The sequence below is a fragment of the Nonomuraea sp. NPDC049129 genome (assembly GCF_040648495.1).
GTDB lineage: Bacteria > Actinomycetota > Actinomycetes > Streptosporangiales > Streptosporangiaceae > Nonomuraea.
The window spans coordinates 253,276-308,340 of the sequence record NZ_JBEZDU010000011.1 but is presented as its reverse complement, the minus strand read 5'-3'; the positions used below and the strand labels follow the sequence as shown (position 1 = coordinate 308,340).

The 55,065-nt window shown below is 69.3% G+C and carries 55 protein-coding genes and 1 tRNA gene (1 of these 56 only partly in view); 20 read left to right on the top strand and 36 right to left on the bottom strand.

The window, feature by feature from the left end; genetic code table 11:
* The 3 genes in view from AB0B64_RS33035 to AB0B64_RS33025 are tightly spaced (at most 59 nt apart) and all read right to left on the bottom strand, a layout consistent with a single transcriptional unit that may run on beyond the window.
* On the bottom strand, positions 1-906 hold the 5' portion of the coding sequence (locus tag AB0B64_RS33035; protein ID WP_357957850.1) for a helix-turn-helix domain-containing protein. Its footprint begins 288 nt before the window's first position; the window shows 906 of its 1,194 coding nt (coding positions 1-906); its start codon is at positions 904-906; its stop codon lies off the left edge, out of view.
* Positions 907-965: 59 nt separating this feature from the next.
* Complete coding sequence (locus tag AB0B64_RS33030; protein ID WP_357957849.1) at positions 966-1,169, bottom strand: EF-hand domain-containing protein; 204 nt, start codon at positions 1,167-1,169, stop codon at positions 966-968.
* A 29-nt stretch (positions 1,170-1,198) separates the two neighbouring features.
* Positions 1,199-2,077: a LysR family transcriptional regulator gene (locus AB0B64_RS33025; RefSeq protein ID WP_357957847.1), complete on the bottom strand. Its 879-nt coding sequence runs from the start codon at positions 2,075-2,077 to the stop codon at positions 1,199-1,201.
* A gap of 62 nt (positions 2,078-2,139) precedes the next feature.
* Between AB0B64_RS33025 and AB0B64_RS33020 the strand changes: the two genes are divergently transcribed.
* The 3 genes from AB0B64_RS33020 (at position 2,140) to AB0B64_RS33010 (ending at position 3,953) form a co-directional block, all read left to right on the top strand.
* Complete coding sequence (locus AB0B64_RS33020) at positions 2,140-3,123, top strand: aldo/keto reductase (RefSeq protein WP_358182051.1); 984 nt, start codon at positions 2,140-2,142, stop codon at positions 3,121-3,123.
* A 171-nt stretch (positions 3,124-3,294) separates the two neighbouring features.
* Positions 3,295-3,540, top strand: coding sequence for a type II toxin-antitoxin system VapB family antitoxin (locus AB0B64_RS33015; protein ID WP_357651335.1), 246 nt, complete (start codon positions 3,295-3,297; stop codon positions 3,538-3,540).
* Positions 3,537-3,953: a PIN domain nuclease gene (locus AB0B64_RS33010; protein WP_358182048.1), complete on the top strand. Its 417-nt coding sequence runs from the start codon at positions 3,537-3,539 to the stop codon at positions 3,951-3,953. Before AB0B64_RS33015 ends, AB0B64_RS33010 begins: the two co-directional genes overlap by 4 nt.
* 10 nt (positions 3,954-3,963) lie before the next feature.
* On the opposite strand, the gene AB0B64_RS33005 is transcribed toward AB0B64_RS33010, so the two are convergent.
* The 7 genes from AB0B64_RS33005 to AB0B64_RS32975 form a co-directional block, all read right to left on the bottom strand.
* Entirely contained in the window at positions 3,964-5,139 is a 1,176-nt protein-coding gene (locus AB0B64_RS33005) for a VWA-like domain-containing protein (protein ID WP_358182045.1), read from the bottom strand.
* Positions 5,140-5,142: 3 nt separating this feature from the next.
* Positions 5,143-6,345 carry an AAA family ATPase gene (locus AB0B64_RS33000; RefSeq protein ID WP_358182042.1) on the bottom strand — a complete coding sequence of 401 codons (1,203 nt, stop codon included), beginning with the start codon at positions 6,343-6,345 and terminating at the stop codon, positions 5,143-5,145.
* Between the two features lie 11 nt (positions 6,346-6,356).
* Positions 6,357-8,060 carry an ankyrin repeat domain-containing protein gene (locus AB0B64_RS32995; protein WP_358182039.1) on the bottom strand — a complete coding sequence of 568 codons (1,704 nt, stop codon included), beginning with the start codon at positions 8,058-8,060 and terminating at the stop codon, positions 6,357-6,359.
* Positions 8,057-9,715, bottom strand: a complete 1,659-nt coding sequence (locus tag AB0B64_RS32990; RefSeq protein WP_358182036.1) for an ankyrin repeat domain-containing protein — start codon at positions 9,713-9,715, stop codon at positions 8,057-8,059. Before AB0B64_RS32990 ends, AB0B64_RS32995 begins: the two co-directional genes overlap by 4 nt.
* A gap of 110 nt (positions 9,716-9,825) precedes the next feature.
* A complete protein-coding gene (locus tag AB0B64_RS32985) occupies positions 9,826-10,959 on the bottom strand; it encodes a gala protein (RefSeq protein WP_358182034.1) in 1,134 nt (377 codons plus the stop codon).
* Positions 10,959-12,494: an SDR family NAD(P)-dependent oxidoreductase gene (locus AB0B64_RS32980; protein WP_358182031.1), complete on the bottom strand. Its 1,536-nt coding sequence runs from the start codon at positions 12,492-12,494 to the stop codon at positions 10,959-10,961. The genes AB0B64_RS32985 and AB0B64_RS32980 overlap by 1 nt, the downstream gene beginning before the upstream one ends.
* Positions 12,495-12,520: 26 nt before the next feature.
* Positions 12,521-12,592 (bottom strand) — tRNA-OTHER (locus AB0B64_RS32975).
* A gap of 119 nt (positions 12,593-12,711) precedes the next feature.
* Here AB0B64_RS32975 and AB0B64_RS32970 point away from each other — a divergent pair.
* Complete coding sequence (locus AB0B64_RS32970; RefSeq protein WP_357957829.1) at positions 12,712-14,373, top strand: alpha-amylase family protein; 1,662 nt, start codon at positions 12,712-12,714, stop codon at positions 14,371-14,373.
* A 26-nt stretch (positions 14,374-14,399) separates the two neighbouring features.
* Here the strand turns inward: AB0B64_RS32970 and AB0B64_RS32965 are convergent, their stop codons facing one another.
* The 3 genes from AB0B64_RS32965 to AB0B64_RS32955 are packed head-to-tail and all read right to left on the bottom strand — an operon-like array spanning position 14,400 to position 16,287.
* Positions 14,400-14,948 (bottom strand): hypothetical protein, encoded by a 549-nt coding sequence (locus AB0B64_RS32965; RefSeq protein ID WP_358182027.1) that lies wholly within the window; start codon positions 14,946-14,948, stop codon positions 14,400-14,402.
* Positions 14,897-15,784, bottom strand: a complete 888-nt coding sequence (locus AB0B64_RS32960; RefSeq protein WP_358182025.1) for an AAA family ATPase — start codon at positions 15,782-15,784, stop codon at positions 14,897-14,899. The genes AB0B64_RS32965 and AB0B64_RS32960 overlap by 52 nt, the downstream gene beginning before the upstream one ends.
* Positions 15,781-16,287: a hypothetical protein gene (locus AB0B64_RS32955; RefSeq protein WP_357957823.1), complete on the bottom strand. Its 507-nt coding sequence runs from the start codon at positions 16,285-16,287 to the stop codon at positions 15,781-15,783. Before AB0B64_RS32955 ends, AB0B64_RS32960 begins: the two co-directional genes overlap by 4 nt.
* A gap of 205 nt (positions 16,288-16,492) precedes the next feature.
* On the opposite strand from AB0B64_RS32955, the gene AB0B64_RS32950 reads away from it, so the two are divergent.
* Positions 16,493-18,235 (top strand): 5'-nucleotidase C-terminal domain-containing protein, encoded by a 1,743-nt coding sequence (locus AB0B64_RS32950; protein ID WP_358182022.1) that lies wholly within the window; start codon positions 16,493-16,495, stop codon positions 18,233-18,235.
* A gap of 45 nt (positions 18,236-18,280) precedes the next feature.
* Here AB0B64_RS32950 and sigJ read toward each other — a convergent pair whose 3' ends face one another.
* Positions 18,281-19,189, bottom strand: coding sequence for an RNA polymerase sigma factor SigJ (gene sigJ, locus AB0B64_RS32945; protein ID WP_358182019.1), 909 nt, complete (start codon positions 19,187-19,189; stop codon positions 18,281-18,283).
* A 213-nt stretch (positions 19,190-19,402) separates the two neighbouring features.
* On the opposite strand from sigJ, the gene AB0B64_RS32940 reads away from it, so the two are divergent.
* The 3 genes from AB0B64_RS32940 (at position 19,403) to AB0B64_RS32930 (ending at position 22,092) form a co-directional block, all read left to right on the top strand.
* Positions 19,403-19,996, top strand: a complete 594-nt coding sequence (locus tag AB0B64_RS32940; RefSeq protein WP_358182016.1) for a dihydrofolate reductase family protein — start codon at positions 19,403-19,405, stop codon at positions 19,994-19,996.
* Positions 19,993-20,913, top strand: coding sequence for an NAD(P)-dependent oxidoreductase (locus tag AB0B64_RS32935; RefSeq protein WP_358182013.1), 921 nt, complete (start codon positions 19,993-19,995; stop codon positions 20,911-20,913). Before AB0B64_RS32940 ends, AB0B64_RS32935 begins: the two co-directional genes overlap by 4 nt.
* A 117-nt stretch (positions 20,914-21,030) precedes the next feature.
* Complete coding sequence (locus AB0B64_RS32930; RefSeq protein WP_357957813.1) at positions 21,031-22,092, top strand: LUD domain-containing protein; 1,062 nt, start codon at positions 21,031-21,033, stop codon at positions 22,090-22,092.
* Between the two features lie 222 nt (positions 22,093-22,314).
* On the opposite strand, the gene AB0B64_RS32925 is transcribed toward AB0B64_RS32930, so the two are convergent.
* Complete coding sequence (locus tag AB0B64_RS32925; RefSeq protein ID WP_357957812.1) at positions 22,315-22,758, bottom strand: ATP-binding protein; 444 nt, start codon at positions 22,756-22,758, stop codon at positions 22,315-22,317.
* 183 nt (positions 22,759-22,941) lie between these two features.
* Between AB0B64_RS32925 and AB0B64_RS32920 the strand changes: the two genes are divergently transcribed.
* The 5 genes from AB0B64_RS32920 to AB0B64_RS32900 all read left to right on the top strand — a co-directional run bounded on the left by AB0B64_RS32920 (position 22,942) and on the right by AB0B64_RS32900 (position 27,989).
* On the top strand, positions 22,942-23,763 hold the full coding sequence (locus AB0B64_RS32920; protein ID WP_358182180.1) for a helix-turn-helix transcriptional regulator: 822 nt from the start codon (positions 22,942-22,944) through the stop codon (positions 23,761-23,763).
* On the top strand, positions 23,756-23,974 hold the full coding sequence (locus AB0B64_RS32915; protein WP_357957810.1) for a DUF397 domain-containing protein: 219 nt from the start codon (positions 23,756-23,758) through the stop codon (positions 23,972-23,974). Before AB0B64_RS32920 ends, AB0B64_RS32915 begins: the two co-directional genes overlap by 8 nt.
* 345 nt (positions 23,975-24,319) lie before the next feature.
* Entirely contained in the window at positions 24,320-26,890 is a 2,571-nt protein-coding gene (locus AB0B64_RS32910; protein WP_358182010.1) for a DNRLRE domain-containing protein, read from the top strand.
* Complete coding sequence (locus AB0B64_RS32905; protein ID WP_358182007.1) at positions 26,887-27,363, top strand: hypothetical protein; 477 nt, start codon at positions 26,887-26,889, stop codon at positions 27,361-27,363. Before AB0B64_RS32910 ends, AB0B64_RS32905 begins: the two co-directional genes overlap by 4 nt.
* 185 nt (positions 27,364-27,548) lie before the next feature.
* Positions 27,549-27,989 (top strand): hypothetical protein, encoded by a 441-nt coding sequence (locus tag AB0B64_RS32900; RefSeq protein ID WP_357957804.1) that lies wholly within the window; start codon positions 27,549-27,551, stop codon positions 27,987-27,989.
* A 152-nt stretch (positions 27,990-28,141) separates the two neighbouring features.
* On the opposite strand, the gene AB0B64_RS32895 is transcribed toward AB0B64_RS32900, so the two are convergent.
* Positions 28,142-28,873, bottom strand: coding sequence for a hypothetical protein (locus AB0B64_RS32895; protein WP_357957801.1), 732 nt, complete (start codon positions 28,871-28,873; stop codon positions 28,142-28,144).
* A gap of 668 nt (positions 28,874-29,541) precedes the next feature.
* Here AB0B64_RS32895 and AB0B64_RS32890 point away from each other — a divergent pair.
* Positions 29,542-30,099 carry a dihydrofolate reductase family protein gene (locus AB0B64_RS32890; RefSeq protein ID WP_357957799.1) on the top strand — a complete coding sequence of 186 codons (558 nt, stop codon included), beginning with the start codon at positions 29,542-29,544 and terminating at the stop codon, positions 30,097-30,099.
* 98 nt (positions 30,100-30,197) lie between these two features.
* Here the strand turns inward: AB0B64_RS32890 and AB0B64_RS32885 are convergent, their stop codons facing one another.
* Complete coding sequence (locus AB0B64_RS32885; RefSeq protein ID WP_358182004.1) at positions 30,198-30,905, bottom strand: SDR family oxidoreductase; 708 nt, start codon at positions 30,903-30,905, stop codon at positions 30,198-30,200.
* A gap of 58 nt (positions 30,906-30,963) precedes the next feature.
* Between AB0B64_RS32885 and AB0B64_RS32880 the strand changes: the two genes are divergently transcribed.
* The gene (locus tag AB0B64_RS32880; RefSeq protein ID WP_357957796.1) at positions 30,964-31,371 is read left to right on the top strand and encodes a MerR family transcriptional regulator; all 408 of its coding nucleotides are present in this window, start codon (positions 30,964-30,966) and stop codon (positions 31,369-31,371) included.
* A gap of 27 nt (positions 31,372-31,398) precedes the next feature.
* Here AB0B64_RS32880 and AB0B64_RS32875 read toward each other — a convergent pair whose 3' ends face one another.
* From AB0B64_RS32875 to AB0B64_RS32850, 6 genes are all read right to left on the bottom strand, one after another.
* A complete protein-coding gene (locus tag AB0B64_RS32875; protein WP_357957795.1) occupies positions 31,399-31,620 on the bottom strand; it encodes a helix-turn-helix transcriptional regulator in 222 nt (73 codons plus the stop codon).
* Positions 31,620-32,111 carry a DUF2975 domain-containing protein gene (locus tag AB0B64_RS32870; RefSeq protein WP_357957793.1) on the bottom strand — a complete coding sequence of 164 codons (492 nt, stop codon included), beginning with the start codon at positions 32,109-32,111 and terminating at the stop codon, positions 31,620-31,622. Before AB0B64_RS32870 ends, AB0B64_RS32875 begins: the two co-directional genes overlap by 1 nt.
* Before the next feature lie 120 nt (positions 32,112-32,231).
* Positions 32,232-32,972 carry a cytochrome d ubiquinol oxidase subunit II gene (locus AB0B64_RS32865; RefSeq protein WP_358181999.1) on the bottom strand — a complete coding sequence of 247 codons (741 nt, stop codon included), beginning with the start codon at positions 32,970-32,972 and terminating at the stop codon, positions 32,232-32,234.
* A gap of 9 nt (positions 32,973-32,981) precedes the next feature.
* Positions 32,982-34,232 (bottom strand): cytochrome ubiquinol oxidase subunit I, encoded by a 1,251-nt coding sequence (locus AB0B64_RS32860; protein ID WP_358181996.1) that lies wholly within the window; start codon positions 34,230-34,232, stop codon positions 32,982-32,984.
* A gap of 96 nt (positions 34,233-34,328) precedes the next feature.
* Entirely contained in the window at positions 34,329-34,997 is a 669-nt protein-coding gene (locus AB0B64_RS32855) for a response regulator transcription factor (RefSeq protein ID WP_357957787.1), read from the bottom strand.
* A complete protein-coding gene (locus AB0B64_RS32850; protein WP_358181993.1) occupies positions 34,994-36,118 on the bottom strand; it encodes a sensor histidine kinase in 1,125 nt (374 codons plus the stop codon). Before AB0B64_RS32850 ends, AB0B64_RS32855 begins: the two co-directional genes overlap by 4 nt.
* Before the next feature lie 65 nt (positions 36,119-36,183).
* On the opposite strand from AB0B64_RS32850, the gene AB0B64_RS32845 reads away from it, so the two are divergent.
* A complete protein-coding gene (locus tag AB0B64_RS32845; protein ID WP_357957783.1) occupies positions 36,184-36,402 on the top strand; it encodes a hypothetical protein in 219 nt (72 codons plus the stop codon).
* Here AB0B64_RS32845 and AB0B64_RS32840 read toward each other — a convergent pair.
* From AB0B64_RS32840 to AB0B64_RS32825, 4 genes are all read right to left on the bottom strand, one after another.
* Positions 36,399-37,412: an acyl-CoA desaturase gene (locus AB0B64_RS32840; RefSeq protein ID WP_357957781.1), complete on the bottom strand. Its 1,014-nt coding sequence runs from the start codon at positions 37,410-37,412 to the stop codon at positions 36,399-36,401. The genes AB0B64_RS32845 and AB0B64_RS32840 overlap by 4 nt on opposite strands.
* A 162-nt stretch (positions 37,413-37,574) precedes the next feature.
* The gene (locus AB0B64_RS32835; protein ID WP_358181990.1) at positions 37,575-40,457 is read right to left on the bottom strand and encodes a BTAD domain-containing putative transcriptional regulator; all 2,883 of its coding nucleotides are present in this window, start codon (positions 40,455-40,457) and stop codon (positions 37,575-37,577) included.
* Positions 40,458-40,479: 22 nt separating this feature from the next.
* The gene (locus AB0B64_RS32830) at positions 40,480-40,815 is read right to left on the bottom strand and encodes an antibiotic biosynthesis monooxygenase (RefSeq protein ID WP_357651355.1); all 336 of its coding nucleotides are present in this window, start codon (positions 40,813-40,815) and stop codon (positions 40,480-40,482) included.
* Between the two features lie 157 nt (positions 40,816-40,972).
* Positions 40,973-42,223: an NAD(P)/FAD-dependent oxidoreductase gene (locus AB0B64_RS32825; protein ID WP_357957777.1), complete on the bottom strand. Its 1,251-nt coding sequence runs from the start codon at positions 42,221-42,223 to the stop codon at positions 40,973-40,975.
* A gap of 65 nt (positions 42,224-42,288) precedes the next feature.
* On the opposite strand from AB0B64_RS32825, the gene AB0B64_RS32820 reads away from it, so the two are divergent.
* A complete protein-coding gene (locus tag AB0B64_RS32820) occupies positions 42,289-42,882 on the top strand; it encodes a TetR family transcriptional regulator (protein WP_357957775.1) in 594 nt (197 codons plus the stop codon).
* Here AB0B64_RS32820 and AB0B64_RS32815 read toward each other — a convergent pair.
* A complete protein-coding gene (locus tag AB0B64_RS32815) occupies positions 42,879-43,817 on the bottom strand; it encodes a beta-ketoacyl-ACP synthase III (RefSeq protein WP_357957773.1) in 939 nt (312 codons plus the stop codon). The two genes, AB0B64_RS32820 and AB0B64_RS32815, sit on opposite strands and share 4 nt — an antisense overlap.
* A 62-nt stretch (positions 43,818-43,879) precedes the next feature.
* Between AB0B64_RS32815 and AB0B64_RS32810 the strand changes: the two genes are divergently transcribed.
* Positions 43,880-44,482 (top strand): TetR/AcrR family transcriptional regulator, encoded by a 603-nt coding sequence (locus AB0B64_RS32810; protein ID WP_358181987.1) that lies wholly within the window; start codon positions 43,880-43,882, stop codon positions 44,480-44,482.
* Positions 44,483-44,492: 10 nt separating this feature from the next.
* Here the strand turns inward: AB0B64_RS32810 and AB0B64_RS32805 are convergent, their stop codons facing one another.
* The 3 genes from AB0B64_RS32805 to AB0B64_RS32795 are packed head-to-tail and all read right to left on the bottom strand — an operon-like array spanning position 44,493 to position 49,883.
* Positions 44,493-45,029, bottom strand: a complete 537-nt coding sequence (locus tag AB0B64_RS32805; RefSeq protein WP_358181984.1) for a hypothetical protein — start codon at positions 45,027-45,029, stop codon at positions 44,493-44,495.
* Complete coding sequence (locus AB0B64_RS32800) at positions 45,026-49,477, bottom strand: hypothetical protein (RefSeq protein WP_358181981.1); 4,452 nt, start codon at positions 49,475-49,477, stop codon at positions 45,026-45,028. Before AB0B64_RS32800 ends, AB0B64_RS32805 begins: the two co-directional genes overlap by 4 nt.
* 19 nt (positions 49,478-49,496) lie before the next feature.
* Positions 49,497-49,883 carry a YbaB/EbfC family nucleoid-associated protein gene (locus tag AB0B64_RS32795; RefSeq protein ID WP_357957765.1) on the bottom strand — a complete coding sequence of 129 codons (387 nt, stop codon included), beginning with the start codon at positions 49,881-49,883 and terminating at the stop codon, positions 49,497-49,499.
* A gap of 79 nt (positions 49,884-49,962) precedes the next feature.
* Here AB0B64_RS32795 and AB0B64_RS32790 point away from each other — a divergent pair, with 79 nt between their 5' ends.
* Positions 49,963-50,259, top strand: a complete 297-nt coding sequence (locus AB0B64_RS32790) for a hypothetical protein (protein WP_358181978.1) — start codon at positions 49,963-49,965, stop codon at positions 50,257-50,259.
* Positions 50,260-50,375: 116 nt separating this feature from the next.
* Here the strand turns inward: AB0B64_RS32790 and AB0B64_RS32785 are convergent, their stop codons facing one another.
* The 4 genes from AB0B64_RS32785 to AB0B64_RS32770 form a co-directional block, all read right to left on the bottom strand.
* Positions 50,376-50,588, bottom strand: a complete 213-nt coding sequence (locus AB0B64_RS32785) for a hypothetical protein (protein ID WP_357957761.1) — start codon at positions 50,586-50,588, stop codon at positions 50,376-50,378.
* Between the two features lie 137 nt (positions 50,589-50,725).
* Positions 50,726-51,397 carry a response regulator transcription factor gene (locus tag AB0B64_RS32780; protein WP_358181975.1) on the bottom strand — a complete coding sequence of 224 codons (672 nt, stop codon included), beginning with the start codon at positions 51,395-51,397 and terminating at the stop codon, positions 50,726-50,728.
* Positions 51,394-52,563: a histidine kinase gene (locus AB0B64_RS32775; RefSeq protein WP_358181972.1), complete on the bottom strand. Its 1,170-nt coding sequence runs from the start codon at positions 52,561-52,563 to the stop codon at positions 51,394-51,396. Before AB0B64_RS32775 ends, AB0B64_RS32780 begins: the two co-directional genes overlap by 4 nt.
* Before the next feature lie 49 nt (positions 52,564-52,612).
* On the bottom strand, positions 52,613-53,197 hold the full coding sequence (locus tag AB0B64_RS32770; protein ID WP_357957756.1) for a hypothetical protein: 585 nt from the start codon (positions 53,195-53,197) through the stop codon (positions 52,613-52,615).
* Positions 53,198-53,414: 217 nt separating this feature from the next.
* Here AB0B64_RS32770 and AB0B64_RS32765 point away from each other — a divergent pair, with 217 nt between their 5' ends.
* Entirely contained in the window at positions 53,415-54,164 is a 750-nt protein-coding gene (locus AB0B64_RS32765; protein ID WP_358181969.1) for an SRPBCC domain-containing protein, read from the top strand.
* A gap of 107 nt (positions 54,165-54,271) precedes the next feature.
* On the opposite strand, the gene AB0B64_RS32760 is transcribed toward AB0B64_RS32765, so the two are convergent.
* Positions 54,272-54,532: a MerR family transcriptional regulator gene (locus AB0B64_RS32760; protein ID WP_357957980.1), complete on the bottom strand. Its 261-nt coding sequence runs from the start codon at positions 54,530-54,532 to the stop codon at positions 54,272-54,274.
* Between the last annotated feature and the right edge of the window lie 533 nt (positions 54,533-55,065).

Here is a 55,065-nt window from a genome sequence, read left to right as displayed (position 1 = left end):
CTCGTCCTTGAACACCACCAGCGTCGCCATGTGGTCCGCGCAGTGCAGCAGGCCGCGCGGCAGCACGCCGCGCCCGGACAGCTCCAGCGCTTCGGCCGCCCAGCGCAGCGACGCCGCGGCGGCGGTCAGGGGCACGGGCGGCCCGATGGCGCCCAGGTAGCCGCGGAGCGCGGTCTCCAGCATGCGCGCCTGGCCGGGGCCGTTCGGGTCGGGTATGAGCAGGCAGGGCGTGGCTCGGTCCAGGCCCATCAGCACGTCGGGCGGCATCGCGGGTGAGCGGCAGGTGCCGTGCTGGTCGTCGAGGGCGACACAGGCCACGGTCTTGGGCAGCCGCCACCCGGCGGCCTTGGCCAGGTCGGAGATGGCCTCCGCGCCGGCGGGTGGCCGGCTCAGCAGCAGGTCGAGCAGGCGGTTGCGGCGGCGCTCGATCTCGCCCGCCGCGTGCGCCCTGGCCTCGTCGAAGCCCTCGGCCGCGGCGTCGGCGAGCTGGTCGAGGTAGACGAAGATGGCCTCGCCCAGGTCGTACAGGGACTGCGGGGAAAGCCCGAGGGTGTCGGCGATCTCGGTCAGCCGCCGCCAGCCGACCCTGGCGCCCAGCCGCATCGCGGCCTGCAGCGGCTCCAGGTTGCGCCCCTCCGCCGCCTCGCCCTTGCCGATCATGCGGAACGGCTCGGGGTCCCAGGGGGCGGCGGGGTCCTGGATGTGGTCGAGGAAGCCGTCGATGGCCTGCTCGACGGCCATCCTGACGACCTTGATGTAGACCTCGTCGGACGGTCTGGCGTACTCGGGGATGCGAGCCTGGATCTCCGCGATCACCTCGGCGGAGATCCGGCCGATTCCGGCCCTGAGCGTCTTCACGATGTCCGCGGAGATCCGGGTCTCGCTGGTGTCACTCTTGATGGCCATCGTCCCTCCTGTCGCCATTGTTACCCGTGCGGCAGAGGTTTGTGTAGCAAGTGCTTGTTTTACCTCTGCAGGAAGGTGCCGAACTCCTCGACGTCGATCAGGCCGTCGCCGTCCTTGTCGAGCTTCTCCACTCCGGCCTGCGCGGCCTCCAGCGTGATCGGCTGACCGAGCACCTCCATCAGCCCGACCAGCTCTTCGGCGGAGATCCGGCCGTCATTGTCAACGTCGATCAGATCGAAGGTGATCGTGTAGTCGTCGCTCATGGGTTGCCCTTTCGCGGGATCCGTATCGGTCAGACCTTAGTGGCGCTCTCTCGAAGCGCGTCGATGAATGCCCTGACTTCTCGTCTTTTATCGCCGGAGCGCCAGGCGATGGCCAGCTCACCCGGCGGGAGGCCGGCCACCGGGCGGTAGACCAGGCCCGGCCGCGTGTAGAGCGCGGCGTTGCCCTCGGCCACCAGTACGACGCCCAGTCCGCTGGTCACGGCCTCGAACACCTCTTCAGGCGTGTTGGCCGTGAACCCGATGACCGGTTCGTCGGCGCGGAGGTCGCGGGCGAGCCAGTAGTCGCGCAGCGGACCGGCCGAGGCGGGCAGCGCGATGAACGGCTCGTCGCGCAGCGCCTCGAACGGGATCTCCGCCAGCCCGGCGAGGGGGTGATCGTCCGGCATGGCCACGCCTCTGCCCTCAGTGGCCAGAACATGCGTGCTCAGCCCCTCCGGCACGGGCAGCCAGATGAAGGCCACGTCGGAGCCGCCGTCGGCCAGGCCGCCGCTGGGGTCGTCCCAGCCGACCAGCCGCAGCGACACCTCCCAGCCGGGCATCGCCGCGCGGAACAGGCGCAGCGCCTCGTGCTGCAGTCCCCGCCCTACGGCCGTCTGCATGCCGATGACCAGCGTGCCCGTGGGCGCGGCGGCCCTGGCGGTCTCCAGCCCGGCGGTCCATCGGTCGAGCAGTTCGCGCGCCACCGGCAACAGCGCCTCACCCTGCCTGGTGAGCACCACCCCGGTGGGTACGCGCTCGAACACGTCGAAGCCGAGCTGCCGTTCCAGCGCCCTCAGCTGCTTGGACAGCGCGGGCTGCGAGACGAACAGCCGCTCGGCGGCCCTGGTCACGTTCAGCTCCTCGGCGACCGCCACGAAATACCGCAAGTCACGCAGGTGCACGTCCATAACCGATGGTTATAGCAGAAGGTCTTGGACGCGCCGCGCGTACCGCAAGCAGGATGAACCACATGAAGACCCGTGAACTTGGCAACAACCTGACGGTCCCCGCGATCGGTTTCGGCGCCATGGTGCTGTCACCCGGCGTGTACGGCGACATCGACGACACCCGCGCGGAAACGGCGCTCAAGGCGGCACTCGACGCCGGAGCGGTACACATCGACACCAGTGACGCCTACGGCGTGAACGGCCACAACGAACGCCTGGTCGGCCGGGCGATCAAGGGACGGCGTGCTGAGGTGGTGGTCGCCACCAAGTTCGGCCTGGCCATCCCGGAGGGTGAGGCGAGCAGATCGCACCCGGTGGGCTACGCGTTCGGCGAGCTGCGGGTGAACGCCGAGCCGAGGCTGGTCCGCCGCTACGCCGAGCGGAGCCTGCGCAACCTGGACACCGACGTGATCGACCTCTATTACGTGCACTACGTGGACCCGGGCGTACCGATCGAGGAGACGGCCGGGGCGATGGCCGAGCTGGTCGAGGCCGGACTGGTCAAACACCTTGGCCTGTCGAACGTGACCGCCGACGAACTGCGCAGGGCGCACGCCGTGCACCCGGTGGCGGCCGTACAGAACGAATGGTCGATGTGGCGCCCGGTCGATCCCGACCTCCTCAAGACGGCCCGCGAGCTGGGCGTGGGGATCGTGGCCTGGAGCCCGCTGGGCAACGGCTTCCTCACCGGCACCGTCCAGCGGCTCGGCGAGGGCGACTTCCGGCACAACGCGCCCCGCTTCTCCGCCGACAACCTGGCGAGCAACAACGACCGCTACGCCCCGATCAGGGACCTAGCCACGCGCCTGGGCATCACCCCGGCCCAGCTGGCGCTGGCCTGGCTGCTGCACCAGTACGAGCACGTGGTGGCCATCCCGGGCAGCCGCACGCCCGCGCACATCGAGGAGAACCTGGCCGCCGCCGACCTCGTCCTGCACCCGGACACGCTGGCCCGCGTCGACGAGGCGCTCGCCGGTTTCGAGGTGACGGGCGGCACACTGCTCTGAGGCGTGGCGGCGTCGTCCCCAGCTCTTCCGGGCAACAATCTCCGCCAGATCGCTCGCGTCTCGTTGATCGGCCGGATAGAGGTCTCGTGCACCTCGTGCAGGAAATGATATCTATCTTCCTGCTTGTGCGGTATCGTTTTGGGGAGCCATGGCTAATGGAAGGGTCCTGTCATGTCCCGAACTGTCATTGACCTCGATGACGAGATGGTGGCCGAGGCCATGCGCATCTACGGCTCAAAGACCAAAGCGAAGGCTGTGCGCATGGCCATGGAGGATGCCGTCAAGCGCCATCTCCGTCAGGAGCTCGCGAACGCGATCAAGAGCGGGGAGCTCGACCTCAGCGAGATCGTGGAGAACACCGGTCCCCGCAATGCCGACGGCACCCTTCAGCGCTCCACGCAACAAGGTGCTGCGTGACCGATTACCTCGCTGACAAATCGGCGCTCGCGCGCTGGGGCCATCCCTCCGTCGGCCGGGTTCTGGACGATTTCAGTGACCGGGGCGTCCTGGCCACCTGCGCGGCGGTGGAATGGGAGATGGTCTACAGCGTTCGCAACAAGCCGGACATGGCCCGTATCCGCTTCCTGCTGCGCGGCTTCAACTTTCTCCACTGCGGCGACGAGGTGTTCGAGCGCGTGCTCGAGGTTCAGGGCGTCGCGTTGGAGCGTGGTTTTCACCGTGCCCTGTCCATGGCGGATCTGCTTATTGCCGCCACTGCCGAACGTCACCGGGCGACCGTGCTCCACTACGACGGTGACTTCGATATGGTCGCATCGATCACCGGACAGCCCACCCAGTGGGTCGTGCCCACAGGGACAGCGGACCGCTAATCTGGCCGGTTTATCCCGCAGGAATGTGGATTGCTTCGACCCAGGCGGGCGGGGGCGGCGGATCCGTGCCGATGAGCGCGGCGATGAGGCGGGCCGACGACGGCGCGTCGGGCCAGGGAGTGAAGCCGTCGGTCAGCACGATCACGACGCCGACCCGTTCGGGCAGGGCGAGGGCCGCGCTGATGCCGACCCGCATGTCGGTGCCGCCCCCACCGGCGAGATTCACCTGCTGCGCGGACGTCACTCGAGCAGCGGTCTGTACGTCGGCGTCGCAGGCGAGCACCGTGACCCGATTACCGCCGACGCCGACCTCCCGCAGTACACCGGTGACCTCGGCGAGGGCCGCCGCGAGCTCGTCCTCGCCCATGGACCCCGAGGTGTCGATGACGATCGCGACGACCGGCAGCGGGCGGCGCAGGCTCGGCAGCACGACGCCGCGCAGTGCGGCGGTGCGGCGGGACGGGCGATGGTAGGTGTAGTCGACCGCCCCGGCGGCCCAGGCGACCGCCTCCCGTACGGCGCCCGCGAGCACCCGGCGCCAGTCGACCGTCGGTTCCAGGATCTGCTCCGCCCAGCGTTGCCAGCCGGCCGGAAGGCTGCCGCGGTTGCGCTGGTGGGCGCGCATCGCTTCGGCGGTATGCCGCCGCAGAGCCTCGGACTCGACCGTGTTGACGCCGCCCGGCCCGCCGTCACCGGTGAGCTCCCAATCGCCCGGTGAGCCGTGGGCGCCGGAGCCGCAGTCGGAGCAGACAGCGGACGGCGGCAACTGCGGGAGATACTCCTCGAACAGCCGTCCGGCCGTCAGCCCGAAGGTGCCGGGTTCCACCCGGCCTTCCGGCAGTGTCAGCCCATCGGCGAGCAGGTCATCGTTGATCTCGCAGTCCTGGGCGACGTTCACGCGCAACCGGTCGCGCTGGTCGGTGGCCGGCAGCCGGTCCGCACGGCCGTGGTGGTCGCGCAGCACGTGAGAAACCTCATGGATCCATACGCCCGCGAGCTCGGGAACGGACGTCGCCGCGACGAACGCCGGTGACACATAGCACCGCCAGTGCCGATCGACGGCCATCGTCGGCACACCGCTGGTCGGCACGACCGTCAGCGAGTAGAGCGCGGAGGCGAGGTACGGCCGGTCGCTCGCGGCACGATAGCGCGCGGCGAGCAACTTGACCCGGTCGAATTCGGCCACGGGTCAGGAGGCGCTCGGCAGCGCGCCGGACAGCTGGAGCAGATCGAGGAACGCGTCGATGCCGCTCGGCACCGGCCAGTCGGTGTCGCGCATCGCCGCGAGATCCCCGGCGGCCCGGGCCGCGACGTCCGGTACGCCGGCGTCGACGGCCTTGGCCAGCACCGCCCAGCCGGCCTCCCAGCGTCGCCGCGTGAGGTCGCTCTGCACCGCTGAGACGACGGCCGTCAGGAAGGCGAGCTGCCGGTCGCCCCTCTCCGGTAGTGCGAAGGCGCCCGGATTGGCCAGAACGCGGTCCGGGTCGGGCAGGTCGAGCTGTTCGAGGTAGGCCAGCAGCTCCAGACCCGTGCCGTCGCCCACCGCGCCGATCACCGCGGCCGCGACCGCCTTCTGGTCGGCGCCGGCGGCGTACCCGACCGCCAGCAGGCGCAGCACCATCTCCCAGGTACGAGGCGACGGCCAGGCGCGGCCCCGGCTCTCCGCGTCGCCGGGCAGATGGTGGGCCAGGCCGGGCCGTGCGGTCAGGAACCCCGAGATCACCCCACGGGCGCGGGCGACCGCGCTGGGCACCCGGGCCGGGTCAATGAGCGGCAGGGGCACGGCCGGCCAGGTTCCGGCCATGCCTCGTGCGACCGTTCGCGGATCGTGCGTCCACTGCAGGTGGACGAACCGGTTCGCCAGTGGCGGGCTGAGGTGCCAGCCGTCCGCGGCGCTGGACGGCGGGTTGGCGGCGGCGACCACACGGACCGGCTCCGGGAGCGACAGGCTGCCGACCCGGCGTTCGAGGACGACCCGCAGCAGCGCCGCCTGGACGGCAGGGGGAGCGGAGGACAGCTCGTCGAAGAACACGACGCCGCGCCCGGCCGCGGCCAGCCGCACCGCCCAGTCCGGTGGGGCCATCGGCACCCCGGTGGTGGCCGGATCATCACCGATGATCGGCAGGCCGGCGAAGTCGGAGGGCTCGTGCACGCTCGCGATCACCGTCTCCAGCGGGACGCCGAGCCCGGCGGCCAACTGCTGGAGGCCGGCGGACTTGCCGATCCCCGGCTCGCCCCACAACAGCACGGGGAGGTTCGCCGACACCGCGAGCGCCAGCGCCTCCAGCTGCGGGTTCGCGGCCGGCTCCGTCCGCTGGGAGCCGAGCCGGCGGACCAGTTCGTCGGCCGCGGCCAGCGGATCCGGTGTGAGGTTCCCATCGGTGACGGTCAATGTTCCTCGTTCTAACGGTCCCGGTCCAGCAGGGCCAGGAGGAAGTCCAGGTCGGTGCGCTTGTAGACGCGGATGAGGTGGGAGAGCGATTGGCCCGAGTCGTCGGCGACGTCGGGGTTCGCTCCGGCAGCCAGCAGCGCGCGTACCAGCGCGGCGGAGCCGTTGTTCCCGACCGCCACGTGCAGCGCCGTGCGCCGGTTGTGGTCCACGGCCTCGAGGTCGACCCCGGCCGCCAGCAGGCGCGGCAGCAGGACCTCGTGGTCCAGGTTGATCAGCGCGTGCAGGAGCGTGCGGCGCTGACCGTCACGGAAGCGCGGGTCGACCCCGGCGTCGAGCAGTCTGAGGACTCCCGGCGTGTCGCCGTGCTGGGTGCGGCTGTACAGCTCCTGCTGCTGCTCCCGCAGGGCCTTCGGCAGCCGGCCCTCGCCGGAGGACACTATCTGCGCCACGGCGAAGCAGCCGGCGACCGCGCCGCCGAACGCCCGCATCGCCTGTTCACGCCGCTGCTCGTCCGCGCTGTGCGGCACCCGCAGCGCGCCGTCCTGAAAGCACACCTCGTGCCACTCACCGCGGCAGCGCACCCGAACCGGGGACGGGGGCCGCGGATCCGGCGGTCCGACCGGATCGGTGGGGTCCGCACGCATCGGGAAGAGCGCGTTCCGGACCAGCGGATGCAGCCGGTCCGGATCCGCGTGGCTGTGACGGAGTACGTCGAGGTCCGGCAGCCGCCGCCAGCACGCCTCGGGCAGCACCGGGGTGCCGGAGATCTCCTCGGGGTCGGTGATCCGGATCCGCAGTTCGCCGACCCACCTGCTGCTTTCGAGCAGCAGGGAGTAGTAGGAATGCGGAATCTGGAAGCGACGCCCGAAGCCCTCCCGGATGAGCAGTCGGACCTCCGGCTCGAGCCTGGTCAGCGCCAGCGGGAGTCTCTCCAGGACAGGCACCGGATCGATCAGGGAGCCCCAGCGGAGCTTGAGCGGTGACGGATCCAGCGCGACCCCCGCCGCCGCGAGCGCCGCCTCGACCTCCCCTCGCTCATGCAGCAGGGTCGTCCATTCGGCGCGGGCCGGCGGGTCGGCCGGACCGGGGTCGGCTGTGGGCAGTTCCCCGGCGGCGCGCCGGGTCCCGTCCGCGTTGAAGAACGGCGGCCGGTCTCCGCCACCATGGCGTTCCAGCAGCGCGCCGGTGTGCCGTACATCCCATAGGTGCCGCAGCATGGTCCAGTTATGGAGGGCGCGCCGATGATCGCCCGAGTCGATCCGGCCGAAGCGCAGGAGTAGCCGCTGCGGCCCGTTCACCAACTCGGGCGTGGTGACGTGCAGATACTGCGCGGCCTTGGCCGCACCCGGATAACCGCCCAATGTCACCGTCTGGCCGGTGCGGATCGTCGTACGTCCTCCCTCCAGGACGCGCGGCAGATGCCAGCGCAGCAGGTCCGGCGCGAAATGGCGGAGATCGTCCTCGACGGCGGCCGCGACGGCGCCGCCATGCTCCCGGGCGATGCCGGCCAGGTCGAACGCGACGTCGACGTTCGCGGCGGCACAGGCGCCGCGCCAGTCTCCGTCGAGACGTCGCTCGGTGGCCCGCTCGATCATCCACCGGGGAACGGCGTACCGCAGGATCCGCCGTCGGCTCGACGCCTCGTCCGGTGGGTACGACGGCGTGCGGCGGGACGCAGCCGTGGGGTCGGGGACTGGCGTGCTGACGGCGTTCACGCTTCCTCAGCGATTTCCGGATACTCGCGTTCGATCCGATCCTTGATGAAGCCCAGGTCATAGCGATCGAGCATGACGATCAGGCTGTAGAGCGAGACGGGCTCGTCTTGGATCTCGCCGGTCAGGTCTATCCGCGCCCCCGCGGCGAGCAGCGCGTGGACGAGCGCCACCGAACCGTCCCCGCAGATCGCAGAGAACAGCGGCGTGCGCTGGTCCTCATCTCTGGCGTCGATGTCCAGGCCCGCCGCCAGGAGCCGCCCGAGCAGACCATCATGGTCGAGGTGCTGCAGCATGTGGAGCAGGGTGCGCTGTCGGCCATCACGGACGCGTGGATCCACGCCGGCGTCCAGCAGTCGTAGGACTCCCGGGAGGTCGCCGTGCTGGGCCCGCGTGAAAATGTCCCTTCGCTGGTCGCGCAGGGCCTTGGGCAGCCGTCCGGTTCCGGACGTCCACGCGTGCCGTGCTGCGAAGCATCCGGCGATCGCGCCCCCGAACGCCCGCATGGCGTCCTCCCGCTGCTGCTCCTCTGCGCTGTGTGGGATGTGCAGGACGCCGTCACGGAAGGACGCCTCGTGCCACTCGCCGCGGCAGCGGATCCGGGTCGGCTTCGGGAGCTCCGGGTCGGCCGCAGGAACGCCGTGCACCGCGCGGCTCGGGAACAGGGCCTCGTGTACGAGCGGATGGAGCCGCTCCGGCGGATAGCCGTCCCGCAGCAGGTCAAGGTCGGGCAGGCGGCGCCAGCACGCTTCGGGGAGCACTATGTCCGCGGGCTCCGTGCCCGTCTCGAATTTGACGGCTTGGACGCGCAGACCCGCATCCGATCCGTCGATCTCGAACAGGATCGCCGCGTACTGTCGGTAGGGAAGCCAGAAACGGCCAGTTCCCACCGAGGCCGCGAGGCGACGGATCTCCGCCTCCACCCGGGTCAAGGCGAGGGGCATCCGCGCGAGAACGTCGAGCGGATCAACGTGACTCACCCCGTAATAGGGATCGAGCTCGAGCGGCGCGGCATCCAGATCGATGCCGGCGGCGGTGAACGCCGCTTCGACCTCGCCGCGTTCGTGCAGCAGCGTGACCCACTCGGTGAGCGACGCCGGGTCGGCGCGGCCGGGGTCGGCCGTGGGAAGCTCTTCCGCCCCGCGCGGTGTGCCGTCGCCGTGGAAGAACGGAGCCCGCGCCTTGTCGCCACCGCAGCGTTCACGCAGGTCGTCGGTATGGCGCACGTCCCACAGGTGACGCGACGAGCTCCAGTCCTGGACGATGTCGCGCCAGAACGCGCAGTACGCCCAGTCGGTCTCCAGATAGGTGTCCTGCTGGTGAACCGGCCCGACATGCAGGCGTAGCCGCTGCGGACCGTGGACCATCCAGCGGGGCGTCTGGAGGTACAGGTACGGGGCGTCTGAGGCCCCACCCGGCCTTCCCAGGACCATCACCTGGTCGGGCACGATCGTCGTACGCCCGCGGTCCAGGCGGGGCAGGTGCCAGCGCAGCAGGTCCGGGGCGAAGTTGCGCAGGTCGTCCTCGAGCGCCGTGGCGACGGCGTCACCGTGCTCATTCGCGATGTCGGCCAGGTCGAAGGTGACATCGATGTTGGCGACGGCGCAGGCGCCACGCCAGTCGCCGGCGAGCCGTCGTTCGGTCGCCTGATCGATCATCCACGGGGGGACCGCGTACCGCCTTATCCGCCGCAACCGGGACGCCTCGTGCGGCGGATACGAACGGGACGGCGTACGAGGTGGCAGACCGGCCGGTGGGGGCGCCGCGCTCACCGGTAGAGGCTCCCGATCGCGTGCAGGTCCGGATGGGTCCGGGCGGCGGGACGGAGCCGTGGCGCCAGCGCACGCTTCACCTGGCGGGGCACGCCGGGGCCGAACCCGACGTATTCCAGACGGGTGTCGTCGGGAACGGCGGCCAGCAGGGCCTTGGCGCCCCGGCCGGTGATCCCGGTCCGGCGCAGCTCCAGCCGGCGCAGCGGGCTGCCGGGCAGAGCCGCGGCCAGCGCGGCCGCGCCCGTGTCGCCGGTGACGTTCGCGGGCGCGCCGAGGCTCCGCTCCGATGGCGGACGTCCCAGGTCGAGTGCCTCGATGCCGCTGAGCGCGTCGGCCAGCGCGCGTGCGCCGTCCGGCCCGATGCCGTTGCCGCCGAGGCCCAGGCGCACCGGCCGGGCGGGGTCGGCCGCGGTGGCGAGCGTGGCCGCACCGGCGTCGCCGAGATGGTTCGCCGGAAGGTAGAGCTCGCGTACCCCGGCGTCCCGGATCAGCGCGGCCAGCAGGCCGCCGGATTCCGAGCCCAGCCCGTTGCCGCCCAGAAACAGCCGTTCGACCGGATTCGGCCGCTCGGTGAGCACGGCCAGCAGCGCCCGCAGCCCCTCCTGCGTGAGCCCGGTGTTGACCAGGTCGAGCGTGCGGATCGTGGTGTTCTGGCGCAGCATCGCGGCGAGGGCGAGAACTCCGTCGTCGCCCACCGGGTTCCGCTTGAGCCACAGGGCGCGCACGGTGGTGTCCGTGGTCAGCCGACCGGCGAGCGCCTCGGCGCCCGCCGCGTCGATGCGGTTGCAGCCGAGGTAGAGAGTCTCCAGGCCGTGGCCGGGAACGAGCGCGTCGGCGATGGTCCGGGCTCCATCGTTGCCGATGGCGTTGGTGCCCAGCAGCAGATGGACGGCGTGCGGCGAGGCCACCGCGGCCGGGAGCAGCCGCGCCGCACCAGCCGGGCCGAGGCCCTGCTTGCACAGATCGACCCGGCCATCGGGCCGTACGGTGCCGAGCGGGAAGGTCTCGTCGGCCGCCACCCGGGTCGGTGCGGCCAGCCGGGCGACCAGCGGACCCAGGTCCGTCAGATCGGCCGGCGGCACGTCAACGTGCTCGATCGCGGGGCAGCGTACGGGCGTCGGCTCCATCATCACCAATCCACCGGTCGGTAGTCCTTCAAGAACAGGCCGGACATCCGGTTCCCGCCCACACCGCGCACGATCGGGTCGTAGACCCGGGCGGCGCCGTCGATGACGTCCAGCGGCGGGCGGAACCCTGCCTCCCGCTGCGCGGTCTTGTCCGGATGGGGGCGTTCGTCGGTGACCCAGCCAGTGTCGACGCTGTTCATGTAGATGCCCGAGGCCGCATAGTCCGCGGCGGCGGTGCGGGTCAGCATGTTCAGGGCGGCCTTGGCCATGTTGGTGTGCGGATGGCGGACGGTCTTCTGCTCCCGGGAAAAGCTGCCCTCCATCGCCGAGACCTGCACGACGTACCGGTCCGGCCACGGCGAGGCCTCGAGCAGACCGCGCAGCCGGGACGTCAGCAAGAACGGCGCGAAGGAGTTCACCAACTGGACCTCCAGCCACTCGGCCGGGTCCACCTCGTGCAGCCGGAGACTCCAGCTGTTGCGATCGCGCAGGTCCAGCGGCTGACCGGTCTCGTCCGTCCGCCCGGCGGGGAACAGCGCCTCCAGGGCGTCCCGTCGCGTGACAGCTTGCCCGGAGCCCGATGGAGTCGCGACCGCCGGCGCGAGTTCCGGCCGCGCGGCAACGGCGGGCGCGGCTGTTCCCGATACGTCCGGCACGTCGATCCGCGCGGCGACGGCGGGCGCGACCATCTCCGATATGTCCGCCACGTCGATCCGCGCGGCCAGGCCGCTCAGCGGGGCGCGCTCCGCCGCGCGCACCTCGCGGTGGTACGCGCCGGGTCGGCGGATCGTCTGGGCCGCGTTGTTGACGAGGATGTCGAGATGACTGAACCGCCGCTGAACGGACTCCAGCAGACCCGCGACGGCCGCCAGGTCGAGCAGGTCGACACCGTGGACGTGTACCCGGTCCAGCCAGGCTTCGGCGTCGGGCACGGCCGCGAACCGACGGGCGGCATCCCGCGGAAAGCGGGTGGTGACCAGGACGTCCGCGCCGTCGCGCAGCAGCTTCAGCGTCAGCTGGAAACCGATCTTCACCCGGCCGCCGGTCACGATCGCCCGGCGGCCACGCAGGTCGCAGTGGGCGTGCCGACGGGCCAGATTCTCCTCGGCGCAGTCCGGGCACAGCAGGTGGTATTCCGGATGCACCTGCTGGTAGGCGGACTTGCAGACGTAACAGCGTCGCGTGCCCACCAGCGGGCGCCGTGTCGGCGCGTCACCCGGCGGATTCTGGGGGCCCGTCGGGGATGCCGGCGGCACGAGCGCGGGGGATGGATCCTGCTCTCGATAGCGCGTCGTGGCCGCCGTGGCCTCGTGGTCGCGTCGCCTGCGCTCGGCGTGCCGCGACGCCTTTCGGGTCTTCTTCCCCGCCCGGTACAGGTGCGCCGCGGCCTCGTGCACGGCCGCCCATTGAGGATCGGCCGGATCCGCCGCGCGTGCCTGGGCCATCACCCGCAGGCAGGTCTCGACCTCAGCGGGGTTGGGGAGGGTTCCTGATTCGGGCGGCGGTGTCCCGGTCCAGTCAGGATCGACGACCGACACCCACACCCCCACTCCGCGATTTGGGGCAAGGCTGGTCGGATTCGAACCGACGTCCTCCAACCTGCTGTAAGGCGCGACGACCTCTGCGCTACAGCCTTGCCGCTGGAGATCTTAGCGACATTCAATGGCCACTACGGGCGTATGGGACCTGTCCGGCTTATGTGGATGAGAGTCGCGTTCCGGAATGTGTGCGCCGCCGCTGGGTAGCGGTCGCGTCATGCGACTGACCTACACGTCTGATCTGTGGTGGAAGAATGCCGTTGTCTATTGTCTCGACGTCGAGACGTTCAAGGACGGCAACGACGACGGGGTCGGCGACTTCCGGGGGCTCACGCAGGAGATCGACTACCTGGCGGGGCTCGGGGTCACCTGTCTGTGGCTGATGCCGTTCTTCCCCACCCCCAACAGGGACGACGGCTACGACATCACCGACTTCTACGCCATCGACCCGAGGCTCGGGACGCTGGGCGACTTCGTGGAGTTCATGCGCACCGCCAAGGACCGCGGCCTGCGGGTGATCGCGGACCTGGTCGTGAACCACACCTCCGACCAGCATCCCTGGTTCATCGAGTCGCGCTCCAGCAAGAAGTCGCCGAAGCGCGACTGGTACGTCTGGTCGGACAAGCCGGAACCCGACGATCCCAAGCAGGTGGTCTTCCCCGACAAGGAGGACAGCATCTGGCAGCTCGACACCTCCACCGGCCAGTACTACCTGCACAGCTTCTACCGCCACCAGCCCGACCTGAACGTCAGCAACCCCGAGGTCCGCGATGAGATCGCCCGGATCCTGGGTTTCTGGATGGAGCTCGGGCTGTCGGGGTTCAGGGTCGACGCGGTGCCGTTCCTCATCGAGAACGTCCAGCCCCAGCTTGCCGACCCGCACGAGTTCCTGGCGGACCTGCGCGCCTTCATGACCCGCCGCGAGGGCGCCTCGGTGCTGCTCGGCGAGGTCAACCTGCCCTACAAGGGCCTGCTCCCGTACTTCGGCGACGGACTCGGCGACCAGCTCACCATGTGCTTCGACTTCATCGGCATGCAGCGCGCGTGGCTGGCACTGGCGCGCGGCGAGGCCGAGCCGCTCGCCGACGCGCTCAGCTCTCGCCCCAAACCGCCCAAGGACTGCCAGTGGGCGATGTTCCTCCGCAACCACGACGAGCTGACGCTGGACAAGCTCACGGACAAGGAACGCCAGGAGATCTTCCAGGCGTTCGGCCCCGAGGAGGACATGCAGATCTACGGCCGTGGCCTGCGCCGACGCCTGCCGACCATGATGGGCGGGGACATGCGCCGCATCAAGATGGCCTACAGCCTGCTCTTCTCCCTCCCCGGCACCCCCGTCATGTTCTACGGCGAAGAGATCGGCATGGGCGAGAACCTCAAGGCGGAGGGCCGCATGGCCGTACGGACGCCGATGCAGTGGTCACCGGACGGCGGCTTCACCCGCGGCACCCCCGAACGCGAGATGCCGGAGGCCGCCTTCGCGCCCGCTCGCATCAACGTGGCCGACCAGAAGCGGGACAACGACTCGTTGCTGCGCTGGTTCCAGCTGCTCATCGAGCGCTACCGGGAGTGCCCCGAGCTGGCCTGGGGCGACTGCACGGTGCTGGAGACGGCCGATCCGGCGATCCTGGCGCACCGCTCCGACGCCGACGGCGCCACGGTGGTGGCGATCCACAACCTCGGCGAAACCGCCCAGGACGTGGAGCTGAAGCTGGTGGGCCTGGAGACGCACACGCTCACGGACCTCCTGGTGGACGGGACGCTGGAGGTCTCGGAGGAGGGCGTGGCCCGGCTGACGATGGACCCGCACGGCTGCCGCTGGCTGCGCGCCTCACCGAAGGAGATCCCCGCCGAGGACGCCTCGGTCAAGTCTCACTGAAGACGCTGTGGCCGCAGCAGCCGGTTTCAGGCGACCATGCTGAAGTCCACGGTTATCTCATCCAGCTCGGGAATCATCATCTTCGTCCCGGATTGCTGGCCGGCCCATGTTTTTGGCTGGGCAGTGACGAAGCCGAGCGCCTGCTGAACTTGGGATCGCCAAGAATGCGAGGTCCCTGAGATGTAGTAGACATATACATGGGAACGCAAGGAGCCGCCCTTGCTCTTGACGTATCGGTCGTAAAGAAGGAGTGCTTCGTCCAATTCTATGGACGTGCCCTCGGCCCACCGCTGATCGTACGTGATCGTCGTCCGCCCCGCTGTCATGTGCAGCTGGTAGCGCGTCCAATCAATGTGCAGCGCGAGCTGGCACCAGATGGACCCGTAGTCGTCTTCCCCGCATATTGTTACTTTTTCTATCCATTGATTCTGGATGCCTCTGCATACTTTCTCGATGGTCGAAGAGGGGGTGTACGTACGGCGAAGCGCAGTTCGGACCTGCGAGATCACGGCATCCATCCGTGTCAGGGTGAAGGTGGTGGTTTCCGTTCTTGATCTTGTGTAGGTGTAGGCCACGAGCTGCTCCATAGATGGTTGACATAGCTACTGGCGGCACGGATGACACGTCCGGTGGCGATTACTCTGGGTAGCGTGACGTTCCCGGGTATCTTCGGCTGGAGCCCATGAGCAAGCCGCTCCAGGGCCTCGCGTGGACCAATGGCGGCGATGTGCTCCCAGAGCAGGTCATCGGCTAGATCGTTACGTATGGCGGAAAAGAAGGCTATGGGCATGTCGGGAAACTCGTCGAGCAACTGCGCGCAGTCGCCCCGAAGCTCGGGGAACATACTCGCGACTACTTCGGATTTCTCGATCCGGGTCGGCGCCCATGGAAACGGGCGCATACGTCCCGGCCGGATCAGCGGGCCGTACAGCTTGGTGAAGTCATTGCCGGTGATGATGATCGGCACGCGCTTGACTCTTTGACCGTCCACGTGCTGCGGAAAATCTGCCAAGTGCATGAGCTCGCCAAATATGTTCTGTCTGTTGACCGTATACTGCACCATGTCGCCCCAGTTGCCGATGGCGGCGTCGATGTCATTGAAAATCAACGCCACCGGCCGGAGGCCCCGGCTGCTGCTCGCCCGCATTCTTGCGCACGCCAAATATTTTTCGCGCACCAGCCTGGCCGGCTCGCCGGCCTCCACGCTCTCCAGTTCGCCACCCGAGACGAGGCTGGTTTCGATTCCCAGACGTTCCATGAGTTTTTCGCACTGATATGTCTTGCCTTCCCCGGAGGGGCCGTGGATGCCGAGAATCAGGGGCACCGAAGGCTCGGGCTCGGGCATCAGATTCTTGTACAGGTGCAGAGTCACTTCGCGGTGAAATCTGGACGGTATTCTTGCGTCGGTCATGCATTATCCGTCTCGGACTGCCCGCTGCGGCGCCTATGTACGCGTTGCTTCATCGCCTCCAGCTCGGTGCGCCATAGATCTGAATGCAGATCATCTTTGGCGACCTGTTCATACTGGACGGCAGTAGCCGGGTTCAACGGCAGGCCGAGAGCCGCTCTTCGTTGATTGACGATATCGTTCAACCGGGCGAGGCGATCGGTGAGGATCTGCTCTTGGAGTTCGGGGGTGTTCTTCTTGGCCACCTGCCGGGCGAGTTTGACGCCGCCAAGCGGGCCGACGGTGAGATCGGGGTCGCGTTTGATGATCTCTGCTATTTCGGTCATCACCTTTCGGACGACCTCATCAAGTTGCTCGGTGCTCAGCGCTGCACGTTCTCGGGCGATAGAGGCGGCGGCGGCTTCGATCTCCTGCTTTCTTGCGGCATCCCGCTTGCCTCGGATGAGGTCGACCAGGAGAGATTGAACGACGCCTTGAGCTACTGCGATCACGAACTCAACGATCATGATTTCCCCGCAGGGTGAAGGATGGAGTCGCTTCTAGAAACCGAGTGTCTACGAACTGGGCATCCGTGGTCAATGGGCATGGAGCGCCACTTTGCCACTGCCTTCATAGGGGAGAATGTGGCATTTATCCAGTAAGTACGATTTTATGGGACGAAGCCTAGGGTCCGTGATCCATGGGTTATGCGCCGCAATTACTGTCAACGCCATGCACACCATGAAGCTTGGGGCCGTCGCGCTGACCGCGCTGGCCCTGATGGGCGTACCCGCGAACGCGACCGGTGACAAGACCATCACCGTCACCGTGATGGGCACCTCCGACATCCACGGCAACGTCCTCAACTGGGACTACTACAAGGACGCGGCCTACGCCGACAGCGCCGGCAACAACGTCGGCCTGGCCAAGGTGTCGACGCTGGTCAACAAGGTGCGAGCGGAGCGTGGCGCCGGTCGGACGCTGCTGTTCGACTCGGGTGACACCATCCAGGGCACCCCGCTGGCGTACTACTACGCCAAGGTCGAGCCGATCACCAGGAACGGCCCGGTCCACCCGATGGCCAAGGCCATGAACGCCATCGGCTACGACGCCGTCACCCTGGGGAACCACGAGTTCAACTACGGCCTGCCCCTGCTGGCCACCTGGATCCACCAGATGAGGGCCCCGGTGCTCGGGGCGAACGCCGTCAGCGCGAAGACCGGCCGGCCCGCCTACCTGCCGTTCGTGATCAAGACCATGAACGTCAAGGGCGACAAGCCGGTCAAGGTGGGTGTGCTCGGCCTGACCAACCCGGGTGTCGCGATCTGGGACAAGGCGAACGTCGAGGGCAAACTCCGCTTCACCGACCTGGTGGCGTCGGCCAAGAAGTGGGTGCCGATCATCCGTGGGCTGGGCGCCGACGTGGTCGTGGTGACCGCGCACGCGGGCGACAACGGCATGTCGTCGTACGGCGGCGACCTGCCCGTGGAGAACGCCTCCGCCATGGTCGCGGAGCAGGTGCCGGGCATCGACGCGGTGCTGTTCGGGCACGCGCACAACGACGTGGCCCAGCAGTTCGTCACGAACCAGGCCACCGGCAAGCAGGTCCTGCTCACTGAGCCGAGCAAGTGGGGCCAGCGCCTCAGCGTGATCGACTTCCAGCTCGCCAAACAGCGCGGCAGATGGACGGTCACCGGCAAGTCCTCGGCCACACGCAACACGAACACGGTCGCCGAGGACCCGAAGATCACCGCCCTGCTCAAGCCGCAGCACGACGCCACGGTCGGCTACGTCAACAAGGTCGTGGCCAAGTCGTCGGAGCAGCTCTCGGCCGCCGAGTCCCCCTACAAGGACACCCCGATCCTCGACTACATCCAGCAGGTCCAGGTCGAGACCGTCAAGCAGGCCCTGCCGGACAACCAGCTCCCGGTCCTGTCGATCGCCGCGCCGTTCAGCCGGACCGCCGTCTTCCCCGCCGGCGACATCCGGGTGCGTGATGTGGCCGGGTTGTACGTGTACGACAACACGCTGCTGGCCGTGAAGCTGACGGGCGCCCAGATCAAGGACTACCTGGAGTACTCCGCCAAGTACTTCAACCAGCTGGCTCCCGGCGACCCCGTGGACGTCGCCAAGCTCACGAACGCCGGCAACACGCCGGACTACAACTACGACCAGCTGTCGGGCGTGTCGTACGACATCGACATCGCCAAGCCGGTGGGTCAGCGGATCGCGAACCTCACTTACGAGGGCGCGCCGGTGCCGGCGGACAAGGAGTTCGTGGTCGCGATCAACAACTACCGGCAGTCGGGCGGCGGCGGGTTCCCGCACGTCGCGGGCGCGCCGGTCCTGTACAACGCCCAGGTGGAGATCCGCCAGGCGCTGATCGACTACGCGACGGCCAAGGGCACGATCAACCCGGCCGACTTCGCCGCCGCCAACTGGCGCCTGACGCGTGACGGCGCGCCGGTCTTCTGACGCACGGCAAGCAGCGGACCGGCAGGGCTGAGGCGCGGACGCGCTTCAGCCCGTCGTCCAGCGACGCAGTTTGTCGGGATTGCGGACCACCCAGATGCGCTTGATCCGATCGTCCACGACCTCGAACGCGAACACCGTCACGGTGGTGCCGTCTTCCTGAGCCACCAGACCGGGCTGACCGTTGACCGTACGTTCCAGGAACGTCATGTTGCCCGGCAGCCGGTCGGCCAGCTCGATCCAGGCGTGCGCGATCTGCTCGCCGCCTTCGATGGGATGCAGGAAGGTGATGGCAGAGCCGCCGCCGTCGGCGATCGCCGTGGCGTCGGGATCGAGCAGGCCGATGAGGGCGTCGATGTCCTTGGCCTGCCATGCCTGCTTGAAGTCCCTGACGACGCCGGCGCGCTGGGCCGCCGGAGTCGCGGAAGGCCGCGCGGCCCGGATACGGCGGCGGGCCGAGGAGGCCAGCTGGCGGCAGGCCGCCGGGGTACGGCCGACGATCTCGGCCACTTCGGCGAAGGAGTGGCAGAAGACGTCGTGCAGGATGAACGCGACGCGCTCGGCCGGGGTCATCGACTCCAGCACGACCAGGAAGGCCAGGTTGACCGACTCATCCAGGGTGACCCGGTCGGCCGGGTCGACCATGGTGTCGCTCGTGACCCACTCCGTACGTTCGGGCAGCGGCTCAGGGAGCCATTCGCCCACGTAGGTCTCACGCCGTGACCGGGCCGAGCCGAGCAGATTGAGGCAGATGCGGCTGGTGACCGTCGTCAGCCAGGCGCCGGGGGATTCGATGGCGTCCTGCTGCTGCGGGGACATGGCGCACCAGCGGGCGTAGGTCTCTTGGACGGCATCCTCGGCCTCGGCCAGGGAGCCCAGGAGCCGGTACGCGACATTGATCAGCTGACGCCGCTCGCTCATGATCGCGCTCAGTCCCGGATCGGGTGGGGTGGTCATGGTGTAGCCGGCTCCTTTGGTCGCATCTGCCCTCATCGGTTTCGACAAGACAGCCCACCGGAATGTGAGGTCGTGGTGTCGGCGTACGTGGCCACCACGTGGTGCCCGCGTACCCGGCACGTGGCCGGCACGGATGCCTCCCGCCTCACCTGAACGGCAGGCTCGATACCGAATCGTCGGCTTCCCCATGCCGGCTGATCCGGAAGGAAAGACATGAGCAAGGTCATCAGCGCCCACGCCGTCTCGGTCGACGGCTACATCACCGGCCGCGGCCCCGGCGCCGGACGCGGCCTCGGCGACGCGAACATGCTGTTCGACTGGTACTTCAACGGCGACACACCCAGCCAGACGTTCGACGGATTCAACCTCAGCGAGCCCAGCGCCCGCCTCTTCGACATTCTCGCCGGACGCGTGGGCGCGATCGTGGCCGGCCGCAACACCTACGACGACTCCGACCACTTCGGCGGCGGCAGCCCGCACCCGGCAGCCCCGCTGATCCTCCTCAGCCACCGACCGGCCCCAGAAATCACCGAGCGGCAGACCCTGATCACCACCGGCATCCAGGACGCGATCGCGGTCGCCCGCCAGTTCGCCGATGGCAAGGATGTCGGCCTCATGGGCGGCGGCGTGCTGGCCGCCGCGCTGGAAGCGGGCCTCGTCGACGAGGTGATCCTCCACCAGGTGCCCGTCCTGCTGGGCGCCGGCCGCCCCTTCTTCCAGGAGCTCCCGAAACACGTACACCTCCGTCTGCTGGAGGCCGTCCCGGCCCCCGGCGTGACCCACCTGCGCTACGAGGTGGCCCGATGATCCTCATCACCGGAGGGCTCGGCATGATCGGTGCCCACACCGCCCGCGCCCTCGTCGACCTCGGACACCAGGTCGTCGTCACCGCACACCGCCGCACCAAGGTCCCCTCGTTCCTGGCCGGCCGGGTCACCGTGGAATCCCTGGACGTCACCGACCGGGACGCCTTCCTGGCCCTGGCCGATCGCCACGACATCAGCGACATCGTCCACCTCGCCGGCAGCATCCCTGACAAGGACCCGGTCACCTTCTTCCGTACGGACACGATCGGCCTGCTCAACGCGCTGGACGCCGCCCGCGCCTGGGGCGTGCGCAGATTCGCCGTCGCCAGCAGCCTCGGCGTGTACATCGGCGCGGCCGAGACCCGCTGGCACGAGGAGCTCGCGCTGCCCACCGCGGACCTGCCGCACCTGATCATCGCCTTCAAGAAGGCCGTCGAGCCGCTCACCACGCACAGCCTCCAGGGCAGCGGCGTCCAGCCGGTCGTGCTCCGGATCGGGAGCATCTGGGGACCGCTGATGGACCCGGAATCACCGTTCAACCCCATCCCGCCGTACATCAACGCCGCACTCCGCGGTGAACAGCCGCAGCCGCTGTACGCCGACGACGGCGGCGACAGCTGCTACGCACCCGACGCCGGGCGCGCGATCGCCCTGCTGATGACCACGGAAACCCTGCGGCACACCACCTACAACGTCTCCAGCGGCCGGCCGTTCACCAACAGCGAGCTCGTGGACGCCGTACGGGCGATCACCCCCGGCTCGCGGCCCGACCTCCTGCCCGGACGACGGAACGGCCCCGGAGACGACCCCTACCTCGACATCACCCGGCTCACCCACGACACCGGCTTCACCCCGGCCTTCGACGTCGGCACGGCGGTCGCCGACTACATCGCCTGGCGCGCCGACAACCCCCGCTGAAGGGGCACTCTCAGCGGATCCTCACATTCAGCGGGGTTGCGTTGTCGAACCGATGAGACGAACACGCCACCCACGAAGCCGTCGTACACCGGCTTCGAGGCGACCAGGAGGAAACCGATGAGCGACTTTCAGGCCATCGCCGACCGCGTCGAGATCGAGGCGCTGCGCGCCGAGTTCACCGACGCGGCGATGATGCGCGACCGCCCCCGCCTCGCGTCCCTGTTCACCCACGATGGCGCGCTGCGGATACCCACTATCCCCGAGATGGTCGGCCGGGAGCAGATCCGCTCCGAGGGCGAGCGACTGCAGAGCCAGTGGGACTTCTTCGTGCAGAACACGCACCCGGGCACGATCCAGCTGGACGGCGACACGGCGACCGGCCGCGCCTACATCCAAGAGATCGCACGTACCCAGGACGGCCGCGAGGGCGTGAACTACGCCGTCTACCACGACCGCTACCAGCGCACCGGCGAGGGTTGGAAGTTCACGGAGCGGGCCTACGAGGTCAGATACCTCGACACCACCCCGCTGGCAGGCTCGGCGCCCCGCACGGCCGAGGCGCCCGTTGCCGCGCCGTTTGCCGACCGGGCGTCCGATCAGCGCCTGGAGCGGGCGGCCGCCGCGCTGACCGCACACGGTTTCACCGTGGAAATCCTCGACGACGCCGCCGCCGCGCGTACCCGCGTCAACGACCTGATCCCGGAGGGCGCCAGCGTGTTCACCGGGGCCAGCGAAACCCTCCGCCTGTCCGGCATCGATGAGGACATCAACACCAGCGGCCGATACAAGTCCGTCAAGGCAAGCAGCACGACCATGGACCGTGCGACCCAACTGGCCGAGATCTGGCGGATGATCGCCTGCCCCGACGTCATCGTGGGCAGCGTCGCCGCGGTCACCGAGACCGGATCCCTTGTGGCCGCCTCGGCCAGCGGCAGCCAACTGGCCGGTTACTCGGGCGCCGCGCCCCGCGCGATCTGGATCGTCGGGGCACAGAAGGTGGTCCCCGACCTGAGCACCGCACTGCGACGCGTCGAAGACCACTGCCTTCCGCTGGAGAACGAGCGCGCCATGAAGGCATACGGGCAGCCCAGCGCTCTGAACCGCCTTCTCATCCTCAACGCGGAACCCAACCCAGGCCGCGGCACCGTCCTGCTGCTCCGCGAAGCCATCGGTTTCTGAACCACCAGGAGCGGTTTAGCAGGCGTGACGGCGCCGTCCCTCCAGATTTCGCCGCCACGCCCGTTCTAGCGGACTCTTCCGGACAACAATCCCGTCCAGATCGCCCGAGCCTCATTGATCGGCCGGATAGAGCTCTCATGTACTTCGTGCCTGCGGTCGCGTTGGATGGCCCGGCGTGTGAACGCCTGCCCCGCCCAGCGTCGGTCCAGGTGGGTGCACCTGTCAGGTGTGGGGATCTATGGGAATTCGGGCGTGAACCATGCGTTCATGACTCTCGGTCAGGCTCGTATCCCAGGCGCCGTGGCAGATATGATCAACGATCTGTAGTCCCCTGCCTCCCACTACGAGACCGTCCAAGTCCCGCGAGTCTGCGCAGCGCCGTTGCGGATATTCGGTGGGATGTCCAGGATCCGTCACTGTCACGCGCACCGACGTGGGATCCATATCGATGCTGAGCTGAACCCATTGCCGACCCGGACGGAAATGCGCATGCGTCACGGAGTTGGTCACCAATTCGGAGACCACCAACTCGACATCCTCCAGCAGTTCACTTTTCAGCCCCAAGCCGAGGGCTGACCATATGCGCACGATTTGGCGGGCTTGGCGTGGAGTGTCGGGGCTGGCGCGAAGCAACGTCCGGTGTGTTTGGGAGCTATGTGCATACATGGATCCACCCTGGGGTGAGGACATATCTGGGGCATCGAGACTTACGGCCCCAAGATTTCGGTAGGCCCTCTCAGAATGGCGTTACCTCCCTGTCCAGTCCGCAAAAGTAGGCGTACAGTTCCTTCCGGATTCACTGGGTGGCCGTAAGTGGGGGAGTACGGGGAGAGGTTCGAAAGGGTTGTTATGGCCGAAAATGGGCAGGATCCTGGTAGGAAGGCATGGAAGGAATTCGCCTCCCGCCTACGTTCGTACCGGACGGAACAAGGGTTGAGCCAAGAGCGTCTAGCGGAGCGACTTCCCTACAGCGAGAGCGCCGTGGGGCACGTTGAGCGCATGATGCGCAAGCCGAGCGAAGCGCTGACACGAGAGATCGAGAAAGCTCTTGGCCTCCACGGGCAGCTCCTGGAGCTCCTCCCGCAGATACACAACTCTCTCGGGCCGAAGTGGTTCCAGGAGTGGCCACGTGTGGAGGCCGCCGCGCACACCATACGTACCTCGGAGCCGATGATCATCCCCGGTCTGCTCCAGACGGAAAGCTACGCTAGGCAAGTATTCCTCGGCGAACCAGGCGCGACCGAAGACCAAGCTGAGAAGGCGGTACAGCTTCGAATTCGACGACAGTCTGTTTTTCTCCGAAAGCCACCTCCGATGTATTCGACCCTGGTCGATGAAAACGTTCTGCACCGACCGGTGGGCGGGAAAGAGGTGATGCGCGAACAGCTTGCGAAAATCCTAGAGATCCTCAATCCTCCTTACGTCACACTCAGGGTGCTACCCCTTGCGGCAGGGCTGACCACGGGCCTGCTGGGCGCGTTCGAGGTGGCTACTATGAGGGACGGCGGACCTGACCACGCCTATATAGAGAGCGCTGAGGAAGGTCGAGTAACCAATCGCACTCAGACCGTGCAAGCGCTTATTGTGCGATGGGATGCCCTGTCCAACATGGCGCATCCCGTTGACGCCAGCAGGGAGATCATACGCGAGGTGATGAGCCGCTATGAGTAACACACCAGGTCTGCCGGTAGGGGTCTGGACCAAGGCGAAAGCGTCGGGTGGCAACGGCGGTAGCTGTGTCGAGGTGATGCGGCGCGCCGACGACTCGGTTCTGGTGAGGGACACCAAGGATCACGGATCGGGGCCCGTTCTGGCGTTCACTCACGCAGAGTGGTCAGCCTTCCTGGACGGGGCCGGTAAGGGAGAGTTCGACCTCTCCTAGCTCACTTTCCGTAGAAGGGGTTCGGCTTGAGCCGGGCCCCTTTTGCCTGCCTGAGATTTCCTACGCCGGAAGTATGGGAGGCATCCGTACACGCCATGCTGCGGAAACCCACGCTCTGGTCATCGCGCCATGACTCAGCGTTGATCTTGCCGCACAGCCGTTCGCGATCTACGCTCACTCCGAGTTTTCCGGATTGTCAGGATCTTCATGGAGATGGCGCCTTTGCGGTTTACACGGTCGTTACGAAGCTCAGCTCTCGCCGTCACAGCGAGTGCGGCCCTCGCCGCCTCGATCCTCAACCCCCCGCCCGTCCAAGCACAACAAGCTGGCCCGTCGCCTGTTTCCATGGAGGCCGCGACCAAGCAGCTACCAGGTGAGATCCTGGGCGCCGCCACAGAATCTCGGCGAGTGGTCCGTCGGCAGGACGGGCAGGTGATCATCGAAACCTGGTCCCGACCCGTGCGACTCAAGCAGAACAACGGAGCGTGGGCCTGGATCGATACGGGGCTCGTCGAGAAGGACGGCGCTTTTCGGCCGAAACTCGTGAAGGCTTCGCTCGCTTTCACGGCAGGCGGACAGTCCGAACCGTTCGCCCAGTTGTCGACCGCCGGAGGTCAATCGCTGGCCCTGTCATGGCCGACGCCGCTCCCGCGCCCTCAGATCTCGGCGAACCGAGCGACGTACGACCTGGGCGACGGCGCCCAGCTTGTGGTCAGCGCCATGGCAGCGGGATTCCGCTACGAGATCGTCCTCCAGCGTCGTCCGACGATACCCCTGGACCTCACACTTCCCGTGCAGGTGAAGGGCGCCTCGTCCGGCGAGCGGCGGGAGGAGCTCGTGGACGCTCAGGGGCGAACCGTTCTGCGAGCGTTGACGCCCCGCCTGCACATCAAGCCAGGACGGCGGACGGCCACGAAATCAGCCCCCAGCGCGTTCAAGAGCGAGCAGTCCGGCGACAACCTGCGGGTGGCGCTGGACGGCGCCAAGCTGGACACCGCGGCCTTCCCCGTGACGATCAGCGGCTCGGTCGCGATGCCGACGAGTGCGGACGTGGACGTCTCCGACGAGGGCGGCACAGGCGACCCGTCTTCGCCGTTGCTGATGACCGGCGGCATCTTCGGCATACGCAACCGCGGCCTGCTGCGCTTCGACACCATGGCTCTCACGGGTCAGCGCATCATCGACGCGAAATTGTCGGTGGTGAACACCGATGGCCCGGGCTGCGGAGAGAGTGGAGACGGCATCCAGGTCCGGCGGACCACCAGCCGCTGGGATCCGTACAACCTCACCTGGGCCAACAAGCCGGCCACGACCACCGAGGGCGCCACGATCGTCACCCAGTCCCACGCCAGCGACTGCGGCAGAGGGACACTCGACTGGCCTGTCAAGGAGATCGCCGCAGCATGGGCGAGCGGCAGCCCTAACTATGGGCTCACACTGCAGGAGCCGAACGAGGCCAACACCTCCGACAACTTCCGCGAGCTCGCCTCCACCGAGTACGGCGACCCCGGCACCGAGGTGCCGAAGCTGACGGTCGTCACCCAACCGGTCCCGGCACCCCAGGTGCTGTACCCGGCGGGACCCGACGGGGTGGAAGTGTTCACCGCGCCCGCGGACTGGAAGCTGGACGGGCTACCGGTCTCCTCAGAGAACGTGCACGCGTTGAACGGCGCTGACAACCGTGCACAGGCCAACGCCACCACCTTGGCCCCGCCCTACTTCGACCCGGCCAGCGGGCGGGTGGTCGCTCCCGCGACGCCGGCGGGCAAGGACACCGCGAGCAAGGTGCTGAGCGGGATCGCGGTGGACAACGGCGACGCCGACGAGACCCTCGCGATCGGTTTCGAGAACGAGGATTCACCGGCGGCCAGGACTGCCGCAGTGGCCGCCGCGGAAACCCCGTACTCGATCACTCCCCGATACGCCGAGGTCGCCAACAGCTACCAGGCGCTGAACACCATCACCGACCAGGTGCTCGACCTGGACGAGACGATCCCGGCGGGAACCGCGCTGTTCGCCACGCAAATCTGGCCCCAGCGCAATCTGGCCGTGGTGCAGTCCACCGACGCATCCGCGGGGCTACGTAAGGCATTGGCGGACCGGTACGGCACGTACAACGTCGCCATCTGGCTGCGGTCGGAGAGTGACCGTCCGCGCCTGGACGTCGGCACGACATCCTCCGCCTCCACCTCCGCCGCGGACACCCGGCAGAAGGACACGGGAAAGCTCAACGGCGGCTCAGCGTTCTCTTCCTCCAATCCCGACGGCACCGAAGGGGGGTGCACGACTGGATTCGCCATGGGGACTGCGGCCGACCACCTCATGGTGAGCGCCGGGCACTGCGTTGTGTCTGACGGAATCACGAGCGCTGGTGTCGTCGAATGGACGAACTGGGTGGCCGGTCAAGGAACGATCAAACTGCCGAATCAGCCCACCTATTATGGCGACGTGTCCCTGATACAGACGGTACTCGGCCGGGTCACCAGCCCCACCATCTTCATCGGTGGCAGGGACTCAGCAGAAAAGCAATGGGTGGGCGGGCGATTCTCGGTCCCCGCGCGAGAAACAGACCAGTACTGCGTCGGCGGTGCCAGCCCGGATACAAAGACCCTGTCCAACGGACAGATCTGCGGCTTCAAGGTCACCGACATCGGCTGGAAGGTCGAGGGCTCGAAGCCGAAGAGCACGACACGCTGGCTTCAGGTTGGTAAGAAATCCGGCCGGTGCACGATCAGGGGCGACTCGGGCGCTCCGGTCTACACCTTCCGCAAGGGCGATGGATACGTGGTGGCCAAGGGCATCCACCACGGCAGCAACAACGTCGATAACAAGCCTAGCGTGTCCACCTGCGTGAACTACTTCACCGACATCCATGACGTGATGAAGGCAGTCGGCAAGGACGTCTACAAGAAATGAACCCCCTGGGCCCGTCCTTCCTGTGGCGCATGTTCTGCCTCCTGGTGCTGGCCGTCGCCGTCTCCATGGTGGCTGGCATGCGGGAGTCCCGGCCGGTCGAACCGCCCTTTCCCGGGCGGATCGACACGGTCATGGTGGAAGGACGGGTCCTCATCCTGCAGGTCTTCGGCGGGGCGAGCGACCCGGCATGTCTCCAGACCGACAAAGTCGAAGCCGTCGAGTCCGAGGCGAGTGTTCGGCTTCGGATAGTGCTTCGCGATGCCTGCCCGCCCCCCGAGCGCACGCTGCTGGAGATGTGGCGGGACAAGTTGTGGCCGCCTGCCGTGCTCGACATCCTCCGTGGCGTCGAAGTGCCCGTCCTACTCGAGCGGCCCTTGGGACGCAGGAAGGTCGTCGACGAGACAGGCCGCGAGCTCCGGGTCTGCCCGATCACGGGCTCGCGACGGAAGACCATGCAACAGTGCCTGACGTAGGTGCGGGTGCCGAACGCTGCAGCCAAGCTCCCTCGGAGGTCAGTCCAACCGGCCTCCGACAGGTGATCACCGACCTGCTCCATCGAGACCGCCGCAGCAAGCTCTCCGGTCTACGGGCTCTCGCACGCCGCTCCGGTGTAATTCTCTGAGCTTCCCATCCGACTTGGGTGGCGAGGAGAAGCGATTTGGCCATCTGCGTGTTGGTGAGTGGCGCCGCGTTCCGCGCTTTTCGAGCGCGCTTCGCCGCCGCACTGGCCGCCGACCGCGGCGTTCCCGTGGCCCTGGGCGACCTGCGGCACCCGCCGCTGGCTCCCGGCTCGCTGGCCGGGTTGTGGTCGGTCGCGGCCCTCCTGCACGTACCGGCCGCCGAGACCGTCCCCACGCTGCGCGCCTGGCACGCGGCCCTGCGCCCTGGGGGCGTGCTCGGGCTGAGCACCTCGGCCGGCGACGGCGAGGTCTGGGAGCCGGTCCCGCACGACAAAGGGCTCCAGCGCTGGTTCGTACACCGCGAGCCGCGCACGCTGCTCGCGATCCTCGCCGAGATCGGCTTCGAGGTACGCGAGCACGCCGAGAACACCACCCACCGCACGTGGCTCAGCGTGCTCGCCATCCGCCACGAGGTTTGACCATCCACTGTCCCACGCTCACCATCACCGTGCGAATCGGCAAGGCCGGCAGCATACTGCTCGACGACCGCGTCCACGTCACCCTGCTCAAGCTCCACCTGGGCCGAGTTGATCTCGTGCTCGGCCGCGCCGACGTGCTTGTGAAGTAGCGATCAGACGGCCAAGTCGTCGGGGTCGGACCTCGTTCCCGTGTCGAACCTCGCCGTCACGGGCGCCGCGCTCCAGTCGCTCACCTCATCGCCCCTGTCGACGCGCAGCAGCCGCGCCTGCATGACGTCCGTCAACCGGTCGGCGCCGGGCAGGAACTCCGGGCCGTTGACGAAGTGCATGACGGCCCCGACGACGTCCTGACGGTCGTCCTCGTCGAGGTCCTCGGCGTCGAACGGCCTCCAGCCCGTCGCGGTGGCCGCCGCGAGAAGGCGAGCCGGGTCGTGGACGTGCACCTCCAGCAGGCTGATCGTGCGTACGACCGGCCCGGGGAAGGCCTCGAGGCGGGCATCACCCGGTGTGCGGCTCTCAAGGTCGCCACCGAGGCCGGCCGAGTCGCCGCGGCCCCGCCGCAGGGACTCCCACGTGGCGGCCAGCTCGGGGGCGTCGGCCCAGGTCCCGTTCACGACATCGGCCAGCGTACGACGGAAGGAGGCGGCGGGCGCGTCGGGCAGAGCCGCCGCGATCCGCTCCGACTCAGCGCGGGCGGCGGGGCCCAGGCCGTTCTCCAGCACCGAGGAGAGAAGGTAGGCGGCGTGCTGAGCGACGGCTGGATCGGTGCAGGTCAGTACGGCATGCAGGGTCGCGGGCTGACCGGAGCGCTCGACGAGGGCGTACACCCTGCTCTTGGCGCGGGTGTGCTCGCAGTGGAAGGCGCGAGGGACGGCAGAAGTCACGATCGGGTTCTCCATCAACGTGAGGTACGTGGAAAACCGCTGGTGGGCGTGGTACGGCCACGCCCCCTGACGGAGAAGTCCTGCCCGCTGGTGCTGCTGGTACGGCCAGCTGCCCGGTTCGGTGTTTGCATCGTACCGCTTGGGTGTTGTTTCGGGTGGCTGCGCGTCGACTGGACCAGCCGGGGGCGAATTGGTCGCGGGGCGAGCTCGTGTGGGTGAGCGCGTCGCTCAAGCGATTCGAACCACGGGCGAGGGTTGTCGGGACCGACCTCGTTGACCCCGGCCGGCGCAGCCGCTACTGCCGGGCGGCCGGGCCGTGGCCACTTAGGTCACCTCTTCAACGCGACTTTGGTTGCTGCCGGACCGTCCCGGTGACCGGCTACGCTCTGCGGCTATGTCGTGGCCACCGCGCAGGACCTGCGGCCCAGCCTGCTCCGGTCGCGCCGCGACCGTGCCGTCGCCGGGAGCGGCTTCCTGCTGCTGCGGGCGAGAGATATCGATGGCGCGGCGCGCGATGAGTTTTGCGGGAGCCGGTGGTCTGAGTGCGTGAGTGACCAACCGCTGAGCACGAGCTGATCGAGCGGTGGGCGCTGATCGGAGCTCAGGCAAGCGCCCCCATGGGGCGTTGGGACCGTCCCGGCGCGGGACGAAACAAATGGAGGCACCGGATGCGGAAGCTGATTCTGGGTTTTTACGTCTCGCTCGACGGCAAGAGCGCTGACGGGGACAACGGAATCCGGGACGTCATGATGAGCATCGACGACCGCGAGCAGGAGGAGTATTTTGTCAGCCGGCTGTGGGAGGCCGGGGCCTTCCTCATGGGCCGCAACACCTACGAGGCCATGGCCGGATACTGGCCCGGCTCCGACCATCCGTCTGCCAGGGCCATGAACGAGATCCCCAAGGTCGTGTTCTCCCGCACCCTGAAATCGGCCGACGACTGGCCCGAGACCCGCATCGCCGGCGGTGACACCGCAGAGGAGATCGCCAAGCTCAAGGCCGAGCCCGGTAAGGACCTCGTCGCCGCCGGTGGCACCGAGTTCATGCACTCCCTGATCAAGCTCGGCGTGGTCGACGAGTACCGGCTGTGGGTGCTGCCCGCCGTCACCGGCAAGGGCGCGCCGCTGTTCCCCGAGCTGGATCAGGCTGTGAACCTGCGCTTGGTGAAAAGCACGTCCTTCCCGTCCGGCGTCCTCGAACTGGTGTACGTGCCGGCCGACAAATAATACCCAGCAAGCGACACAGTCACGGTGGCACCGGGGGCAGGCGCCTGCCCGTCCCCAGTACCGGCCGCGCCTGAGAAACCGCGGTCGAACCCAGCAGGTCAGGCCGTGAGGGCGGCCGCCGCTTCCCGGTAGATGACATTCGGGTCCTCGGACAGCCATGCCTTCACCTGGCGGCTCCAGTCGTCGGCGAGCACCTCGGGCCGGTGCGCCTCGATGCCGTCGAGGGCCGCCGCGACGATCACCTCGGGGGCGCTCTTGTCGCCGTCGTACCAGGCCATCATGTCGGTGTCCGCGGCGCCCAGGTGCAGGCCCGTCACCAGGGTGCGCTGGTGGGCCAGCTCCAAGCGTGCGCCGTTGGTGAGCGCCCACTCGGCGGCCTTCGCCGCGTGGTATCCGCCCGCGCCGTCGAAGGCGAGCCACGAGATCGCGGACAGAACGTTGAGGATCGCGCCGTCGGCCAGCTGGGGCGCGAAGGCACGGATCACGTTGAGGGTGCCATAGAAGTGGGTGTCCATCTCGCGGCGAATCGTGTCCAGGTCCCCGGTGACCAGATTCGCCCCGGTCGAGATTCCCGCGTTGTTGATGACGATCTTGACGTCAGGTGCCGCTGCCGCCGCGGCGGCGACCGATGCCGGATCCGTGATGTCGAGGCGCAGCGGGATGACCCCCGGTACGTCGATGAGCTCCGGGCGGCGGGCAGTGGCGTACACCTTGCCTGCGCCGCGGTCGAGGAGAGAAAGGACGAATTGCCGTCCGAGGCCGCGGTTGGCCCCGGTCACCAGCACATGTGCTCCGTTGATCTGCATGCGGATAGGCTAAAACCTGACGTTGACGTCAGAGGCAACTCTTGTGATGGAGGTCACGGTGCGTATCGGCGAGTTGGCGGCGAAGTCGGGCGTGAGCGTACGGGCCCTGCGCTACTACGAAGAGCAGGGACTGCTGGACGCGTACCGGAGCGGCTCCGGGCAGCGCCACTACCCCGAGTCGGCGGCCGACCGTGTCCACCTGATCCAGATGCTTTACGCCGCCGGTCTGTCCAGCCGGACCATCGCCGAACTGCTGCCCTGCGTCGAGGCCAAGGCCAGTACTCCGGAGTCGCGCGCCCAGCTCGCCGCCGAGCGCAATCGCATCGATGCCCAGATCGCCGCGCTGACCCGTACCCGTGACCGCCTGGACGTGATCATCCGGAACACCGAAAGCCCGGACAGCGGCTGCGCGTGGATCGCGGACCACGACGTCGCCGCAGAGGCAAGTCTCTCCGCGACGCCGTGATCGCCGCGGCATGGCGGTGTGGGCGCGTCATCCGTCCGCGGCGTCCTCGGCCTCCCAGCGCAGCAGGTCGCCCGGCTGGCACTGGAGCACCTCGCAGAGCGCGGTGAGCGTCGTGAAGCGCACCGCCTTGGCACGGCCGTTCTTGAGCACCGCCAGGTTGGCGGGCGTGATCCCTATGCGGTCCGCGAGCTCGCCCACGGACATCTTCCGCTTGGCCAGCATCACGTCGATGTCGACGACGATCGGCATCAGATCATCTCGTCCAGCTCGGCCTGCATCTGCGCCGCTTCGCCGTCCCGCGCGACGGCTTGGGCGAGCAGCACCCGCAGCACGCGCACGATGAGCGCGACCCCCAGGATGGCCACGCCAATGCCGGCCATGATGACGGTGACGCCCGGGTCGTCCCGCTGGCCCGGCGCGTTGATGGCCGTGACCGCGAACCACACGAAGGCGGCCGCCACGATCGCGCCGATCACGATGTCCACGTACCGGAAGGCGGCGTGGGAGAACACGGTTCCGCGTCGCACCATCGTCACCAGCCGCCATACGCAGACCACGGCGACCTGGACCGACACCATGCCCAGGATCGTGATCACGCGCAGCGGGGTCAGCGGGAGCGACCCGTCCTCCGGGTCGTTCCCGCTGATCAACGTCCACACCATCAATACCTGTATGAACACGGTGCCGACGAGCACCACCCCGAGCACGGCCCGCAGCGCGAGCACTGTCAGTTTCCCCATGGCGCATCCTTCCATCGAGTTGCGATGGAAATCTATCGAGTTTCGATAGGTTAAGCAAGGGCTGGGCTACAGCCTGCCCGCCGACCAGGGCGGGCAGGGTCCGAGGATGGTCTCCCCCGGTTACAGGTACGACGGGCCGGTCACCCGGTGCCGGAAGGTCCACCAGACCCACGCCTGTGAGGCCACCAGGAACGGGATCAGCGTGAGGATGACCGGCACCAGAAGCGCGCCCGAGGTGCCCGGGGCCAGAGGCAGCCGGAAGCCCGCCAGGACGCCGATCGCCACCAGGGCCGTCGCCGTCAGGGCGTACGTGCGGCCCTCTCCGGTGCCGCCGGACAGCACCGCCGCGCGCTCGCGCAGCACGCCCCGCAGCCGCAGCGCCGCGAACGACAGCCCGTGCGTGGCGAACAGCGCGGCCACCAGCAGGGCGGGCAGCAGCGCGAGAGGCCCATGGATGCCGAGCAATACGTCACTGAGCAGCGAACCCCAGCTGAGCGCCAGCCCCCAACTGCCCGCGACGACGGCGCCGTCCCAGAACCCCTGCCACCGGACGCCCGCCAGCCGCCCACGCAGCCACAGGCCCATGTCCCGGATGACCCAGGAGAGCAGCAGCGCCACGACGAGCGAGTAGTTGCCGCTCAGCAGCGAGCCCTCCAGAGCAGGGAAGAGCCCGGCGAGCACTCCGGCTGTGGCCACCAGCCACACCTCGTTGCCGAGGAAGAACGGTGCGATCGCGGCGATCGCCTCGCGTCGCTCGACCGGGGTGCGGCCCAGATACGGCAGCACCATGCCGACGCCGATGTCCGCTCCGGCCAGCACGAGGTAGCCGATCGCGAAGAAGGCCAGAATAAGGATCTCCATGACGGCTCCTCAGAAGGTCAGTACGGGGGCGACGGTCTCGAGCGGGCGGTCGCCCAGCGCGACGGCATCCGGCCCCTTACGGGCAGTCCTGGCCAGCAGCCAGTAGTTGACCAGGATGAGTACGGCGAACACGGTGACGAACGCGGTCAGCGAGAACCTGATCTGCCCGTACGACACCGGTGACATGGCGTCGGCGGTCTTCAGCAGGCCGTACACGGCCCAGGGCTGACGCCCCATCTCACGGAACATCCAGCCGGCGATCATGGTCACGAACGGGACGGGGATCAGCGCCGTCAGCAGCCAGTGCCACGGCCGGAAGCCCCGTACGACCGGCCGGAAGAGCATCAGCAGAAAGCTCGCCCCGGAGACGAAGAAGAGCACCGCGAAGAGCGACATCATGGTGATCCCGGAGGCGCGCACCCACCCCAGCGACGGCAGGTAGTCGCCCGGACCGTACATGGCCACCATGTCCGCCTGCACCTCGGCCATCCGCCGCGCGCTGCCCGACCAGGCGGCCAGCTTGGTCAGTTGCATCGTGTCGAAGCCGAGTCCGCCGAACGTCGCGGTGAACAGCGTCGCGGGCAGCGCCACGCAGATCCCGATGCGCAGCGACTTGCGGAAGAAGTCCTGCTCGGTCGTGCGCTTGGCCAGGTGGTACGCGCTCACCCCGGCCATGAGGAAGCCACCGACGATCAGCGCGCCGCCGCCGATGTGGAAGAAGGCGACCAGCGCCGCCGGATTGGCCACCAGCGCGCCGAAGTCGGTGAGGTGCAGGACGCCGTCCTTGAGCTGGTAGCCCACCGGGTTCTGCAGGAAGCCGTTGGAGATCAGGATCCAGAACGCCGAGGCGTAGGCCGTCAGCGTGACGACCCAGATCAGTGCCAGGTGCGCCCAGCGGTTCAGCTTGTTCCAGCCGAAGATCCACAGGCCCAGGAAGGTGGACTCGATGAAGAACGCCACGATCGTCTCGATCGCCAGGGACGAGCCGAACACGTTCCCGGCGAACTCGGTGAGCCCGCTCCACGACAGCCCGAGCTGGAACTCCATGACGAGCCCGGTGACGATGCCCATCGCGTAGTTGATGATGTAGAGCTGCCCCCAGAACCGCGTCATCCGCATGTGCACCGGGCTGCGGGTCAAGGTGGCCCAGGTCTGGATGACGGCCACCAGCGTCGCCAGGCCGAGGGTCAGCGCGACGAACAGGAAGTGCGCCCCCGCGGTGAGGGCGAACTGCAGGCGGGCGAGGTCTACGGTCTCCATGGTCAGAGGTTCTGGCCAAGGTCATCTCCGCCGCGTCATGCTGGGGCGGGCACCTGCCGTACACCTGTGGTGTCAACCGGCCGCCCGCCGTACAACTCAGGGAGTAAGCCAGCCTGGGGTGATCATGCCGGCCTCGTAGGCGAGCACCACGAGCTGCGCCCGGTCGCGCGTGCCGAGCTTGGTCATGATGCGGCTGACGTGCGTCTTGGCCGTGGCCGGGCTGAGCACCAGCCGGGCCGCGATCTCGTCGTTGGACAGCCCGGCCGCGACCAGCGCCATGACCTCGCGCTCGCGCTCGGTGAGCGCGTTGAGCCGGGGGCCCGGCTCCGGGCGCTTGACCCGGCCCGCGAACTCGGCGATCAGCCGCCGGGTCACCGAGGGCGCGATCAGCGCGTCGCCCCTGGCCACCACGCGCACCGCGTGGATCAGCTCGGCCGGCTCGGTGTCCTTGACCAGGAACCCGCTGGCCCCCGCCCGGAGCGCCCCGTAGACGTAGTCGTCGAGGTCGAACGTGGTCAGGATGATCACCTTGACGCCGTCGAGCCGCGGATCGGTGACGATCGCGCGGGTCGCCTCCAGGCCGTCCAGCTCGGGCATCCGGATGTCCATCAGCACCACGTCGGGCCGCAGCTCGCGGGCCTTGGCCACGGCCTCGGCGCCGTTGGCCGCCTCGCCGACCACCTCGATGCCGTCCTCGTCGCTCAGGATGGACCGGAACCCGGCCCGTACGAGATTCTGGTCATCGGCGAGTACGGTGCGGATCATCGAACTCCGTTCAGCGGTAAGTGGGCGACGACCTGGAAGCCGCCATCAGGCCGGGGGCCCGCCTCCAGTGTGCCGCCCAGCGCGGTGGCGCGCTCCCGCATGCCTTGCAGCCCGAACCCGGTCCCGCCGGTGAACGTCGCGCCCGGTCCATCATCCTCCACGCGGATCACGATATTTCCGGACTCGTTGGTGACGGTCAGCCGGGCCGTATCGGCTCCCGAGTGCCGGGAGACGTTCGTCAGGGCCTCCCTGATGATGCGTGCCGCGGCCAGGTCCACCTCGGCCGGCACCTCGTCCAGCGGCCCCGACAGCTCGGTCCGCACGTCCAGCCCCGACGCCGCGACCAGCGCCTCCATCCGGGCCAGGCTGTCGGCGGGCGCGGTCGGCGCGCCCTCGTCCACCTGCCGCAACACGCCGAGCGTGGTACGCAGCTCGCGCAGCGTCTCCTTGCTGGCCTCCTTGATCGCCCGGAGCGCGGCCTCCGCGTCCTCCGGCCGCTTCTTCAGCCCGTGCAGCGCCGCCGCGGCCTGCACGTTGATCATCGAGATGTTGTGCCCCAGGAGGTCGTGCAGCTCCCTGGCGATGCGCAGCCGCTCCTCGCTCGCCCGCCGCCTGGCCTCCTCCTCCTTGCCGTGCAGGGCGTCGAGCACGCGCTGCTCGGCCTCCCGGAGATAGGCGCGCCGGTTGCGGGTGACGCCCCCACCGGCGACCGCGGCCGCTACCCATCCGGTGATCAGGATGAACATACTGTCGTCCACATGCCTGGTCCCGCCGGTCTCGCCCAGGCCCATGGCCAGCATCGTGGTCGCGCCCGCGGCGATGGCGGCGATCAGGTGGCCCAGGTCGGCGGCGGTGTAGAGGACGACGAACGCCATGATCAGGATCGGCCCGTCGAGCCGGGCCAGGGGATAGTAGAGCGCGACGGCCGCCAGCACGACGATCAGCGCCACCACCGGGTAGCGGCGCCGCGCCAGCACCCCGGCACTGGCCACGAGCGGCAGCACGATGTCGAGCGCGTTCGGTGCCAGGGCGGGCTGAAAGAAGGAGGTGGCGACCGTACCTGCCAGTACGACGATGACCACCGCGACCGACACGATGGTGCTGGCCGACAACCTTCGCATGGGGCCCATTCTGTACGGAGGACCGCTCGGGTGGCCAACCGCCCCGCAATGGGTAGAGCCGGAGCATGAGCGAACAAGACGACTTGCGGCACGTCGAAGAGGACCTGGCCAGGCTGCGCGCCGAGACCAAGGACCTGCGTGACCAGATCCGCGACATGGGCGCCACCGACCAGGTGGAGATCAGCGCGATGATCAGCATGGCGGACGAGCAGGAAGAGCTGATCGCGGAGCTGGAAGGCCGCCGAGACGACCTCCTCCGACGTCTCAAGGGCGCCAGTGGCTAGCGCAGGGGCGCGCCCACTTCGTGCAGATGCCGCAGGGCCTGCCCGTACGAGGTGATCAGTCCCGTCTCCAGGTAGCTGACCCCCAGGTCGGCGCAGTACTGCCGGACGATCGGCTGGGCCTTGCGCAGGTTCGGCGACGGCATGTTGGGGAACAGGTGGTGCTCGATCTGGTAGTTGAGCTGCCCGAGCGCCACGTCCACGAACACGCCGCCCTTGACGTTGCGCGAGGTCAGCACCTGCTTGCGGAGGTAGTCGAGCTTGTCCTCCTTGGTGAGGATCGGCATGCCCTTGTGGTTCGGCGCGAACGTGCTGCCCAGATAGACCCCGAACAGCCCCTGGTGCACCACCAGGAAGAGCAGCGCCATGCCGAACGGCAGCACGGCGAAGATCAGGCCGAAGTAGCAGGCGAAGTGCGCCAGCAGCAGCGCTCCCTCCATCCTGCGGTGCTTCGTCGTCGGCTGGAACACCGCCTTGACACTGGCGATGTGCAGATGCCACGCCTCCAGCGTGAGCAGCGGGAAGAACCAGTACGCCTGCCACTTGGCGATGAACCTCGGCAACCCCCGGCTCCGCTCCACCTGGTCGGTCGACCAGACGATCACGGCGGGCGAGACGTCGGGGTCCTCGTCCTCGTGGTTGGGGTTGGCGTGGTGGCGGTTGTGCTTGGTGTTCCACCAGCCCCAGCCCAGGCCGATGCCGAAGTCACCGATGATCAAGCCGAGGATGTCGCTCGCCCGGCGGGTCCTGAAGACCTGCCGGTGACCCAGGTCGTGGGCGACGAACCCGATCTGCGCGGAGGCCACGGCGAGCGCGACAGCCACCAGCAGCTGCCACCACGAGTCGCCGACCCACACGAACAGCGCCCATAGACCGACATAAGCGGCCAATACCAGGGTCAGTCGCACGGCGTAGTAGACCGGACGCCGGTCCAGCAGGCCGGCATCCTGGATTTGTCGGGCCAGTTTGGCGAAGTCACTACCACGGGTTTCGAGCGTGCCTGTATCGGCCACAGGTCTCCTTACTTAGAGGTGGAAGTTACCCCCACCCGGCGCATTCTCCGCGATAAGGAGAGATCACGGCTAGTGCTCCGCCATCGCGTCTGCTCACTAGGCTGCCCAGTATGGTCCATGCCGAGCCATGCTCGGCGCCATGAAAGCGGCTGACGGAGACTGTCACGGGGACGAGAGCGCGTACCTCTCCGGATCCGGGATCGCCGCACCCCTGACCAGGGCCTCCGCATAGCGCTCGGCGCCCAGCGCCGCCCGGCACCGCCCGGCCAGCGCGACCACGTACGGATCGGCCGACTCGGTGATCCCGCGCAGCACCCGGGCCGCCCCCAGCAGCTCGGCGGCCATCAGCGGGTCGCGGTGCTCGGCCACGCCTTCGAGCACGGTCGCGCGGGCCGTCCTGTCCTCGCAGGTGGCCATGAGCTCCAGCGCCCTGCGCGACGGCTCGGCCGGCTCGGCCACGCGGGCCAGCTCGACGTTCATGAACGCCCTGAACTGGGGAGGAGCGTCGACGTCCATGGCCAGGGCGCCGCGCACCAGCCGGGCGGCCGCGCCCGGATCGCCGGAGCGCCGGGCCAGCTCGGCTCTGGCGTGCGTCACCCGGGCGATGGTCAGCGCGTCCTCGGAGCGCAGCGCCGCCTGCCAGGCCCGCTCCAGGGTGGTGGCGGCGCCCGCGTGGTCGCCGGTGCGCATCATGAGCTGGCTGAGCCGCAGCAGGAACATCATCGGCCCGAGCGGCGCCCCCAGCCCGGCCAGCTCCGCCGCGATCGGCTCCGGCTCCTTGGCCAGGGTCAGCGCGCGGGCGAAGTCGCCTCGGTTCTCGGCGGCCAGCGACAGCCAGAAGTAGGCGGTCCACTGCCCCCAGCGGTCGCCGGTCCTGCGCAGTCCGTCGAGCGCCGGCTCCAGCAGGGACTCGGCGCCGTCGACCGCCCCGTACTCGAACCGGACGATGCCCGCTACCAGCAGCGCCGTCGACCTGGTCCACGTGTCGGGATGATCAAGAAGCCGCTGGGCGCTCGCCTCCGTGACGGCCACCACGTCGGGCGGCGGACCCATGGCGACGCCCATCGCCCAGGAGTGCAGCGCCGCCGGATGGTCGGACTCCCGGACCGCCCGGCTCGGCTCGGCGCCCATGGCGGCCATCATGCACAGCCCATGGGCCAGCTCCCGCCCCTCGGGCGGGACGTCACCGACCCTGCGCAGCGCGGCGGTCGCGTTCGCGATGACCTCGTGCCGCCGCCCGCGCATGATCCACGGCCACAGCCTGGGCAGGATGACCCGGAGCGGGTCGTCGGAGTGCCGGAACGCCGCGTCCAGATTGCCCTGCTCGGCGTCGAGCACGGCCAGCCACTTGACCTGCTCACCCGTCCGCAGATGCGGCTCGGCGGCCTCGGCCAGCTCGGCGTAGTAGCGGGCATGCGCCTGCCTGAGCTCCAAGAGATCAGCAGTGGTGGTCTCCGCGACGTACTGCCTGATCGTCTCCAGCATCGTGTAGCGGTCACCGGAGAGCGCGATCAGCGACTTGTCGACCAGCGCGGAAAGCAGATCGAGATCGCCGCCGCAGACCCGCCCGATCGCCTCGGCCGTCGCCCCGCCGGAGAACACCGACAGCCCCCGCAGCAGCTCCCGCTCCTCCCGCGACAGCAGGTTCCAGCTCCAGTCGATGACCGCGCGCAGCGTGCGGTGCCTGGGTTCGGAGGTACGGCTGCCGCGAAAGCCCAGCCGGTCGCCGAGCTGCTCGACCAGCATGGACACCGGCATCGTCCGCAGCCGGGCGGCGGCCAGCTCGATGGCCAGCGGGATGCCGTCGAGCTCGCGGCAGATCCGCGCGGCCTCGGCCGGGTCCGGGCTCAGGTCGGGCCGGGCGGCGGCGGCGCGGTCGCGGAGCAGCTCCACGGCGGGCTCCTCCGCCAGCGGGAGTACAGGATGCAGGGTCTCGCCGGGCATGTTCAGCGGCTCACGGCTGGTGGCGATGACCCGCAGCCCGGCCACCGCGCCCAGCAGCCATTGCGCCACGCGCGCGGCTTCGTCGATCAGGTGCTCGCAGTTGTCCAGCACGATCACCGGTGACGTGCCGCGCAGCGCTCTGACCAGGTCGGACGTCTTGAACACGGCTTCCAGCGCGGCCCGCACCCCGGCCGCCGGGGCCAGCTCGACCAGCCACACCCCGTCGGGCACGCGCAGCGTCGCGGCGGCCTCGACGGCCAGGCGCGTCTTCCCCGCCCCGCCGGGCCCCACGAGGGTGATCAGCCGGGCGCCCGTCAGTGCCCGGATGCGGGCGACGTCATCGCTGCGGCCGACGAGGAGTGCCCGGATACGGGCGACGTCGTCGCCGCGGCCGACGAAGCTGGTCAACCGGGCGGGCAGGTTGCTCCTGGGCTCCGGCTCCTCGTCACGCAGCGCCGCGAGGTGCGCCTCCCGCAGCTCGGCCCCCGGATCGACGCCCAGCTCGTCCGCCAGCCGCGCCCTGATCCGCTCGAAGACCTCCAGCGCCTGGCCCCGCCGTCCGTCCGCCACCATGGCCCGCATCAGCAGCGCGTGGAACGGCTCGCGCAGCCGATGCTCGGCGACCAGCTCCTCCAGCTCCGCCACGACATCGCCGCCCGCGGCCAGGTCCGCCGCGATCCGGCTCGCCAGCGCCGCCAGCCGCAGCTCCTCCAGCCGGGCGGCCGGGGCCAGCGCGAAGGGCAGGTCGATGCCGGCCAGCGCCGGACCGCGCCAGAGCGCCAGCGCCGCGTGCGCGTCGCCCGCGCGGGCCAGCCGCTCGAACGCCTGCGCGTCCACCTCATCGGCCGGTACGTCGAGCAGGTAGCCGCTCGGATGGGAGGAGATCAGCCCGGGAGCCTCCCTGCGCGCCCTGGACACCAGCGACTGCAGCGCGGCCATCGGATGCTCGGGCGGCTCACCCGGCCACAGGTCGTCGATCAGCCGGTCGTTGGTCACCACCCGGCCGGGATCGAGCGCCAGGCGGATCAGCAGCGCCCGCACCCGCGCGCCGCCGACCGCGGCCCCCGCGATCTGGAGCGGCCCCAGGATCCCGATCCGCATCCACCCTCCAACAAAGGGCCGCTCAGCTCTTGGGGCTGGCGCTCTGGACGACCTCGAACGACCAGAGCTGCGATCCGGACGCGGCGGGCCCCTGGCCGTGGCCATGCCCCTGAGCAGCCCCGGCTTGCGCGTGCCCGCGCTGGAAGGCCTGACCCTGCTGCCACGTCTGGAAGTCGTCCTCGCTGCGCCAGCGGGTGTAGACCAGGTACTGGTCGGTGCCTTCGACCGGCCTGAGCAGCTCGAACCACTCGAACCCGTCGGCCGACTCCACCATGCCCGCCCGGTTGGAGAAGCGTCGCTCCAGCTCCTCCCGCATCTCCGCAGGCACGGTCAGGACGTTGATCTTCACGACTGACAACGGAACCCCTCTCCTCTCCTCCAACGCTAGCGTCAGCGCGCGACGCCTCGCGATCTGGGTGCGCGAAGCCGGCCGCGCACCGCGTGGAGGGCGCGCCGCACCTCACCCCGCTCCAGCAGCTTCGACAGCGCCGGCTCCTCCAAGGTACGGCGTTGGACTACGAGAACACCCTCGCCTTGAGCGACGGGAAGCGCTGGACCGTACGCAGGAACGCCTTGAAGCCCATCCTGGCGGCCCGGCTCTCGCCGATGAACTGCTCGGCCGCGCGGAGCGAGTCCCGCACGGCCGCGAAGCCGTACTCGCGCATCCGCTCCTCGTAGTCCGCGATGGCCTCGACCGTGTCGCGCCCGCCGGTCAGCGCCAGGCAGAGCAGGCGGGCGTCGCGCAGGGCGGTGTTGGCGCCGATGCCGCGCATCGGCGTCATGCTGTGGATGGCGTCGCCGAGCAGCGTGATGGTGGTGGCCGGCCACGGCTCGATCGGGATCGAGGTACGGATCGGCAGCAACGAGACCGTGTCGGGGTCGGCCAGGTCGATCAGCTTGTGCAGATCGGGATGCCAGGACTCGACCATCTCCGCCACCGTCCGCTTGAGCCGCGCGCCCGGCAGGTCGGCGACGTCGGCGGGGAAGCGGTCCTTGGCGGCGCCCACGGCCCAGAGGATGTAGCTGCCGGCGTTGTCCATCAGCGCGCCCTGCTGCTCGGTCGCCCCGATGGCGCCGACCGGCGCGGTGTCGCTCAGGTCGTGCGGCGCGCAGAACATGCCGAGGCCCTTGGGCGGGATGATGGTGTTCGGGCCCTCGACGAGCCGCCGCGAGATGAGCGCCCTGGTCTCGTCGGTGAGCGGGAACTTGCCCGCCACCGTGGTGATGCCGGTCTCGACGCGCTCGGCGTGCGGCAGATACTGCTTGCGCACCCGCGAGTTGCCGCCGTCGGCGGCGACCACGACGTCGGCCATGTCGCTGGAGCCGTCGGCGAAGAACAGCTCGACCCGCCCGTCGGGCAGCCGTTCGTAGCGCTCGTACGTCTTGCCGAACCGCACCACCTCCTCCAGCCCGGTCAGCAGCACCTGCCTGAGCGTGATGCGGCTCACGGAGTGGTGGTCGTCGGCCGGGTCGGCCGCGGGCGGGGTCTCGATCAGCGCGAGCGTGCCGAGCCGCTCGGTGAGGAAGCCGAAGTCCTGGCCGCCCTGCCCGGTCGTGGCGAGGAACGCCTGCCAGAGCGCCGCCGGCAGGCAGTGGTGGAGGGCGCGGGCGCCGTTGGGGTCGATGTGCACCCGGTAGCCCTGCAGCCGGTCGGCCGGGGTGCGGTCCCGCTCGTAGACGGTGACGTGCTTTCCGGCCTTGAGGAGTCCCTGAGCGAGGCAGAGGCCGCCGACCCCGCCGCCGATGATCGCGATGTGCTCTGTCATGTCCATGACTATCAACCGCATGGATGATTCTGTCAACCATCCGGATGGATGATAGTGTTCCGGGCATGAGACGAGCGCCGGAGGAGAAGCAGCGCGACCCGGAGCGCACCAAGGCCCGCATCCTTCAGGCGGCGCTGGAGGAGTTCGCGGCCAAGGGGTTCGCCGGGGCGCGGGTCGGCGAGATCGCGGCCAGGGCCGGGGTCAACAAGCAGCTGATCTCTTACTACTTCGGCGGTAAGGAGGGACTCTTCCGCGCGCTGAACACCCGCTGGCAGAGCGAGGAGAGCGTGTTCGCCGATCGCGGGTCGTCGCTGGGCCGGCTCATCGCGGGCTACGCGCGCGCCAATTCCAGCCGCCGCGACTTCGGCAAGTTGCTGGTCTGGCAGGGGCTCACCGACGACGCCCCGCCCGATCCCGCCTTCGCCGACGAGGTGCGCCGCGACCTGGAGCACCTGCGCGCCCGTCAGGAGGCGGGGGAGTTCCCCGCCGACCTGGACCCGGCCGCGGTGCTGGTGGCGCTGTTCGGGATGGCCGCGGCGGGCATCGTCTTCCCGCACCTCGTCCGGGCCGCCTGCGGGCTCGACCCGGGCTCACCCGAGTTCGGCGACTACTACGCCGAGCAGCTGGAGCGGCTCGCCGACTACCTGCGCGACGGTTAGGGGCAGCGGACGATCATCCCCGCGTACGAGAGGTTCCCGCCGAACCCGAACAGCAGCATCGGCGCCCCCTGCCGCACCTCACCCCGCTCCAGCAGCTTCGACAGCGCCAGCGGGACGCTCGCGGCCGAGGTGTTGCCCGATTCGACCACGTCACGGGCCACGATCGCGTTGACCGCCCCGAGCTTCTGCGCGATCGGCTCGATGATTCGTAGGTTCGCCTGGTGCAGCACCACGGCCGCCAGCTCCTCCGGCTTGACGCCGCCACGTTCACACGCGCGCCGGGCGATCTCCGGCAGCCGCGTGGTGGCCCAGCGGTAAACGGTCTGGCCGTCCTGGGCGAAGCGGGTCGGCGTGCCGCCGATGCGCACCGCGTTGCCCAGCTCGGGGGCCGAGCCCCAGACGACGGGCCCGATCTCCGGCTCCGCCGCCGCGCTGAGCACCGCCGCCCCGGCGCCGTCGCCGGTCAGTACGCACGTCGTACGGTCGGTCCAGTCCGTCACGGCCGTCATCTTGTCCACCCCCACGACCAGGGCATGCGTGGCGGCCCCCGCCTTGATCGTGTGGTCGGCCATGGCCAGCGCGTGGGTGAAGCCGGAGCACGAGACGCCCAGGTCCATGACGGCCGCGTCCGGTACGCCGAGTTTGGCCGCGACGCGGGAGGCGATGTTCGGCGCCCGCTCGGTCTGGGTGCAGGTGGCCACGAGGACGAGGTCGATGTCGGCGGCGTCCAGCCCACTGCCGGCCAGCGCCTTGGCCGCCGCGTGCCCGGCCAGCTCGGTCACGCCTTCCTCCGGCCCGGCCATGTGCCTGGTGCGGATCCCGACCCGCTTGGTGATCCACTCGTCGGAGGTGTCGACCATGGCGGCGAGGTCGTCGTTGGTCAGCACCTTGGCGGGCTGATAGTGGCCGGTGGCGACGAGTCTTGATCCAGTCATGGGCGGGACTATAGCAACCGACCGTTCGGACGCTAAACGGCGTCGAACGCTAAACTGCCTGGATGAGTCCACGGAGATCCGTGGCGGAGGCCCTCGGCACGCGCTCCGCCATCCTCGACCGCTCGGTCGCCATCGCCTCCCTCGAAGGGCTGGAAGGGCTGACCATCGGCCGCCTCGCGACCGAGCTCGGCATGAGCAAGTCCGGCATTCTCGGTCATTTCGGCTCGAAAGAGGCGCTGCAGCTGGCGGTGCTGGAACGGGCCGGCGAGGTCTTCCGCGCGGAGGTCTGGGAGCCGGTCATCCGGGTCGAGCCGGGACTGCGCCGGCTGCGGGCGCTCTGCGAGGAGTGGATCTCCTACCTGGAGCGCGGCGTCTTCCCCGGAGGCTGCTTCTTCGTCGCCGCGGCCCACGAGTTCGACGGGCGCGTGGGGGCGGTGCGCGACGCGGTGGCGGCCCGGTTCGACGCCTGGCGGGGGCGGCTGCTCAAGGAGACGCGGCGGGCCGTGGCCGCCGGGGACCTGCCGGGCGGCACCGAGGTCGATCAGCTGGTGTTCGAGCTGCACGGCCTGGTCATGGCCCTGAATCACACCTTGCAGCTGCACGGCGACCGGCAGGCCGTCGTATGGGCGCGCCGGGCCGTACGGGCTCGCCTGGGCATGCCGTAAGGCGGCGCGCTTAGGGGAAATCCTGGAGCATCGCGACCTTGATCGTCCCGGCGGCGTGCAGGCTGGTCAGGAGCGTCCAGTCGTCCGCCGGGTCGAGCCATACCTGAAGCTCCTCGGGACCGCGCGGCCGGGGCAGTGACCCGGCCGGCTCGTAGAACGACGTGACCAGCACCAGCGGCACGGGGGCGGCCCACTCCTCCGGAGCCGGCGGCACGTGCCTGCCGCCGAGCAGCACGGCCCGCTCCTCAGGCGTACACTCCTCCAGCGGCCCGGCCGCGGCCAGCTCCGCCTGCGCCCTGACCTGGGCGTCCAGCGCGATCCGCTCGCGCGCCTCGCGTCGCTCCTCCGGAGTGCCGAGCGCGTCGTAGCCGGGCCTGAGCGCGCCGACCAGCTCGTCCGGCTCGTCCGCGTACGCCCGCGAGCCGCCGCCAGAGAAGATCATCTCGTACCGGTACAACGAGCCGTCGACCTTGACCGGCATGGCGGGCGGCCGGTCCGCCGCCGAGGTGTTGCGGATGACGACCGCCGCGCGGTTCGCTTCACTCATCGCCACCAGGGCTCTTCCCTCTTCTCGTTCCATCGGGTGATCGCGAACAGGGCCGTGAGCTGCGCCTTGTCGGCCGCCCGGTGGTAGAGGTGGTCGGCCAGCTCCAGATAGGACGAGTAGTCCAGGCGCCTGCGGTGCTCAGTATGGTTGCCGGCGACGTCCTTGACGTCGTGGTTGAGCGGGAACTGGTCGTCGCCGAGCCGCAGCGCCAGGTCCACCGTTCCCAGCGCCACTTTGATCTGCGTCTGGATGACGCCGGGGTCCAACGAGCCGTCGGGGAGGCGGATCTCCGTGTGGTCCGTCCGGCCGCCCTCGACCGATTGCACGTTGACCGCGGAGCCGCGCTCGAGTTGCGAGCTCACCAGCTCGTCCAGTGTGACGTACCCAGCGGAGTCCCACATGTTGGGCCTACAGTAGACGAGCCCCCGGTGGCGGTTCTGCTCCGGGTTCGTCATCAGCCGCAGGAACGTGTCGAAGTAGTTTCTGTTCACCAGCCTCAGCAGCCGCTGGTAGAAGGCGGGGATGTGGTCGAACGCGGAAGTGTCCACGTGGATGTGGCCTCCCGTGCTCGGCGTCGCCACGCCGCCGTGCGACTTGATGATCTCGCACACGAGCTGGATGCTTGCCCACGTGCGCGGCGTGTCGTACAGCGGTGGTGAGACGAGCTCTCCGGCGACCGTTACGTCCTGTTCCAGCCGCCAGCCGTTGTCGCCCTCGTAGTAGCCGCCGTCGTGGCCGGTGTGGTAGGGGTGCGTCCACGGATCCGGAGTAAGCCCCGCGTCGTACAGGTCGCGGGCGATGGCCTGGTTGATCGCGTCCTGGTGCGGCTTGAGCGACTCGGGCAGGTCGTACTCTATCTCCCGGCCGAACTTGAACCCGGTCCCGGGCGCGGCCAGTCCGCCGGTGGCGTCCTCGGTCAGGTAGGGCACGACCGGCTCGCCGCGCTCCGCCCGCGCGAACGCCTCCGCGAGGTCGCGTTCGAACGCCTCGGGGTTCCACCGATAGGAGACCTCCGGCTCGCGGGGCCGGCTGTCCCAGGCGCGGGCGCGGGCCTCCAGCGCACGAGCGTGCTCCGCCTCCAGGTCGGAGACGCGGTCGCGAGCCCTCACCGTCGACGCGCCGGCGGCGGCGTCACGGGCGGCCGCCTGGCGGAGCTGGTCTGTGAGCGCCTCTTCAGCCAGGCGCGTCAAGGTCGGCCTGAAGCGGTACGGCACCTCCGCCGGCGCCCGGTAATAGGAGTTCAGCCGGTGGACGAGGTCGGCCCGGTCGGCGGCGCCGGCCGGATCCAGCCCGCGCTCCTCGGCCCCCCTGAACACGTGGGCCAGCTGGTGGACCGAGTGCCCCAGGCCGAGATCGCCCGCCAGCTTCCGCAGGGGATCGAGGACCCACGCCGGGGCGTCGCCCGGCGAGCCCACGATCCGGTCCATGCGCGCAAGTGCACGCGTTGCGGGCTCGCCGAGCCCGGTCGCGTACCGGTCGGACACCCGCAGCCTTGCCCAAGTGTCCGGGGTGGTGTCCATGTATCCCCGCAGCGCCGCCACCAGCGCCGCCCGGTCAGGAGCGCCTACCGGGTCGAAGCCGAGCCGCTGCGCGCGCTCGGCCACGTGGGCGAGGCGGCCTATCCGGTCGCCGAGGCCCAGTTCGCGCGACAGTCCGGGCAGCGGGTCCAGCGGGGGACGCGGCGCGCCGTCGCCGACGATGACGCGGTCCATTCGGCCCAGGAGCGCGGCCTTCGCCGGGTCCAGGCCCGCGGCGGGGAATCGCTCGTCCATGACACGCACGTCCCAGCCGTCCATGTCGCGTTCGCGGTACCGCGTGAGGCTTTCCACGAGCTCCGCGTGGGTCGCCGGCCGTTCCGGGAGGGCACCGTGCGTGTCCACCTCCACGAGCATCTCGGAGAACGTCCGGAGCGCGTGCGAGAATCCCGCCTCGGCCGCCAGGTTACGCAGCCGACCATCGGGCGCGACCGAGCGGAGCGCCCGGTCGGTACGGCTGATCGCCCGCGCGGCCGGGTCGCCGAGCCCGGCGATGGCGTGCTCGTCCGCGATCCGCAGCCCGTCCCACAGCTCGGAGTCGCTCTCCCGGGCCCGCTCCAACTCGCGCACCAGGTCGTGCCGCCCTGCCACGCCCTGGACGTCCATGCCTCTCGCCTCGGCGTCCAGGAACAGGCGCCCTAAGTGATCAAGCGAGTAGAGCCCGAGGTCCAGGTCGAACGTGAGGCGGCGAAGCTGGTTGACCCTGATCTCGCGCGTGGTGCCGTTGGCGGAGCCGATCGCCAGGTCAATCCGGCCGAGCGTCCGCGCGAGCCCGAAGGAGGGGCGCACGGGCTCCCCTTCGGCGAGCCACAGGCCGGGAAAAAGCAGTGGGTCCGTCTTCCGGTACAGCTCCAGCCGATCGACCAGATCCAACCTGTTCGTCGCGCCGGCGGGATCGAATCCTTGCCGCTGCGCCTCGTCGAAGACGCGTACCAGCCCGTCGAAGGCGACAGGCATGCCCACGGTACGCGACAGCTTGTGGAGCTGGGTGATCATGTCTTTCGCGGTGGGGTTTTGCATGGTGGAGGTCACGGTGCGGGCCATCGTCCCGAAGGTATGCGCCCACGCCTCGTCCGGCACCGCGGTCTCCAGCCTGCGCGCGATGCGGCGGCCCAAGGAGGTCACGTCGGGATCCAGGGGCGGCGGGGGAGTGCCGTCCCGGTTGATGAGCTGGTCGATGCGGCCCCTGCCGGTGCCGTCGCCGTCCGCGAGGTGAGCTCCGGCGGGCGCGCCCTCGCGCGGTACGGGGGCTCCGTCCTGGGTGTGCGTCGCCGGGTTTGGAACCGTGTTCACCGGATCCCGGGCCTGGTCGAGGGCGGCCGGGCGGTCCGAGCCGGGCACGACGGCCCCGCCGTCGCCCTGCTGCGAGCCGACGGCGCGGTCGGCGACCTGCTGCGAGCCGGCGGCGCGGTCGGCGACCTGCTGTGAGTCCGCCTGGCGGGGGAGGCCGTCCTGCGCGTCTGGGCCCGGCGGTGGCGGGGTGGGCGGCACGTACGGCGTGCGGAGCGGGAGGTCGTGGAGGGGCTGCGGGTGCCCTGGCGTGGCGTTCGACGCGCCGGATACGTGGCCCAGCACGCCCGCCTGGCCGTGCGCCACCGCCGCGGGCGCCGCACGGCCGCCGAGCGCCGGGCGAGCGACCTGGCCGGTCAGCTGGGCGTCCCCGGCCGGACGCGCGTCCGTCGGGCGGATCCGCTGCTCCGGCCCGCCCGGAGCCTGGGGCCTCTCACCGCTCAGCACCACCTGGGTCGGCTCGATGACCCGCCGCGGCTCGGACCCGTCCGAGGTTCTGACCCCTGCGGCCTCTCCGCCCAGGCCGCGCCCCTGACCGTGCGTCAGACTGTGCTCCGGACCGGTGGGGTGCCGGGCGGAGGACAGGTCCGTGCCGGAGGACAGGTCCGCGCCGGAGGACCGCCCGCCCGCGACCGGCTCGGCGCCGTGCACCAGTTCCGGCGCGTCGCCGGCCCTCGGCATGTAGTGGGTCCGGGCGCTCTGCGGGATGCCGATGCCTCCGGCCGTGCCCGCCACGAAGGAGTAGAACAGGTGCGCCGGGTCGAGCTGGTCGCTGAGGGCCAGCCCGGGTATCGATCCCACGGTGCCCGACACGCCGCCGGCCAGCGCCCGCCCGTAGACGCTCTGCCCGATGGCCGCGATCTGGTCGCGCACCCCCAGCTCGGCCCGCGACACGATGAACACCAGCTCCCGGGTGGCCAGGCGCGACAGCCCGAAGTCGACCCCGGTGAACACCAGGCCGGTCAGCGCCCCGTTGCCCAGGGACAGCAGCAACGACTCGAGGTCGAGCTTGTCCCGGTTGCCGAAGAGGAGCTGCGCCGCCTGCACGGCCAGGTCCAGGCCGCCCATCACCGCGGCGAAGCCCAGCATGTTCATCAGCAGCCGCCACTTGAGCGCCTGGATCGACATCCGGGTCATCAGCGTGCGCACCTGGATCAGCTTCAGCACCGACGGCCCGTACAGGTACACCCACACCAGCAGCCGGGCGATGGCCAGCGCGAGCAGCGCCAGCGCCGCGTACTGCATCCACTGGGTGTGCTCCATGTCCTCCGCGTGGTCGCGCAGCCGCCGGGCCTCCTGGCGGATGGCCTTCTCCACCCGCTTCAGCAGCGCGTCACCCTCCAGGTTCGCCAGCTGAGGCGCCGTCCGCCCGTCACCGGCGAGCAAGTTCAGGACCCGCTGGAAGGCGTCCTTGGCGGCGCCGTCCCATTCCGAGCCCTTCAGGTAGCGCAGCACCGGCTCGGCGTCCTCGACGCGGATGGCGGCCAGCTCGTCGGCCAGCGCCTCCAGCGCCTCGGCCTCCCGCACCAGCGCGTCCGGAACGGCCTCCGGGAACGCGCCGGCCGTCAGCGGCAACGCCAGATGCCTGACCAGCTCGGGGACCAACCCCAGATCCAGCCCCATCAGCCGGTTTCCCGGACCGTCACGCGCCCGGCCCGCGCCGGTCGGCGCCCGGCAGGAACGACTCGAAGCCCGTGCCCTCGCCGAACAGATCCTCGAACGGGACGTCCTCGGCGACCATCGGCCCGGCCAGGGTCCTGAGCTCCGCGGAGACCTTTTGAGTGGCGATGGCGGCCTGCTCGATGACGCATGCCGCCAGCTCGGTGGGCGTCAGCTCGCGGTACACGCGGGGATCGAAGTCGACGGCCCGCAGCTCACCCCGGGGCCCGACGGTGACGGTGACCATCCCGTCGTCGGACTGCGCGGAGCCCGTCAGGTCGCGCACCTTGCGGTGCATCTCCTTGACCTGTTCGGTTTGCCGATCGATGTCCTGGACGAGTTGTTGGAGTAAATCCCATGAATCACTCATCGTCGTATCAACCCCACGAAGCCATCAGGACGCTCGCATACTATCGATCAAGTCGGTGAGTCAGGGAGGGTGCGGCCGGATGGAACCCGACGGCGTCAGTTACAGCGCCAGCCGGATCAAAGGGCTGGCGGGGGCGATGGGCGACCTCGCGGACAGTCTGCGGGGTGTGGAAGACCGGTACGAGACGCACAAGGAGGCGGCCCGCAAGGCGCTCGGCGACGACGACTACGCGCGCGCGTACTGGCAGGCGAACGGGCAGCGGCTGGAAGCGATCGGTACCGCACTCAAGCTCCTCACCCAGGCCGCCCAGCGTGAGGAGGGGCGCCTCGGCAGCGCCTCCGCCACCTACCGCGCCACCGACGACGCCAACGGCTGAGCATCCCAGACTCCAGACGTTCCCGGAGCGGAGGCGGGCCGGACCGATGCCGGGACGGCACGCTTAAGAGGCCGCGCGTCCCCGCTGGGTGCGGCGTCGGTATGAGGTCGGTCCGGTCAGCTCGCCGAGAGCTCCTCGAAGAGCGTGAGCGCCGCCTGGCGTACGTCCTGTGGCGCGAGGCCGTCGAGCGTCTCCCTGGCCTGGATGACGTCGCGTGTGGTGGCCAGCGTGATGGCCACGGACGCGGCCGCCGCGCGGTCCAGCGAGCCCGCCGGCGCGGCGTCGGCCAGCTGCTGGGCGCTCGCGGCGAGGTCGAGGTTGTCTCTCAACGGGCCTCCTCGGGTGATTGCGGGTCGGCCCATTGCATCACCTGACAGGGTGATTCATCCACTTTTCTTGGAGCCGTTCCCGTTTCGTCGGTCGAGAGGTCGTGCATACGTCCCCGCTTACCCCGTCTGACCACACGTTACGCACCCGGTACCGCGAGGCCCGATTCGTAGGCGGTGATCACCGCCTGCACCCTGTCGCGCAGTCCGAGCTTGGCGAGCAGGTTGCTGACGTGCGTCTTCACGGTGTGCTCGCTGACCACCATGGCCTTGGCGATCTCCGCGTTCGACAATCCGCGCGCGATCAGCTGCAGCGTCTCACGCTCTCTCGCGGTCAGTACGTCCAGCGCGTCGGCGGGCCTGGCGGCGGGCCGGGAGGTGAACTCGGAGATCAGCCTCCTGGTCACCGTCGGCGCCAGCAGCGACTCACCCTCCGCGACCACCCGTACGGCGTTGACCAGATCGTCCCGTCGCACATCCTTCAGCAGGAACCCGCTGGCCCCCGCCCGCAGCGCGTCATAGACATAGTCGTCGTGGTCGAACGTGGTGAGCATGAGCACCCGGCACCCGGTCTCCGCGCACACGATCTTGGCCGCCTCGATGCCGTCCATCCTGGGCATGCGGATGTCGAGCAGGAGCACGTCCGCGTCGTGTTCGCGGACCGCGGCGACGGCCTGGAGCCCGTCGCCCGCCTCGGCCACCACGTCGATGTCCGGCTGCGCGTCCAGGATCATCGCGAACCCGCCGCGGACCAGCTCCTGATCGTCGGCGACCACGACCCGGATGCTCGGGGCCGCGTCCTGGCCGGTCATGCCCGGGCCAGCGGAAGCCGTACCGACACATGGAAGCCCGGCCCGTCGGTGCGGGGATGGGCCGCGGCGCTGCCACCGCAGGCGGCGGCGCGCTCGCGGATGCCGATCAGCCCGTGCCCGCCAGAAGGCAGCCCGCGCCCGCTTGACGGCAACCCGTGCCCGTCGTCGGTGATATCGAGCATCAGGGTGTCGTCCTCCCAGGTGAGCCGGATGTCCGCGTGGTTCGCGCCGGCGTGCTTGACGATGTTGGTGAGTGCTTCCTGCGTGACCCGGTACGCGGCGACGGCGCAGTCGGGCGAGACGGGCCGTGGCGTGCCGGTCGAGGCGAACGCCACCCGCAACCCCGTGTGGGAGACCTGGTCCGCCAAGGCGGGCAGGTCGTCGATGGTGGGTTGTGGCGCGCGCGGCGCCTCCTCGTCCTTCAGCACGCCCAGCATCCGGCGCAGCTGCATCATCGCGTCCCGTCCCGCCGCGGCGATCGCGTCGAAGGCGGCCTCCGCCCGCGCCGGGTTGCTCCTGACCACCACGGGCCCCGCCTCGGCCTGGACGACCATGAGGCTGACCGCGTGGGCGAGGATGTCGTGCATGTCGCGGGCGATCCTGGCGCGCTCGCGCTCGGCCGCGCGTTCCGCTTCCATCTGTCGCTCCCTTTCCAGCCGTTCGGCCCGTTCCTCCAGCGCGGCGGCGTGGGCGCGGGAGGTGGCGGTGGCCCTGCCGATGGCGTACGCGGCGACGAACAGCACCGTCCCGCGCAGCGCGGTCTCCGACGAGCCGACCACGAGCAGGCCACCGGTGACGGTCATGGCGAGCACGAGAATCCGCTGCCAGGTGCCGGAGTAGGCGGCGACCGTGTAGAGCGCGACCATGCCGCCGTACCAGACGGGCTGGCGCGCGACGTGGTCGGCGAGGTCGTAGAGGGCGCCCGTGCACAGGCAGACGACCAGTACGGTGATCGGCGCCCGCCGCCGCCAGACCAGGGGCAACGACGCGGCGACCACCACCGCGTACCCCCACCAGTCCCAGGGCTCGCCGGTCCGCTCATCGCTGAACAGCAGGGGCCAGAGCTGGGCGATCAAGATCACCGCGGTGAGCGCGGCGTCCACCCAGAGGTGAGGGAGCCCCGCGATCCTTCGACGGACGATGTCGATAAGCGACAAGTCGGACACAGCGCCTCATCTTTCCGTATGCCGGCTCATGCTTCCCGTACGCCGGCTCTCACGCATGTACGGGAGCGTGCCTCGCCGTCGTCGTACGGCGGCCCATCAGCGGCAGGAACGAGACGAACAGCAGGATCGCGCCCACCGGGATGAGGTCCTTGTCGACCGCCGACAGCACGACCTCGCCCAGCACCGCGACCGGCACCCAGACCTTGACCAGCCGGTGCCCGGCGAGCAGGCCGGCGAAGGCGAGCTGGGCCACGTAGAACAGGATCGGGCCCGCGCTGTAGACGGCCAGGTTCACGCCCGGCACCGCCTTCACCTGCTCGAACATCGGGCTCATCGCGTCATGGTCGGCCGCCAGGAAGCCGACGATGATGTCGATCGCGAACTGGGCGGCCGCGCAGCCGATCCCGACGACGCCCGCGACCAGCGCCGTGGTGGCGAGGGCGGACCGCCCCAGCATCCTCCGCATTTCCCAAAATATCGGGATAAACAGCGTCAAAGCCCCGAGGAAGGCGAGGTGCCCGGCTGTCCAGGCCAAGCCGGGGCCTCGGACGCCGTCGAAACCGTCGACGATTCTGAGCAGACCGTAGGTCAGGACGAGCACGGGAGCGGCGATGAGCGCGGTGCGATTCTGCACGACTGGTTCTCCTTCAAGCTGCGGGATATGCAGCCCATCCTCGGAGTTCGCCGCTCAAAAGGGATCGCCGCGACGGGCGATCCTCGGTCTCCCTCTCAAGAGCGAGTCCCGTCGCCCAGGAGGGCGATCCGCCGACAATCACGGAGTGCTTGACAATTCTAATTGTCGGTGGAAGTGTCGGTCTCACGCGCAAGGGACATCCACCGAGGAGACGGTCATGCCGCACGAGTTCGAGGTACGTCACGACATCGAGCTGGAAGCCTCACCCGAGGAGGTCTGGCAGGCGATCGCCGAAGGACCGGGCATCGACTCCTGGTTCATGGGCCACAGCGAGCTGGAGCCCCGCGAGGGCGGCAGGGGCACGCAGACCTTCGGCGGCGACTTCAGCATGGGCTCGACGGTCACCGTGTGGGAGCCCGGCAAACGGCTGGCCTACCGCGGCGACGAGAACCCCGAAGACGGCACGTTCATGGCGTTCGAATACCTCATCGAAGGCCGCGAGAGCGGCAGCACCGTGCTCCGCTTCGTGCACAGCGGCTTCCTCGGCGACGACTGGGAGTCCGAGTACGACGCGCTGAAGATCGGCGACCTCCAATACCTGCGCAAGCTGGCCGCCTACCTCAAGCACTTCCGCGGCCGGATCTCGACGCACAACCTGATGCTCTGGGGCCCGCAGGCGTCGCGTGACCAGGCGTGGGCCGCCTTCCAGAGCGTGCTCGGCCTGACCGGCGGCATCGCCGCGGGCGACCGGGTCACGATCGCGCCCGACGGGGTGGCGCCGCAGGAGGGCGTCGTCGAGTGGGTGACCGATCCGGGCACGTTCGTGGGCGTGCGTACGGACGACGGGCTCTACATGCTCATCCACGGCCAGGGCACGGTCGTGGTCGAGCACCACGCGTACGCCGAGATCGACGGGCAGGCGCTGGAGCAGTCCTGGCAGGGCTGGCTCCAGAAGGCATTCGCGTAGAAGGCTTGGCTGTCAGGCGGACATCGGTGTCCCGGCATCCGGGGGCATCGCTGGGCCTGGCCGGCGCTTTGCGGGACCAGGCCGCGGGGTCGATGAGGTCGCCGGCGCTAATGGTCGGCCGGGCGGTCGCGGGAGTTGTTGATGCGTAGCGCCTCGGCGAGCTGGTCTTCCAAGATGATGATCCGGCAAGCGGCTTCCAGGGCGGTGCCCTGGTCGACCAGCTCGCGGGCCCTGGCCGCCAAGCGCAGCTGGTAGCGGGAGTAGCGGCGGTGGCCGCCGTTGGAGCGTTGCGGCTCGATCAGTTTGGCGGCGCCCAGGCTGCGCAGGAAAGCCGCGCTGACGCCCAGGATCTCCGCGGCCCGGCCCATGCTGTAGGCGGGGTAGTCGTCATCGTCGAGTTTGGCTTCAGCGCTGGCATCCACCGCCGCATCGGAGGGTGGCAGGGTGCGGGACTCGGCTTTGTCGCCGTAAGCGGCGCTTGACGCGAGCGTGGAAGTAGCGGCCGTGGTGCGGGGCTTGGGCTTGCTATCGGGCCCTGTGGCCAACTCTGTGGATGTTCGATCCATGTAACCTCCTGAACGCGGACGAGGGCCCCGGCGCCATGATGCGCCGGGGCCCGCAACTAGGTTGTTCAACACCATCTATCGGCCAAGAGGCCGAATTGCCGTTTCCGCAACAGCCGCCCGCTGAGGGCGGGGTGCGGGGATCGCGTAAGCGTGACCGTAGACCACCTTCCCGTCTGTGGAGCTGCGGTACCCGTGCGGCGAAAACACACCGGCGACGGGCGATCCTGATGGCGTTCAACACTCCCTTCGCTATCTGTGAACCTTTTACAACCCATGTCATGAGACGGCCTTCGACGGCCGCTCTGGCAGCGCGTCCACGTGTGGGGCCCCTTGCG

Coding starts and splice junctions, on each gene's coding strand:
- AB0B64_RS33030 (WP_357957849.1), bottom strand. CDS start 1,169: ATGAGCGACGACTACACGATCACCTTCGATCTGATCGACGTTGACAAT.
- AB0B64_RS33025 (WP_357957847.1), bottom strand. CDS start 2,077: ATGGACGTGCACCTGCGTGACTTGCGGTATTTCGTGGCGGTCGCCGAG.
- AB0B64_RS33020 (WP_358182051.1), top strand. CDS start 2,140: ATGAAGACCCGTGAACTTGGCAACAACCTGACGGTCCCCGCGATCGGT.
- AB0B64_RS33015 (WP_357651335.1), top strand. CDS start 3,295: ATGTCCCGAACTGTCATTGACCTCGATGACGAGATGGTGGCCGAGGCC.
- AB0B64_RS32990 (WP_358182036.1), bottom strand. CDS start 9,715: ATGATCGATCAGGCGACCGAACGACGGCTCGCCGGCGACTGGCGTGGC.
- AB0B64_RS32985 (WP_358182034.1), bottom strand. CDS start 10,959: ATGATGGAGCCGACGCCCGTACGCTGCCCCGCGATCGAGCACGTTGAC.
- AB0B64_RS32970 (WP_357957829.1), top strand. CDS start 12,712: ATGCGACTGACCTACACGTCTGATCTGTGGTGGAAGAATGCCGTTGTC.
- AB0B64_RS32960 (WP_358182025.1), bottom strand. CDS start 15,784: ATGACCGACGCAAGAATACCGTCCAGATTTCACCGCGAAGTGACTCTG.
- AB0B64_RS32955 (WP_357957823.1), bottom strand. CDS start 16,287: ATGATCGTTGAGTTCGTGATCGCAGTAGCTCAAGGCGTCGTTCAATCT.
- AB0B64_RS32950 (WP_358182022.1), top strand. CDS start 16,493: ATGCACACCATGAAGCTTGGGGCCGTCGCGCTGACCGCGCTGGCCCTG.
- sigJ (WP_358182019.1), bottom strand. CDS start 19,189: ATGACCACCCCACCCGATCCGGGACTGAGCGCGATCATGAGCGAGCGG.
- AB0B64_RS32940 (WP_358182016.1), top strand. CDS start 19,403: ATGAGCAAGGTCATCAGCGCCCACGCCGTCTCGGTCGACGGCTACATC.
- AB0B64_RS32935 (WP_358182013.1), top strand. CDS start 19,993: ATGATCCTCATCACCGGAGGGCTCGGCATGATCGGTGCCCACACCGCC.
- AB0B64_RS32930 (WP_357957813.1), top strand. CDS start 21,031: ATGAGCGACTTTCAGGCCATCGCCGACCGCGTCGAGATCGAGGCGCTG.
- AB0B64_RS32925 (WP_357957812.1), bottom strand. CDS start 22,758: ATGTATGCACATAGCTCCCAAACACACCGGACGTTGCTTCGCGCCAGC.
- AB0B64_RS32920 (WP_358182180.1), top strand. CDS start 22,942: ATGGCCGAAAATGGGCAGGATCCTGGTAGGAAGGCATGGAAGGAATTC.
- AB0B64_RS32915 (WP_357957810.1), top strand. CDS start 23,756: ATGAGTAACACACCAGGTCTGCCGGTAGGGGTCTGGACCAAGGCGAAA.
- AB0B64_RS32910 (WP_358182010.1), top strand. CDS start 24,320: ATGGAGGCCGCGACCAAGCAGCTACCAGGTGAGATCCTGGGCGCCGCC.
- AB0B64_RS32905 (WP_358182007.1), top strand. CDS start 26,887: ATGAACCCCCTGGGCCCGTCCTTCCTGTGGCGCATGTTCTGCCTCCTG.
- AB0B64_RS32890 (WP_357957799.1), top strand. CDS start 29,542: ATGCGGAAGCTGATTCTGGGTTTTTACGTCTCGCTCGACGGCAAGAGC.
- AB0B64_RS32885 (WP_358182004.1), bottom strand. CDS start 30,905: ATGCAGATCAACGGAGCACATGTGCTGGTGACCGGGGCCAACCGCGGC.
- AB0B64_RS32875 (WP_357957795.1), bottom strand. CDS start 31,620: ATGCCGATCGTCGTCGACATCGACGTGATGCTGGCCAAGCGGAAGATG.
- AB0B64_RS32870 (WP_357957793.1), bottom strand. CDS start 32,111: ATGGGGAAACTGACAGTGCTCGCGCTGCGGGCCGTGCTCGGGGTGGTG.
- AB0B64_RS32865 (WP_358181999.1), bottom strand. CDS start 32,972: ATGGAGATCCTTATTCTGGCCTTCTTCGCGATCGGCTACCTCGTGCTG.
- AB0B64_RS32860 (WP_358181996.1), bottom strand. CDS start 34,232: ATGGAGACCGTAGACCTCGCCCGCCTGCAGTTCGCCCTCACCGCGGGG.
- AB0B64_RS32855 (WP_357957787.1), bottom strand. CDS start 34,997: ATGATCCGCACCGTACTCGCCGATGACCAGAATCTCGTACGGGCCGGG.
- AB0B64_RS32850 (WP_358181993.1), bottom strand. CDS start 36,118: ATGCGAAGGTTGTCGGCCAGCACCATCGTGTCGGTCGCGGTGGTCATC.
- AB0B64_RS32845 (WP_357957783.1), top strand. CDS start 36,184: ATGAGCGAACAAGACGACTTGCGGCACGTCGAAGAGGACCTGGCCAGG.
- AB0B64_RS32835 (WP_358181990.1), bottom strand. CDS start 40,457: ATGCGGATCGGGATCCTGGGGCCGCTCCAGATCGCGGGGGCCGCGGTC.
- AB0B64_RS32825 (WP_357957777.1), bottom strand. CDS start 42,223: ATGACAGAGCACATCGCGATCATCGGCGGCGGGGTCGGCGGCCTCTGC.
- AB0B64_RS32820 (WP_357957775.1), top strand. CDS start 42,289: ATGAGACGAGCGCCGGAGGAGAAGCAGCGCGACCCGGAGCGCACCAAG.
- AB0B64_RS32815 (WP_357957773.1), bottom strand. CDS start 43,817: ATGACTGGATCAAGACTCGTCGCCACCGGCCACTATCAGCCCGCCAAG.
- AB0B64_RS32810 (WP_358181987.1), top strand. CDS start 43,880: ATGAGTCCACGGAGATCCGTGGCGGAGGCCCTCGGCACGCGCTCCGCC.
- AB0B64_RS32805 (WP_358181984.1), bottom strand. CDS start 45,029: ATGAGTGAAGCGAACCGCGCGGCGGTCGTCATCCGCAACACCTCGGCG.
- AB0B64_RS32800 (WP_358181981.1), bottom strand. CDS start 49,477: ATGGGGCTGGATCTGGGGTTGGTCCCCGAGCTGGTCAGGCATCTGGCG.
- AB0B64_RS32795 (WP_357957765.1), bottom strand. CDS start 49,883: ATGAGTGATTCATGGGATTTACTCCAACAACTCGTCCAGGACATCGAT.
- AB0B64_RS32790 (WP_358181978.1), top strand. CDS start 49,963: ATGGAACCCGACGGCGTCAGTTACAGCGCCAGCCGGATCAAAGGGCTG.
- AB0B64_RS32780 (WP_358181975.1), bottom strand. CDS start 51,397: ATGACCGGCCAGGACGCGGCCCCGAGCATCCGGGTCGTGGTCGCCGAC.
- AB0B64_RS32765 (WP_358181969.1), top strand. CDS start 53,415: ATGCCGCACGAGTTCGAGGTACGTCACGACATCGAGCTGGAAGCCTCA.
- AB0B64_RS32760 (WP_357957980.1), bottom strand. CDS start 54,532: ATGGGCCGGGCCGCGGAGATCCTGGGCGTCAGCGCGGCTTTCCTGCGC.